The organism is Pirellulaceae bacterium (assembly GCA_019636385.1).
Lineage (GTDB): Bacteria > Planctomycetota > Planctomycetia > Pirellulales > Pirellulaceae > Aureliella.
Genome location: JAHBXT010000003.1, coordinates 922,746 through 980,416, shown reverse-complemented (window position 1 = coordinate 980,416; position 57,671 = coordinate 922,746). Strand labels below are relative to the sequence as shown.

The window sequence follows — 57,671 nt, the reverse complement described above, 5'->3', positions numbered from 1 at the left end:
TCGACATTCAAGCAATACAGATCGCCTTCTGCTCCCAGCACATACACTCGCTGCCCATCAACGGTCGGTGTTGCTCGAGGCCCTGCAGCATACGAGATGTTATATTGTCTGGGGTATTCAAATTTCCACAAAAGCTCACCCGTAGCAAAGTTCAGGCACAGCACGCGCTCTTTGCCGCTACGACTGTCACGAGCGCTGGGATTGTTTTTCAGCTCTTGCGATTCGGCCAGATAATCGGTCACAAACACTCGACCGTCGGCTACCGCCGGGCCTGAGTAACCTCCGCCGATCCTAGTTCTCCACAAGACCGGCAGCCCCTGGTCTGGAATTCGCTCGATGATGCCGCCCTCGTGCCAAATTCCGTCGCGATTCTGGCCCATCCACTGTGGCCAATCATCGCACCAGCCGGCTTTCGAGCCGCCTATGATCGATAGGACCATCAACAAACAGCAGATTCGTCGGTCGTCTAATCGCATGGCTGTAAAGCTCCTACTACTTATGGTTAATTGCTGGCCCAAAGCGCCGTCAGCAAGTGCACGTGTTCGGCCTTCGCTTGGCCAAGCCGGTACAACTTCATGTCAGGATTACGCGTAATAGCCCGCCGCCAGTTGGTTTGGCCCGCATGGCAAATCTTGTATGCCGCCCAAGTTGTTGCTGAAGCGGCAGAGCATCACGAATCTTCCGAGAAGGATGGTGGCGCTAGGCCATTGTCCAAGTCGTCTCCGTATTGCGAATCTAGATCAAAATCACTGCCTGGATTCTGCTGTTCGATTCGCTGCATCTCGCGAGCAACCCATGGGGCCATGAGCACCCATCCTGCACCGAAGAGTACAAAGCTCAATATCAGGCTGCCGGTGTAGGCAGGCATCACCTTGCCGAGTTGCCAGCTTTGCTTGTTCTGCCACCCAAAAATTAGGGCCAGCAAGTAGCCGAACCCGCAGACTAATATTCCAATCAGGGTGGCGATTCCGAGACCAGTTTGATTGTGCTGAAACATTTTTACGATGATCAAGATCGCACAGACAAATCCGACCAAGGAAAACAACGTTGCCAGGGCCACCATGGCCATTCCAACTATCGTCACAGCGTCCATCGTCACAGCATCCATCGCAATTCTCCCTAGCGGTTTTACTCTCGCACTGTGTGAGTAGCTTCCTGTGCGCGGCACTACGATTCGGCGCACGTTAGTAGCCGAATTCTATCACATAACGCCAGCTCTGAAATATCGAGTCGCGACTTAGATGTGATGAAGCGGCAAAGTCAGATTCGTTATTGTGTCATTCTGTTAGCTAGGCACGCCGTCCGATCGTTTACGGTCCTACGCATGGTAAAATGTTCAATCGTCATTGATCCAATGCGAATTGGGCACGCCGGCCCGATCAGGTAGAACGAACTCGTTCTTAGCCCATGCTTTAAAGAAGGCGGGGACGCTGGGCAGCAGTTTGGGGTGTTTTAAGAGACTAACCGGGTCCAGCCACATCCATTCGGCCACTTCGCTGGGGTTGGCAATCGGTTCTGAGTCCGGATGTCGCTGGACGATCACCCACTCCAATTCGGTTCCCCAAGAGGTAACACTCCGCCAGACGTGGTCTGTGGCGGTGCCTACCAGACTCAGTTCTTCCAACAATTCCCGCTCAATTGCCTGGTGCGGCGTTTCGTGGGCTTCGATGGTGCCTCCGGCGAAACAAACCAGATCCGGCGCGCGCACCTGCAAGCTGCGACGGATGACCAGGAACCTGCCGTCTTCGACAATGATCGCTACCGCACCGCGACGCGGCTTGCCAAATCTGGCTGGCTGCCCCATGCTGACTTTCCAGTACGAATCAATAATTCGCAGCGTCCATATCGCGTTGAACCTTAGCCGGCCAGTATAGCAACTTCCAAGCCAGCGCGTCAGCACAGCTTCCCAACAAGGGACTGACCAACCACAATAGCTCTGTGGCAAGCAGGAATGTGAGCTACTCAGTTTGTTGCCGAACGCGATGACAACTGCAGTCACGAAGTTCAATTCACTTTTTCGCTCGACGCTGATGGCAAAAGCTTTTGAAAAACAACGCGATTTGACTCCCAGCCACGACTTGCCGGTGGTGCTTGGCATTACCGGAGCTTCAGGTGCCATCTATGCAGCCCGAACGCTCCAGTGGTTGCTGCAGGAGGGGTTAACTGTGCACTTAGTAGTCAGTCGCGATGGATTGACGGTCGTGCGCCACGAGCTCGGATATCATGGGGAAATGCGGCTGGAAGACATACCTGCTTTCTTCGAGGCCGCCGGGCGTATATTACGTTTAGACACCCGTTCCGTAGCACCTGTGCAGGGTCTTGAAGCTGCCATCGACTGCGGCAAGCTGCACATTCACCAGCCAGACGACTATTTCGTACCGATCGCCAGCGGTTCGTATCGTACACGAGCAATGGTTGTCTGTCCGTGCTCGGGAAGTACCCTGGCAGCCATCGCACATTCGCTGGGCCGCAATTTGGTGCATCGAGCTGCGGAGGTGCATTTGAAGGAGCGTCGCAAGTTGATTGTTGTACCGCGTGAGACGCCGCTGAGCACAATGCAGATCGAAAACATGCAGCGGGTGGCCGCTGCCGGTGCGGTCGTCTTGCCCGCCAGCCCTGGTTGGTACCACGGAGTCTCCAGCTTAAGCGATCTGGTGGACTTTGTTGCAGCCAGGATTTTGGACCAACTTGACGTTTCGCACCAGCGCTCCAGCCGCTGGCAAGCGATCGACGAGTCATGAAACGTCCGTCAACTTTCAGGATTTTGAGGGCGAAATTGCTAGACTATGAACCCAGCGGTCGAGCCGTAGGCAGAGCGCCTGGGTTTGGTAAACTAGTGTCCAATCAATATTGACTTTTCGCGAACCATGGGCGGACTGGTAGTGGTCCGAACCTATTAAATTCACAGGGCCATCGCGCCATGCCGGTGCGTGGGTGTTTTTTTCAGCTACAACTATGTCAGAACCAGAATCGTTCGAAGCTTCTAGCGCACCAGACAACTCCTCGCAGCCTTCGGTTGAGCCTCCCAAGTCATCTGCCGCCAGTTTGCCACCCGCTCGTTCCGGCCCAATTAGCCTAGACCGCATCCGCCAGTTGCGTCAAAGCCAGCAGCAGTCTGCGCTACGCAGGCCCGGCGGTGCAGCTTCTGCCGGTCGAACTCGGCAGCAGGTCTCGGGTAACGATGCGACGGCCGTCGACACTCCGGCTAAACCTGCGCAGTCGGACCATTCCGGCGATGCAACGCAGACTCGTCCTAGTCCACTGGCGACCGCACCCAGCGCATCCAAGTCGCCAACGCCAGCTATTGCTAGCCGAGTTGCCGTTCCTTCGCTCCGACAGCCGCTGTCAGCGGACCTGGAAGACGAATTTAATCAAGCTCTCAGCGGCGATCTAAACTTAGACACGATGTTGGTCGGCGACGCATTGCTGCAAGTTGGTCGCGAACTGGGCGAAGGTCAGCGAATCGCAGCCACCGTGATGAAGGTTCACGAAGAGAACGTGTTTGTGTCGCTCGGCGGACCAAACGAGGGCGTGCTGTCGATACTGCAATTTACTCAACCTCCCGAGGTCGGCATGCAGCTAGAGGTCATCGTCCGCAGCTTCTTGCCTGACGAAGGTCTGTACGATGTGAGCATTCCCGGCAGCACAGTTTCGGTTGCCGACTGGAGTGAGATCAAAGAAGGCGAACTGGTGGAGGTCGTGGTTACCGGATCTAATGCTGGCGGGCTGGAGTGCCAAGTCAGCAACATACGCGGTTTCATTCCCATCAGCCAAATTGCTCCCTATCGCATCGAGAACCCTGCCGAGTTCGTTGGCCAGCGAATGTTGTGCATCATTACCGAAGCCAACCAGCGTCGCGGTAATCTGGTCTTGTCACGCCGCTCGGTTTTAGAGCGTGAAAATGCTGAGCAGCGGGCGCAGCGTCTAGCGGCCCTAGCAGTTGGAGATCAAGTCAAAGGCACGGTTCGCAAGATTATGGATTTTGGTGCATTCGTGGACATCGGTGGCTTGGACGGATTGTTGCACATCAGCCAGCTGTCGTGGGAGCGAGTGAAACATCCTAGCGAGGTGCTGCATGAAGGACAGCAAATTCAGGTTCGCATCGAAAAAATTGATCCTCAGACTGGTAAAATCGGCTTGGCTTACCGTTCGCTGCAAGACCACCCATGGAGCGGCGTTCAAGAGCGCTTTCCAGTTGGTGCCGTGGTTAAGGGCACGGTGACGCGCATCGCAGAGTTCGGTGCGTTTGTGAAACTGGCCACCGGAATTGAAGGCCTAGTTCATATTAGCGAGCTGGCTCATCATCGCGTGCACAACGTCAGTAGCGTAGTTCATGAGGAGCAAGAGGTCGAAGTCAAAATCCTAGCGGTTGAAGCAGACAAACAACGCATCGGATTGTCGATCAAGGCCGTTCAGGCTGCACCGCTGTCGGACGAGTCCAGCGACCAAGCGGCGGCCGATGAAGCGGCAGCAAAGCCGGCTGCACCGGTCCTGCCAAAACATCGCGGCCCCTTAAAAGGCGGTATCGGAAAGTCTAGCGGAGGCGAGCAGTTTGGCCTCAAATGGTAAGCTTGGAGGTGCTGGTTGCGGTCAATCCTAAATCGGGTACGGGCTCCGGCCAGAGGCTGATCGCAGGATTGACTAATGCATTACAACTAGGCGGATGGAACTGCCATGTGTCCGATTCGCTTGACCAGGTGCAGCACAGGGCAGGCCAATTGTGGGCTCAGCAACGACTGGCGGCCGTTGTGTCTGCCGGTGGTGATGGCACAGTATCGGCGTTGGTGAATCATCTGCCGACCGAAGTCCCGATACTCATCTTTCCGTTAGGAACAGAGAACCTCTTAGCGCGACATTGGGGACTGACTTGCGATGCTCAGCAGGCATGCAACACGTTGCGGGCTGGACGCTGTGTTCACATGGACGTGGGCTGCGCCAACGGCAGGCTTTTCTTGGTAATGCTCAGTTGTGGATTTGATGCCCAAGTCGTTCAGGCATTGCATGCCAAGCGGCACGGGCACATTCGGCAGTGGACCTATGCCTGGCCAATTCTACGCACCTGGGCTACCTATCGTTTTCCGCTGATGGGCTGGCATGTCGTGGGTGGGGCCAAATCGGAAGTACGTCAGCGAGCCTGGATTTTTATATTCAATGTGCCGCGTTATGCTGCAGGTTTGCCGTTTTGCCCTCAAGCCGACCCGTTGGATGGACGTTTGGATGTGTGCACGTTTACGCAGGGCGGTACCTTGAGTAGCCTTTACTATCTGTACCGTTTATGCCGCGGAACACATTTCGAGTTAGACGACTTCGAGCACTCGGTGCAGCGTTCGCTGCGCATTGATCCGCCGCTGGACGGAACTGGCAAACCACTACAAATACCGTATCAAATTGATGGCGATCCCGGAGGCTATCTACCGGTGAATTTACAGGTACAGCCAGCTCGAGTGCGACTATTGGTACCGGAGACTACCCAAACCGGCGATCCTTTGCCTGTTCAATCACTGGCCTGGGCGTCAGGCTAGTTTATCATGCGACGTCGAACCATTATCGTCGCCTGCTCGTAGCATCAAGCGAAAGCAACGAATCGGCTCATGAAGCATTCGATCAAGCAAACATGTCTGTTCTGGATATTGGCCATTGTGGTGGTGGGCTCGGGAGTGTCGTGCAAGAAGCGGACACGCGATATGTCCGAACAGATCGTTCGGCAATTGGACCAGAAAACGCTCAAGACCGACTCACTGCGACAAGGTATGCGCAACTTGGCTCAGATGACCCCAGCCAATCGCAAAAATCTGACCGAAGAGGTTCGCGTACTGCTGAACACGTGGGTTAAGGCAGCCCACTCCGATGGCGAAGGATTGACTGAATCCAAATTGATTTCAGGGTGGGATCCGGCGGCCATGCGCCAAGTCGGTAGCGAGTCTTTCAGCCGACTGCAGTTCGCAACGGCGGATATCGACTACTTGTTTCAGTGTCGCTTAATGCGGCAATTGTCCAACTGGATCATTGCTGAGCCGGTCCGCGACACGTTATTGGAGCCCGCCCTAAATTCCAAACAACAGACGCTGGATACTGGCGAAGCTGTCAAACTGGAACATGCCTATAAGTTGTTTGACTGGACGATTCGCAATATCAAACTGGCTGGAGTACCTTCGTCTCAGGCGCAGATTAAAACGCCTGACCCTCGCGAACCGCTTACCGATGGAGGTGTGGGCTACAGTCTGTTGCCATTGGAAGCAACCTTGTACGGGGCGGCGGACTTCATAGTCAGAGGGCGAGTGTTTGCTGCGCTGGCAGCTCAGCAAGGATTGACTACCTGTTGGATTTCGGTTGGAGCTCAGCCCGGACACTCCGGCGATCTGCTGGCGATGGGCGTACTGATTGGTAAACAATTGCTGTTGTTTGAGCCGAAGTTGGGACTGCCTATTCTGGACCCTGACGACAGCACCTGGGCCAGCCTGCCAGACCTGGCAAATAATCCGCGTATTCTGCGGCGCATGAGCTTGCCGCAATACCAATACGCATTTGACGCTCAAGCAATTCGCGCGGTCCAACTATTATTGGATGCGGTTCCATTTGCAACCAGCTTGCGAGCCAAGTTATTGGATCAGGGATTGTTGGGCGACGAGCGAATGACGGTGTATGCAGACCTGGACGCAATGGCCAATGAATTAGCCAAGGCTGTACCGAATTCGACTACGGCCGTGTGGCAGACGCCACTTTTAGCGCAGTTGTTTGCCGCTCAAATGCAAGAACGACTTCGCGAAACAACCGACTTTTCCATGCGATATATGGCTGAGCACGGTGTATGGCTGATGGATAATTCGCTGGCCAACGGGCGCTGGTCGCACCTGGCCGGGAGATTTGAAAAGTCGATGGATCATCCAGGTGCATTGAAGCTGTATATCGAAACGCGAATCGACGAACAAACCCTTGGCAAGTTAGCCTACGATCCAGATGTGCAAAAGTCGCTGGGCTTGTTCCGCGGCAATGCCGAAAGCAAAGAACAATTCGAAGCGCGCGTGCTGCAAGCTCATTCCATTTTTTCTCGAGCCAAATTTGACGTGGCCTATATGCTGGCACAGGCGCATTATGACCGCGGTGATTTTCAGTCCTGCGCAGGCTGGCTCAAGGATCGGGTACTGGCCGATCCGCGCGCCATGCGCTGGCATGCTCCAGCCTGGTACCTGTTGGCCCGCGCCTACACTCAGCTTAACCGTCTGGAAGACGCCGCTCATGCTCTGACACAACCTGCCGTCGACCTGGCTGGTGGAGGCACATCCGAAACGATCAATCCTCAAGACGCCGGAAATCGCCTGCGCCTGCGGTATCTGCGTCGTCAACAGATGGAAGCTGCGGCCAGCACACAACCGGACTCACAACCGTCCGACACGCACACGCCACCAAGCAACGCTCTCGACGATGGTTCTACCGATCCTGCAATACCTGCCGCCGACGCTGGAGGAGATTCCCCATAATCTGCCAACTGCCGTCGGCATGTGACGCTAGCAGGCCTGGGAGTGTCCAAGATGACATCTGCCAGTCGTGGTCCCGTTGGCAGGATGTCAGTGGAATCGAGGCCAGCTCCGACTCCAAACCGCCCAGCGCACAATTACGGCGACCAGCCAGAAGTTTTGAATATTTGGCAATTTTCTGGCACGGAAACCGGCTCCGTTTGTCACTAATACAGATAGACAAGCCTCAAACACACCCTTGCTGACCAGCTTGCGAATCTGAGTTAGGAATACGACCATGCGACTTACACTGAGAACCCTGTTGGCCTATCGCGATGGTGTGCTGACGCCATCGGAACATGACGACCTACATCGCCGCATACAACAGAATCCAGATGCAGTTAATCTGCTGCGGAGAGTAAACGAGTTGGTCGCGAGTCGAGAAATTCTGTCGCCACCATTAGAGGCCGGGGATTTGAGCGCGGCAAATATCATCGCTGAATATCTGGATGATACGCTGACGTCACAGCGTGTGGTGGAGCTTGAGCGGTTATGCTTACAGCACAGCGAGCACCTGTGTGAACTGGCGCATTGCCATCAACTATTGTCCGAGGCGATCCGCAGTCGCGTTGGTGTCCCCGATAGTTTGCGCGAGCTGGCTCTGAGACTGAATAATTCCCAGCAACCAGCTCGCGGGCCTTCGTCGGCAACGCAACCTGAGCCAGTGTCATCAAGGAATGCACTTGCCAACAGCGCGCACGACACCACGGTACCGGCTCAGCCCATCAAGCTGGTTGATTCATCGGAAATGCCCGGCCACGTGCAAGTGAACGTTGAAGTTCCGATGATGGCTTCCGGTGGCGGCACTATCAGACATGCAGGACTAAACTTGGAAGGTGCAAGTCTATCGCGCGAGGTACCCGAGTACCTGCGAGGTTCGCGCAAGTCGAAATGGCAATTGCCTACAGCCATTGCTGGCCTGCTGGTCGTGGCGATCTTGACCGTCTTGCAATCGCTGGGATCTCTGGAGGAATTGCGCTTACTGTGGCAAACACCCGCAGTTGCTGATAGTTCACGCTCCCAGAGCGCTCAAGCCACAGCGAGTTCAGATGCCTCCAAAGTGAAAACGACTGCCTTGGCGGAGCCCACAAGGTCAGGCGATAAACCAACAGACAATGTACAGTCTGGTGAGGCAATCAAATCTGAAGAGTCAGCAACCACTTCAACCAGCGCTGCCCCCCCCAGTCTAGACACTCAAGCATCCAATGCTTCTCCAGCGCCAAGCGCTGCATCTAATGCTCAGGCGACTGATGATAGTGGCGAATCGACTAAGACCGAAGAAACTTCTGAGGCCGACAGTTCACTTTCCCAAACGGAAACAGCAGGCAAGGACTCAAATGAGCCACCGCCGCCACCGGGCGAAGTCGAGTCGCCGGACGTTATTCACCTGGGATGGAGCCCAAGCGACAATGTGGAATCGCAAGCGACGTTGCTGTCAAGACAGCCAGGTGGCACTTGGCAGTCCCTTGCTCTGAATGTACCGCTGGCGTTACCCGTAACAACGCTTTCCGCCCCGACCTGTCGATCAACCATCGAGTTGGCTGGTTGGAAAGCCACTCTATCGGGCGCGTCCGTGATTGAGTGGAACGCACACCGAGGGCAGATTCAGCTCACTACCGGTTTAATGCGTGGATTATTTGCCAGCCAATCGCTAGAGCGTCCCCTGCAACTATCCTCGCCGTCGGGTGATTTTGAGGTCACACTACTTTCACAGACTGCTTGGCTTGGAATGGAAGTTGGACGTCGCGCAGTCCGCCACGGTTCAGTGGCGCAGAGCGATACGACGACACCGGTGACCGTCATCGTGGTTATTAGTGACGATAGTCCAACCGATGCGCCGTTGCTACGAGTGCGAAGATTGCCGTCCGGGCAGACGATCGAAATCAGCCAAACCGGCAGCGGGGTCGCTGCCTTAGGTGGCGACGAGCCAATTCAGTTTGTGCTCAGCAATCCACCGCGCTGGTATGGCAAGCGCTGGATTCGTCCAATAGATCAAATAGCGCACGGAGATTTACAGAACTTGTTGCAACAAGGAACTGGGCCGGTTGCCGATCAGTTGCTCGACTTGGCAGCTGACTCGCGACCAGAAGTGTCGGCACTGGCAATTCAATTGTCTCTATTGACTGGTAATTGGCAGCCGTTTGTTACGGTGTTGTTGACCGAGGACCGATTGCGAGGGCATTGGAGTACATCGATCGCTCTAGCGCGGCAGTTGTGGGCTAGCAATTCTGCAATGACTGGCTCGTTAAGGACAGCTTTGGATGTTCAGTTTGGACCCGATGCCCGGCGTATTTATGATCTACTTGGCGGACTGTCCCAAGATCAACTGTCGACCGAAGGGCTCTTGGGGCTGGTCAAGGGGCTGGAGTCGCCCACCTTGGCGGTGCGTCTGCTTTCGGCCTACGAGCTAACGGAATTGACCGGAGTCGACAATGGCTACCTGCCGCACGCGCCCGTACGGGCTCTCATTCAGCAGTATCGTCAGCAATTGGCCAATGGCAAACTGACGATCCGCCCGGTTGGTGATCCGATTTGGGAACGCACGGGCTTGCCGTAGTCAGACTGCTATGGATCGAGTCGGATTGTGCAGCCTCTAACAATTGTGCTGCTACGCAGTCAGGCAGTTAACGACTTCTAGCGGCCATTGAGTCCATTGCCGGTGAACGATGACCTAGCGTTTCAAGACCCGCATCTGCCAGTGTTTGGCGGCTGACTATCAGACGGGTATGTTCTCTGAGTTGTAACCGACATGCAATTCCTTCGCAGATATTGGATAGCCGGACTGGTATTATTGCTGGTGCTGATCCATGGGGTCATCATCGGCTACATCCGTTCAGAAGCCAAGCAGGTCAAGATCACCGCCAGTAACGAAATACCAATCGGCGTGTACTACATCCCATCGTCTGATCGGCAATGGATGTCGCAGATGCGCATTCACGTGCTGGCAAAGCGGGAACTGCGATTATCAGCCAAAGCGACTATCGAACTGCACCGCTGGCTGATTCACGAATCGATCGAAGAATGCTTGCGACAGCTTGACCCTGCGCTGTTGACCGACCCTGCGCTGGTGGAGGTAAAGTCGAAGGTCAAGTCGGTCATCGAAGAAACGCTACAAGATAAAATCGTCGAGCGCATTGTCATCAATGACCGCATCGACTTGCCGCTACGTCAATTCCAAGCTAAGCCTGCCTACGACTTGACTACTGTCGAACCGATTTATGAAGGCAAACCCATCTTCCAGCGCATCAAGCCCAGCGATGAAGTTGAAGTCCGCTAGAGCTCAAGCGATTGTAAAAGAATTCGCTTGCAGGCATTTAATTCGCTTGCTGAACTGTAAAATTTCTCAGCAGCTGTATACCTGGCTGCGGAAAACTCTCGATTCTACCCATCAGGGCGGTGCGACCGTTGCTAAGTAAAGTGTCGCTCGCGCTATCTGATGTGGAGATCGCTACCGTCGTCTCGCTGCTCGTGGTGCTGGCCTAAGAATGAGACATTCTGCGCCTAACCCGCAGTCGACTATGACCCAGACGATGGCTATTGGGCAACGGTCTGAGACCGAGGGCAGTAGCCGATAAGGCAAACAACGGAATCTGAGTCGCAAGAAATTGAGATTCGTTGATTCGCGGCCCGACGATAATTTGGCTGCCGAAACTGTCTCGGCTTGGATCCTGGATGAGATTACAATCTGTTGCGGCTGATTATTGCCCCCAATGCTAAATCCTCGCTCTCCTATGCCTACTCTAAACAGCTATTGAAGTTCCGTGGCGACTCTTAATCGATTGTCGATTGGTCGAAGCCCTGACTGCAGCGCACACCTACAAGTGCTTTTATGGATATTAAACGCATCGTCGCAAACATTGTAGACGCCGATCGACAGACAATAGTTCCACGCGAAGTGATCGTCGACGCTGGGACGATTGTAGACATTCGAGCAACATCTCAAGCGAGTTCGACGTTCTTAATTCCTGGCTTTGTGGATGCTCATGTTCACGTGGAAAGTTCGATGCTCGTGCCAGCGGAGTTCGCACGAGCTGCGGTCGTGCATGGTACGATTGGCAGCGTGTCTGATCCTCACGAGATCGGCAACGTGCTGGGAGTGGCTGGAGTCGAATTCATGTTGCTCAATGCCGCCACTGTACCGTTCAAGTTTTGCTTTGGTGCACCTTCATGTGTTCCAGCGACTACCTACGAGACCGCGGGTGCTGAAATTACGGTGGCAGAGGTGCGAGCGTTGTTGCGCGATCCGCGCATCGGGTATTTAAGTGAAGTCATGAATTTTCCGGGAGTTTTGCGCGGTGATCCAGATATGCTGGCGAAAATCGCCGCCGCATTGGAACTGGGAAAGCCGGTCGATGGACACGCACCCGGTCTCCGCGGGAAACAGGCCAAGGACTATTTCGCTGCGGGAATATCAACCGATCATGAATGCTTTTCGAAGCCAGAGGCGTTGGATAAGCTGGCTGTCGGCTGCAAAATTGCCATTCGCGAAGGCAGTGCAGCCAGAAACTTTCAGGAACTGTACGAGTTGATCAATGACTTTCCAAACGATGTCATGTTTTGCAGCGACGATAAACATCCCGACGAATTGATTCTGGGGCACATCAATCATTTGGCGTCGCGCGCTGTCCAGGGTGGAATGGATCTCTTCAAGGTCATCCGAGCTGCAAGCCTCAACGCTATCGAGCACTACCAGCTACCGATCGGGCGACTGCGAATCGGTGACCCGGCCGACTTTGTCGAACTGGTCGATTTGACTAACTTTCTTGCGCACAGAGTATTCATTAATGGTCAGTTGGTGGCCGAGCGCGGCCAGAGCCTGATCAAGACCTCGCAGGTGCAGCCTATCAACCGGTTTGAGGCGCGCTGGTGCACACTCGATAGCCTGGCGGTAGCTGCGGCAACCAACAACATGGTAGTTATTCGGGCACTGGATGGCCAGTTGATTACGCAACGAGCTACCGTGCCCGTCGTCAAACAGGCTGGTCAAGCCATGTCAGATCCTGACTCAGATGTGCTAAAACTGGTCGTCCTGAATCGCTATCGAGAGGCCAGACCAGCTGTTGCGTTTATTCAAGGCTTCGGGCTCAAACGCGGGGCGCTCGCATCATCGGTCGCTCATGATTCTCATAATATCATCGCGGTTGGCGTAGACGACCATTCGATTTGCCAAGCAATCAATCGGGTGATTTCGATGCAAGGAGGGTTGGCGGTCTCGCATGGCGACGCGATGCTCGATTTGCCGTTGCCAGTGGCGGGGTTGATGTCCACTGAGCCGATTGAGTGGGTTAGCCAGCGCTATTGCCTATTGGATGCAGAGGTCCGCAAGATGGGTAGCCAACTGCGAGCGCCTTTCATGACGCTGTCATTCATGGCCTTGTTGGTAATTCCCGAATTGAAGCTAAGTGATCAAGGTCTGTTTGACGGCCAACTATTTCAATTCACAAATACGTTTGTGTAAGAGCCTAACTGCCGCGATAGACGGAATAACCATACGGACTCAACAAAAGCGGTACATGATAGTGCTGCTGCGTGCTGCTGATCTCAAACTCAATGGTCACTTGCGGAAAGAACGTCTGTTGTCCAGTGGCTGCAAAGTACTCTCTAGTGTCAAATATCAGCCGATAGATACCGGCGACCAGCGCTCCATTGTTCAAGAAATCGGTAATGCGTCCGTCGTTGTCAGTTGTCTCCTGAGCAACTAATTGCCAGGTGTTCAGCGTTTGTATTTCCAGACGCACAGGCACGCCGGCAGCGGGTTTGCCTGTGGAGGTGTTTAAGATATGCGTTGTAATTGTGTTTTTCATGGGGGGATCATTGAACCAATTTTTGTAGTCGGCTGCGTGTGATCTGGCGTTGTTCGTTAGCCGCGATCCTCAATTCCACTTCGCGCTCGTTGGGAAGACGCGAACAAAGGATTTCCAGCATTTGCTCGGCGCTCTTTCCGGTGGCATAGACGATAAAGATGAAGCCGAATTTTGCATAGTACAGCTCATTGCATCGCTTTAATTCTTGCAGGCAGACTTGGCTGGCAGCGTTGACTCCTGACTGTTCTGCGGCTGCCCAGTGCTTAGTGCTTGCGTCTTGGGTGCGCAGGGTATTGACATTGCCAATGCGCGGGTGTCCTGCAAACGCTTGCAGCCAGTCGGATGTCTGCAAACGGTCGGCTGCCTTGTCCGCCGCAAGCTCAAGTTCTGCCTGGCTGGCGAACGGTCGTGCGCTGAGCATCATTTCGATCCAGGCTTCAGATGCGCAGCAATGCTCCAGTTTGAACCGGGCTTGCTCGTGGTCCAATTGATTCAAATACTCGGCGGCGTTCATCGGCGAATGATATCTCCTTGGGGAGCGCTCGATAGCGTGCCACCATCATAGACCAACTGTCCGCGCACAAAGGTCTTCAGTGTCTTGCCGCGCAGGAGCTTGAATACATAGGGCGATATGCCATTGCGATGCAAAACTTCATTCGGTTGGACACTCCAGATTGGAGTACTGTCCCAGACGACCAAGTCGGCATCCAGTCCAGGTTGAATGCTGCCCTTGCGATGCGAAAGTTTCAGTAGCTGCGCAGGTCGTGTCGACATCCACTGAAACAACTGAGGCAATTCCACACCGTCAGCTTGTAGGGCTTGCCAGACTGCGGGCAGCATGAACTGTACACCGGCAATGCCTCCCCAAGCCAGTTGCACGTTGCCAGTTTCAATGCATTTCAGCTCAGCAGGACATGGGCTGTGGTCCGAGCCGATAGTATCAATCAGGCCTAACAGCAGAGCTCGGCGCAGGCCTGCCCGATTGTCTGCGGAGCGAATGGGTGGAGCACATTTATAGATGGGCTGCCGGTCAGCTATCTCTTCCATTGCGAAGTAAAGATAGTGTGGGCAGGTCTCCACAGTGACTGCGACACCGTTGCGGCGTGCTTCCGCCAGCTCCTGCCAGATGGCTGCATCGGCAGTTGCCAAGTGTACGATGTGGACCTGACAGCCATGCAATCGCGCCAGTTCCAGCAACATGCCAATGGCGTTGATTTCCCAGCGGCTGGGCCGTGAATGCACATACTCGACATACGAGTCAGGTCGTGTCATGGGAGGCGGCAGGTCATCGGCTAGCTCCGCATGCACTAACAGGGGGACGTTGGCTTGAGCCAAGAGCCGCATTGCAAAATCAAGTTCACGGCGCGTAACGGCGGGGAATTCCTCCAACCCAGAATCACACAGGAAGGCCTTGATGCCAAATACGCCCGCGTCAATCAATTCGGGAATGTGTTGCAGATTGGTAGGCACCAGACCGCCGTAAAAGCCAACATCTACCCAGCATTGGTGTTGCGCTGCAGCGACCTTCTGCAGTAGTGCGTCGGCACTGGTGGTGACTGGACTACTATTGAGCGGCATGTCGATCAGCGTCGTAATGCCGCCTGCGGCCGCCGCCTGGGTCGCGGTGACAAAGCCTTCCCATTCGCTGCGTCCCGGTTCGTTGATATGTATGTGCGAGTCGATCAGTCCCGGGCCAATGACCGCGTCGCCATAATCCAAAACTTCTGTCAGGCTGACCGCCCTGGCCATGGTGGTGACTTGCTCAATCTTGCCGTCCGCAATGACGATGGCTGCTGGACCGATGCAGGCCGGCGTAACCACCTGCCGGCTGGCGATGGCAAAGCGTTGTTTCATCGGGGTATCCTTGATGTCTGCCAAGGCTTAGGCTCGGCCAATGGTTGCTGAGATGTCGCCGTAGGGTTCATCGGTAGGGCAGAAAATGGCATTGGGATTGTCCAGCCCCAACCTCGACAGATCCACTAGCAGCCGATGCTGATTGGGCATGGCAAGTGTGATATCTCGAATCTCGGGTAGGTCCTGCAAGACTCTGTGACCAATGCGATAAATCGTATATTGCACAGACGGGCTGTATTCGCTCGAGAACATCTGCAAGATTGCTGAGCGAACCCGTTGGCGCACAGTATCGCATTGAGTTGGAAGGTCCGTCCAACGCCACGTCGAGTCTACGGTGGTTGCAAAAACCCGATCCTCGGTCGGCTGAAGGGTCGTATAAGAATCGACGATGTAACCGACAAAGCCCGAAGCAGTTGTTTTTAGTACTTGCAAGCCGGAGATGCCTGATTCGACAAAGCAATGCTCACGACTCTGCTTGACATGGCATTTGGCAACTTCTAATGGCCCACGTACAAAGGAATGCGCGTGAGGTTGGCCAGCGACGATCGCCCGCTGCCAGCAAATTTGCTCAATTCGAGCCGATGCGCAACGGACATGCCGAAAGTGCTCTAAGAAGTGAGCGGTCAATTGCATGGCGTAGTTCTCAATATCGACCCATTCGACTCTGCGAGCTACCGCATAGACCGTGTTTTTGATCGTATCTGTCGGTATCACTTGGCAATTGTCTCCGGTCAGATACGTTTCTTCAAACTGGCCCTCCAGTTGTACGTGAGCCGTGCATTCGACCAGGTGGTGGAAGTTGTCTTGTCGCGTCACCTTGGTAAAGCGAACTTGTGATTTGCCGTAACTGTGAGCTTGCAGTTGAACATTCATGCTGGAGCTTCCAAATCAGAGGATAATGTTGCCAGCGTGTGCGCTAGTACTTTGACGCCGCATTCCAGCGCGTCGAGCGCAACGAATTCATCGGGCCGATGGCTATACCCACGGTAACAGGGGATGAACACCATGGCCACCGGTGCGATGACCGCCATGAACAGCGTATCGTGGTACGCGCGACTAGTCATTTCCAGATAATCCAGGCCCAACTCCTGACAGGCGTGCCGAATAGCTGATGCAATCGTGGCGGATGACCTGGCGGGAGGATCAGCATTGATGACCTCTAGCAACACTTGCAAGCCGCGTTCCGCTGCAATTGACTTTGCCGAGCTGTGAATTGCCTCGAGCACTCGATTGCGCCGAGCGGCATCCACATCGCGAACGTCTATTTCCAGGTCGACCTGCGCAGGGATACTATTGACCGCGCACGGGTGCACTTTGACGTAGCCAGTGGTCGCCACTGTATCGACTGACCCCAGTTCCAGCGCATGCTGCTGGACGGCCAACGCCAATGCGGCAGCACCTAGAAACGCGTCTTTGCGGTCGGCCATCAAGACTGTACCTGCATGCCCACCCTGGCCGATGAACGAACAACGCAGCGCAGCAGGTGCCGCGATCGCTTGAACGATGCCAATGGGAATCTGTTGTTGTTCAAGAAGCGGACCTTGTTCGATGTGCAGCTCGATCCAGTGAGCAAAATAATCGGTGGCGAGTCTTACTGAACTCAACGCACCTTCTAAACCAAATGCCGTGCGCGTGGCTTCGAGTGTATGGCCCTGATCGTCGGTCAACCGACTGGCACGCTCGGGCGGCAGTACCCCAGCCATCAATCTCGATCCCAAACAACCCAGGCCATATCGCGTGGGCTCTTCAGCTGTAAACATCACTAATTCGATCGACCGCTTGGGTTCAAAGCCGGCAGATTTTAGTGCACGAATAGCCTCCAATCCGCCCAGCACGCCTACCGTGCCATCAAAGCGACCGGAATGGGGAATGGCATCGCAATGCGATCCGGTGCCGACGGCGGGCAACGCTGGCTGGCTGCCGACCCAGCGCGCGAAAATATTTCCCACAGCATCGATACGCACCTGCAGATCGCAGGTTTGAAATAGCTCTAGTAAATACTGTCGAGCGGCTTGATCGGCCTGCGAAAATACAACTCGCGTGACTGCCGGAGGTGAAACATCGCTAAATGTAGCCAATTGCAGCAGTTCGCGATTCAACCGCTGACCATCGACGTTCCACCGCTGCGCATTCATCTCCAGTCCTCTAATGAATCGCGATAGACGTCCTTGTAGTACAGATATGTCGAAGGCGCCTTACCCATGGCGACCCACCATTGCGGGCAATAGCTGGCCATCCATATCACGTCACCAGCCGTGATTGGATAGTAGCGATCGCCCAGTCGATAAACGCCCGCTCCCTCTAGCAGTAACAATCCATGTTCCATGACATGGATTTCCACCAGAGGTAATGTCGCTCCAGGCTGGAAGGTAAACAAATTTACCGCCATATCGAACTGTGGGTCTTGGGGCAGCAAAGTTTTCAATTGCGCGTCCGAATCTCCCATAAACGGCTCAGAGCTGACTTTCGAAGCATCGCCGATAACGGCTGGTGGAGCCTCGCGAGACCCCTTAAGCGGTATAAATTGCTTTTCAAACACCGCCAAGTTCGCAGGTTGCTTGGCTTCCGCGATCCAATCTGAACCGGCAGGCAGATAGGCATAATGACCTTCAGCTAACATATGTCTCTGATTGGTGGCTGCTGAGTGCAATGTCACGCAGCCGCTGGTGACGTAAATAAACCGCTCAACCGTGTCAGGTAGCACATCGCTACCAGACGCCGCGCCCATTAAAGCCGTGTACTGCATGAAGCGCGCGCCTAACGCGGGCGATATGTGAATGATGGCTTCAGTGTTGCGCCAGCCGACCAAGGGGGCTCGGACGTGTGTGTCGGGAGTGATCAAAGCATGATTGCGCTCAATGCTGGAACGAGTCGATCCAAATACGTTCAGTGAAGTGCTCATGTGGATGGTAGGTTAATTAAGAGTTTCTGAAAGCAGCGGCTAGCAGGTCAATAAAGTGATACATTACCCGCAGGCCCGCTTCAACATCGCTGACCTGAACTGATTCATCTGGATGATGGCTAATACCATGCTTGCAGCGCAGGAACAGCATCGCGGTGGGAGCAAGGCGGGACATGACCACCGCATCGTGTCCTGCCCCGCTAGTCAACCGTAAGACGGGTTGCTGAGCCACATGGCAGGCGGACTCCAGGGTAGCAATCAATCGAGAATCTAGCGCCACAGCCGCTTGTTCTTGGCAGTCTTCCCAGTGAAATGCCAATCCTCGTGAGCTGGCAACTTGTTGACCAATCGCCTGCAAATGTTTAGCTGCAGCGTGACGTACCGTATCCAACTGGTGGCGGGCGTCCAGCCGCACGACGACTTCTCCAGCAATGACGTTAGGCGTGTTGGGGTGAATTTGAGCGTAGCCGATGGTGGCAACCAACCCGGGCGTGTCGCGAGCATACTGTTCCACGGCCAGAATCCACTGAGCTGCCGCCGCCAGAGCGTCCGCCCTCAAATGCATAGGAGTGGTTCCGGCATGTGCCGCCCGCCCGACAAACCGAGCGGTGGCACGTGTCTGTCCTGCGATGCCATCGACCAGACCCACAGCCAACTGGGAAGTTTCCAGTACTGGGCCCTGTTCGATATGTGGCTCCAAGAAGGCCAGAACCCGATTAGCAGGTAAAGTTGCCGCAGCGATATTTTCTGGCTGTCCTCCAAATGACTGCATGGCTTGCCACATCGGGATTCCTTGGTTGTCAGTGCGCTCCAGCAACTGAAGGTCAAAGCAACCAGCTAAAGCTCGCGATCCAATGTAGGGAGTTCGAAAACGCACGCCCTCCTCTTCTGAAAAGGCAATAGCCTGAATCGTAAAAGGTAGTTCAGTCGATCTGGCTTGAAACATCTGCGCTGCCGCAATAGCAAACATTATCCCTAGCGCACCGTCGAATCTTCCGCCATCAGGCACCGTGTCAATGTGCGAGCCAATCAGCAATGCAGGCCGTTGATCTACCGCTGAGCGCCCGATTACGTTGCAGGCTGCATCCAATTGAACCGTCAATCCAGCCGCACACATCCATTGCTTAACCAACTGGACCGCTCCAGCCGTGGCCGGCGAGCAGAAGGTGCGACAAACCTTTCCGGGCAATTCGCTATGTGCAGCGATCTGGTCGCAGCGCTGCATGATTTCAGCAGCGAGAGCGGAAAAATCTGGCAACAACTCAATTTACCCTGTTGGCTGTGGAAACGCTGCTCGAAAAAACTGGCCGGGATAGTATAGTATCTCGCGGTAGCTTATTCACGCCAGCCGTCAACAGGAACTGGCTGAGCGAAATCTAGCGACGATTAGATGCACGGCTTGCCATGCGCGACTACCTATTGTTCTATATCAATGGTCAAGCTCACCAAGTGTCCGGCCAGGAGGCTTGGCTGACGCTGAGCAGATACCTCCGTCAGCGCTTGCGATTAACGGGCACAAAAGTTGTCTGCGAAGAGGGGGACTGCGGTTCTTGCAGCGTACTGGTCGCCGATTTGCGACAAGCCCAGCCAATCTACTACCCCATCGACGCGTGTATCGCTTTTCTGTTCCAATTGGATGGAACGCATATTGTCACCGTCGAGGGGCTGAGCGATCCACAGCGGCTAACCAGCGTGCAACAGGCAATGATTGATTGTCAGGGGTCGCAATGCGGGTTTTGTACCCCCGGCTTTGTGATGGCCATGACGGCAGTGATGGAACGTCAAAGGGTTGCCAATCCAGTCGCTCGTGATCAGCCCTGTGACTGGCCGCTGGAACTGTCTGGTAATCTGTGTCGCTGTACCGGGTATCAGCCAATCTTGAGCGCCTGCCAGCAAGCGAGCAGTTCGGATTACCAAGCCCTTGAAAACCGCTATGCGATGCAGACTCTGCAAACTATGTATCGGCCTTACCAGGACGATAGCGTTTGCATCCAGCATGAGAACCAGCGGCTGTTTGTGCCGCGACAGCTGGCAGAGTGCGTTCAGCTAAAGAGCGCATTTCCGGCAGCGCGGTGGATCGCTGGGGCAACCGACGTGGGTGTGCAAGCCAATAAACTTCATGCCTGTCCTGACGTGGCGATCGTGCTCCGCCACATCGAAGCCTTGAAGTCGATCGAAGTTGCGACCGATGCAATTACGATTGGCGCGGCAGTTTCATGGACAGAAATACTGCCTGTTTGCCAGCAGCATTTCCCTCAGTTCGCCGAGATCATCAAGATATTTGGCTCGCCCCAGATTCGCAACATGGGCACTATTGGCGGCAATCTCGCGAATGCTTCGCCTATCGCAGACTCGTTGCCGCTGCTGCATGTCTTGGAGTGCCAACTGGAGCTGGTGGGCTGTGAAGGTAGCCGGTGGGTCAATATCAACCGATTCTACAAGGCTTACAAGCAGATTCATCTCGGACCAACAGAGATGATTGCAAGAGTCATGTTGCCAAGATTCAGCCCGGTGGATCGCTTGCGGTTGTACAAGGTTTCGCGGCGACGCGATTTGGACATCTCAACGTTTACGGCTGCGATTCGTATGCACATCGAGTCTGATGTTGTACAGCAAGCCTCACTCGCGTTTGGGGCAGTGGGTCCAACGGTTGTTAGGCTCCCGCGCACTGAGGCCTTTCTGCAAAACCAACCCTTTACGATGCAGACCATGCAGGCTGCGGGCGCGTTGGTTGTCGAAGAGATTTCTCCGATCAGCGACGTGCGTGGCTCGGCCGACTATCGGTATCAACTGGCTAAGAATGTTCTAGCGAAATTCTATTGTGAGGAAACCAGATGAGCTACGTAGGCCAGACCATTCCTCATGATTCAGCCCAAGGGCATGTTACCGGTCGAGCCGACTATTTAGATGATCTTCCGCGCTACGAAAATGAATTGGTAGTTGGAGTCGTTGGCAGTCCTGTCGCATCGGGCAAGTTGCAAGCGATCGACCTAGATGCGGCTCGACAGATGCCGGGTGTAGTAGCGGTGTTAACACATGCGGATATTCCCGGCCATAAGGTCTTTGGACCTTTGTTTCAGGACGAACCTGTTCTGGCCGGCGAGAACGTGTTGTATGTGGGACAACCAATCGCACTGGTGGCGGCCATTGACGAGCAGTCGCTGCGCCAAGCCACTGCGGCCGTCAAGCTGGCGATCGCCAGCACGACACCGATCCTGTCGATCGATGAAGCCATCCGCGCCCAGCGCTATATCGGCATCCCGCGCACAATCGCACAGGGAGATGCGGCACAGGCGATGGCGCGTTGCCAACATACGCTATCAGGCCGTTTTATAAGCGGTGGCCAGGAGCAGTTTTACCTGGAATCGCAAGCGGCAATCGCGATACCGGGCGAAGCCGGCCAAGTGACCGTGCTTTCGTCTACGCAGAATACAACCGAAATTCAGAATGTGGTCGCCGAGGTTTTAGGCGTTGGAAATCATCAAGTGGTCGCGATTTGCAAACGCATGGGTGGTGCGTTTGGAGGCAAGGAAACGCAAGCAGCTCTGCCCGCCGCCTACGCCGCCTTGGTCGCGATGAAGTCCGGAAGGCCTGCGCGATTGATCTACGGCAAAGACCAAGATATGCAAATTACCGGAAAACGACATGCATATCAAACCGATTGGAAAGTTGGCTTTGATGAGTCAGGACGCATCGGCGCTTTGCAAGTGCAGATTTACTCCAACGGTGGAGCTGCTGCCGATCTTTCGACATCCGTACTGGAGCGGACGATGATGCATATCGACAACGCCTACTACTTGAGCGATGTCGAAATTACCGGTCGTGTCTGTTTTACGAATCTTCCTCCCAACACAGCGTTTCGTGGATTCGGAGGACCGCAGGCCGTCGCGATCATCGAGAATATTATCGAGGAGATAGCTGGCCAATTGAACGTGGATAGCTTCGAGGTGCGGATGCGCAATTTGTATGGCGTCGGTCAGCGCAATCAAACGCCTTATGGACAAATCTATGCTCGCAACCATCTACCCGAGATATTGTCGGCCGTGGTCGTGAATTCACAGTATGCAACCCGTCGAAAAGCAATCGAATCGTCTGCCGAAGATCCCTGCGTTCTGCGTGGCATTGCTGTGACTCCTGTGAAGTTTGGCATCTCGTTTACTACAAAGTTTCTGAACCAAGCTAACGCGCTGGTGAATGTTTACACCGATGGTACTGTTCAGGTCAGCACGGGTGGTACGGAAATGGGGCAGGGACTTAACACCAAGATTCGGCAGATCGTAGCGGATGAATTTGGCATCGACTGGCACAACGTAATCGTGATGCCTACCTCGACCGAGAAGAACAACAATACCTCACCGACAGCAGCTTCGGCGGGAACAGACTTGAATGGAGCTGCCGCCGTAGATGCGTGTCGCACCATTCGTGAGCGGCTAGCCAGTTTTGTGGCTCGCACGTTTACCAAACCAGAGCTAGGCTTGTGTGAATCGCCTAGCAATGTCGTGTTCCACGATGGCTGGGTGTATGATGATCGCTGCCCCAATGATTCCAGAATTAGCTTTGCAGAGCTGTCAAAGCGAGCGCGATTGGAACGCATCGACTTGGGAGCACGCGGCTTCTATAAGACGCCGGGCGTGGACTTTAATCGCGACACTGGCAAAGGCAATCCGTTTTTGTATTTTACGCAAGGCGCAGCGGTGGCCGAAGTCTCGATCGATCGCTTCACTGGGCAGTTGCAAGTACAACAAGTGGATATTCTGATGGATATTGGTCAGTCAATAAATCCAGGCATTGACCAGGGCCAGATTTTCGGCGGCTTTGTGCAAGGCATGGGGTGGGTAACCGCCGAGGCGCTGATTTATGACGACCAAGGGCGGCTCTTATCGCATTCACCAACTACCTACAAAATTCCAGCGATTACCGATATCCCCCCAGTATTGCGATGCAGCTTCTTCGAAAACTCGGACAACGTTCTAACGGTGGGGCGGAGCAAAGCCGTCGGGGAACCGCCTCTGCTGCTCGCAGTGTGCGTGTGGGCCGCAGCCAAGGATGCTTTGCGGCGACATTCCGTCATTTCGGCCCAAGCACTAACCTTGCCGGCCACCGGCGAAGAGATTCTGCGCTGCCTGCAATGTTCAGACGTGCCACACGCCCGGCAGAATCACCACGCCACGACGGTGATCCACCAGCCGTAGCCTACTCGCTGGTCACCCAGCTGCTGGCAACGTCGGGTATCGAACTCATGCAGACGGCCGGCACGTCCCAGCATTGTAAATATGTCCGCCCGAATGCCGGTATTTTCGCAAAACCTTGACCGCAGCATCACGCTCGACGTCACAAATCACGTCTATCCCCTTGCTGACGTACTCAGCAGCCCAATCATGGGGTTTGTGACCTTCGTCGAAACCAATTTCACGAACGTCAGAATCTCGGGCCGCAGATACAACCGAGCGAACTCCGGCCCAGTGAATCGCGCCCAGGCACATCCAGCAGGGTTCAGCACTGGTCACCAGTTGCAACATGGCCTTTGACAAATCAAATGTCTTCAAACGTTGCTGAGAGAGAGATAAGGCGACGATTTCTGCATGGGCAATTGATAACCCTGAAGTAACGACCATGTTGACCCCCACGCCAACCAATTCATTCGTCTCCAGGTCGAACACCGCAGCGCCAAAAGGTCCACCGGTTGCGTGAGATATGTTTCGGTCAGCAATGTCGATGGCCAGTCGCATCCGGTCGCCCAACGACTTGAATTCCCCTAGTTCGCTAGTCAGGGAACACAGCCAACTGGGCAGACAAAGGTGTAGTTGCGTTGCAAGCATAGTTACTTGGTCCGGGCGGGAGTTAGGAACAGTGCTCACTCGTGAAAACGTCAACTGCGGGCGCGGAGGGACAGCGCGGAATTAGCAAAATTGACAATCGCCTAATGGCAGTCGAATTACTCCACGTCGCCATTTCGTGTTCCCGTGAAGTTACTCATATTGCCGCTTCTTCCGACGCCGACGCAGCAAGCTTGACGCAGCTGCAATTCCAACCAGCACGCCACTTGTCGGTTCCGGCACCGTTGCAAAGGCACGCAGGCGCCCTTGCAACCTACCGGCCAGAATCCAGTCATCACTGGTTTGTGACGTGCCAAAGTCGTAGGCCGCAAAGTAGACTGGAATGTCGATGTTCTGGTCTAGCTGGCGACTCAGACCACCCAGATTGGTGATCGTCAAACCGCCACTATTAGTCTCCAGGTTCGTACTAAACCAACTCGCTAGACTTCCTCCACTTGAATCGGGAATAAGCTGCCCTAATAACACCCCCATGTTGGGGGCATCAATATCAACCAGTCCATCGCTCCAACCAAATGTTGATGCATTCGCACCAGCCGTATAATTGCCTCCGCTGCCGACCAGAGCAATTAAGCCACTGCCGGCGCTATATTGAATATCGCGCAAGCCGTAGTAGACGGGAGGAAGGTTAACCAGCAGCAATGATTGGAGGTTAAATCTGATAGCAAAAGAGTGGGGCGAACCACCAGTATCCGTATACTGCCCCTGCGGATTGCTGGCGTTGGTCGCCGTAGGACTGAATTGATCAGGATCAGGCCGGAAGCTGCCGAAGTTGATCGACTGCAGGGCATGGGACCCGTCCAGGTATTGAATGTGGTTGGGGCTGCCTGGCCCAAACGTATCTTCAGAATACTCGGTTGCCAGCGTACCACTGAATCGCGACATCCGTCCGCCTGCGTCGCTCCAGGCGCTGTTATCCGCATTTCGCAACCGAATGGTCACAGCCGTACCAGAGATACTGACAGTGGAGTTCAGCGGCAGGTTGATGCGCACATAGCTGTTGGCGCTATCGACAGTCCAGTTCACCAGCGCCGCATCGGCCTGCCTGACACACAGACTCAACAGCATCGCCCAGCCAATCAGCAACAGTTTACTTCTCGTTTTCACGGCAGTCTCCCTGGCAACTAGAACTGACGGACAGTCGCGACGAACGAGCACTACCCCGCATCCCGACCAAATACAGCTTCTACTGGCAGATCCCAATCTAATCCAATGCCGAGCCCCGTACAACCAACTGGGATTAAGAAACTAGGCAGAAAGTCAGCACTTATAGCCATGCGCCACTGGCCGCTTAAAGCCAAGTATAATGCGGTCGGCACTGTTTTATGGTCACCCTGTACGGCTGGCTATCGCGCTCGAGCCCTACGTCGCCAACGCATTATGTTTGCAGCGCTTGCAAGGCCCACCAGCAGTATACTGGATGGTTCTGGCACAGTGGCAAAGGCACGCAAGTGACCTTGCAACCTGCCGGTAACTATCGAATCGTCGGAAGCCACCGGTGTATCACCACCGATGAACGTAAACACGACTGGAATGTCAATGATCTGGTCAAGCTGACGGTTGAGGCCACCGAGGTTGGTGATCGTCAGACCTCCTCCATTGGTTTCCATGTTCGTACTAAACAAAATCGACATGTCTCCACCGACCCTATCGCGATTGCGTTGCCCTAACCCTGGTCCGAGGTCGAACCCATCAACATCCGCCAGACCACCTGACCAGCTAAACGTTGAGGCGTTGGCCCCGGCTGTCAAATTACCGCCACTTCCCGCTAGTGAGACAAGTCCTCCGCTGGCATTGTATTGCACGTCTCGCAACCCCAAAAAGCCAATCGTTCCCGACGGAAAAAAGGAAGTCCAGTTCACTCTGAGCGCGAAGGAGTGAGGTGAACCACCAGTAGCCGTATACTGCCCGTCCGGATTGCTGGCGTTGGTCGCCGTAGGACTGAATTGATCTGGATCGGGCCGGAAGCTGCCGAAGTTGATCGACTGCAGGGCATGGGACCCGTCCAGGTACTGAATGTGGTTGGGGCTGCCTGGCCCAAATGTATCTTCAGAATACTCGGTTGCCAACGTACCACTGAATCGCGACATCCGTCCGCCTGCGTCGCTCCAGGCGCTGTTATCCGCATTTCGCAACCGTACCGAGAGATTTGTTCCGGAAAGGGTGAAGGTGGAGTTCAGCGGCAGGTTGATGCGCACATAGCTGTTGGCGCTATCGACAGTCCAGTTCACCAGCGCCGCATCGGCCTGCCTGACACACAGACTCAACAGCATCGCCCAGCCAATCAGCAACAATTTACTTTTCGTTTTCACGGCAGTCTCCCTGGCAACTAGAACTGATGGACAGTCGCGACGAACGAGCGCTACCCCGCATCCCGACCAAATACAGCTTCTACTGGCAGATCCGAATCTAATCCAATGCCGAGCCCCGTACAACCAACTGGGCGCAGGGATATTCTGAATAACGCAACGTTTCTGACAATTCGGCGAATCAGCACAGTACATCGTCAGTGCCAAGCCGGCGTATGAATCGCAGCACACTACGACTTCGTAAAGCTGTCCGATTTGCCAAGCTTGCGAAACATTGTTGGCGTACCGGTGGCTTTCCTGGATACTATGTTTCTCAGGTGCAGAACCCGTAAAAAACCTTGGAATATCGCGGCAGATTGTGCGGTCTTGCAATTGCAATCTGGCCGTCAATGGAAGAAACTGCTAGTGTTGGCGGTGAGCCCCGTGGCCGCCCAGCGGGCATAAAGACTGAAAATAATTGACGCCTCAGCCCAACATCCTGCAATTGAATACGAATTGGACATGGATCGTAGCTCTTTGTGCCATTAAGGAGACACACTATGCGACGCTGTACACTCGCTCGGATTCTGGCGACTGCTTTGACTATCACTTCTGCGTTTTTGCTGGCCGAGCCATTACGCGCTGCTGACTCAAACCGGCTTGGCGCCAAGATTCAAAATTTTTCACTCAAGAGCCAGTTTGGCAAAGAGTATTCGCTGCAAGATCTGCGTGACAGCGATGTGGTGGTGGTGGCCTTTTTGGGAACGGAATGCCCGCTGGCAAAACTCTACGGACCGCGACTCTCGGATTTGGCTAGCGAGCTAAAGGACCAAAAGGTTGCGTTTTTAGGCATCATGTCCAACCGTCAAGATGCCATCAATGAAATTGCCGCCTACGCGCAGCGACATAAAATCGACTTTCCTGTTCTGAAAGATGCTGGCAACGTCGTGGCCGATCAATTCGGTGCAGCGCGGACGCCCGAAGTATTTGTACTAGACAAGCAGCGCGTGGTGCGCTATCACGGGCGCATCGACGATCAATACGGCTTCAACGACAGCGTGGGCTACCAGCGTCCCGAGCCAACTCGTCGCGACTTGTACGAAGCGGTTAAGGAATTGTTGGCAGGCGTTCCCGTCAGTGTGGCCGAAACCAGCGCCATCGGCTGCCACATCGGTCGAGTTCGCGAGCCGAATGAAGCCTCCGAGGTGACCTACAGCAATCAGATCGCCCGCATCTTCCAAAAGAACTGTGTCGAGTGCCATCGAGCTGGTCGTATCGGGCCGTTCGAAATGAAGAGCTATGAGGATGTAGTCGGTTGGGGCGAAATGATTCGCGAAGTCGTGGATATGGGGCGCATGCCGCCCTGGCACGCTAATCCAGCTCACGGCACGTTTAAGAACGATAGTCGCCTGAGCGAACAAGAGAAACAACTGATCGCCACCTGGGTCGACAATGGCTGCCCGCAAGGTAACCCTGACGACTTGCCGACTCCTCAAGAGTACGCTGAAGGTTGGAGCATCGGTCAGCCCGACCAGGTGATCTACATGAGTGACAATCCGGTCGATGTTCCTGCTGAGGGCGTGATTGACTACTACCATTTTGTGGTGGACCCCGGTTGGACAGAAGACAAATGGATTATGGCTACAGAGGCGAAGCCAGGCAGCTTGGAGACGGTGCATCATATTTTGGTGTTCGTTCAGCCGCCTGACGCTGGCGGATTTGGCGCTGGCTTTGGTGGCGGATCGCGCGGGCGACCCGACGGCCAGCGCGGACCACAGGCTCAGCGCGAAGGCGATGGTCCGTCCGATGACGGCGCTGAGCGCCCGAATCGCCGCGGCGGATTCGGTGGGCGTGGTGGATTTGGCGGCCGTGGTGGTGGAGAACGTGGGCCGCGCGGTGGCGGAGCGGGTATTGGCGGCGGGAGCTTAATCGCCGGTTATGCCCCTGGCGCAACGCCCCTGCTGGCATCCGACGGCACGACCGCCCTGCACATCAAGGCAGGATCGAAACTGATCTTCCAATTGCACTACACACCCAATGGTACTCCGCAACAAGACCGCAGTTGCCTGGGCGTGATTTTTGCCGATCCAGAAAAGGTTAAATATGTGGCTCGCAGCGAATCGGCAGTCAATCCGTTCTTCAGCATTCCACCTGGTGCGGCTGACTATCAGGCCAAAGCCGAGGGGACTTTCGATGCAGACACGATGGTCTTGAATCTGACGCCGCACCTGCACTCTCGCGGCAAGGCATTTCGCTATGATGTCACCTACCCGGATGGTCGGCAAGAAACCTTGTTAGATGTGCCGACCTATGATTTTAACTGGCAGACAACCTACGTTCTCAAAGAGCCCAAGCTGATGCCCAAGGGCACCAAGCTGGTCTGCACCGCCACTTGGGATAACTCGGAAGGCAATCTCTCCAATCCAGACCCTTCAGCGACAGTCAGCTGGGGCGAGCAGACGTTCGAGGAGATGATGATTGGCTTCTATGTCGTCACCTACCCTAAAGGTCAAGAGCCCCCGACAGCGGCAGGCGGTCGCGTCTTCGGTCAACAGATCAATCCCGAAGAGATCTTTAAGATGATGGACACCAACGGCGATGGCAAATTGGCGAAGGAAGAGCTACCGGCGCGAATGGCACAACAGTTTGCGCTAATCGACTTGAACAAAGATGGTAGCATCAGCCTGGAAGAGATGAACACCATTATGCGATTGTTTACCGGAGGCGGTGGGCCACCCGAGCGACGCCGGGAGTAGGCGCCGAGAGTAGGCTTTGTACGGTGGTCCTAGGTCGCGTGGCGGATTGTACGATTGTCAGTCCAGCCACGCGCAACCAGCCATTTAAGCGTCGGCATTTCCATCGCGGTGTTGCAACAACTGGGCAGCGATGCTGATGGCGATTTCAGCCGGCGTGTTGTTGCCAATTGGCAATCCAACTGGACAGTGAAACGATTTGATCTTATCAGGCGCCAGTCCCAGGCTGTTTAGATCGCGGCGCAAGACGCTGGCTTTTTGTGGGCTGCCAATCACGCCCACGTAGGGTGCGTTGCGTGTAGCCAGGATTTCATGCAGCACGGGCAGGTCGGTAGCATGCCCCTTGCTCATCAAGACAAAATATGCGTTGGCGGGTTGCTGTGCCACTAGGTCACGCGGAGTATCAACGCAGATCTTCATCAGCTTGTTGTCATCCGGTAATCTGCTGAGCCAATCGGATCGAGTATCAATGCAGGTGACTCGACAATCCAGATTCAACAATAGTCGAACCAACGCCTGAGCAATGTGCCCAGCTCCGAATATCACGATTGGCCAGGCCGCATTGGCGTATACATCAAAGAACAGCTTGACCTCGCCGCCACAGGTCATGCCAATCTCAGTTTGCAGGTTCCATGTGACCAGTTCAGCATGTTGTTGTCCGCTGGCGAGCAATTGTTGAGCGTAGTCGATGGCTGCGGCTTCGATTTTGCCGCCGCCCACCGTTCCGCCTTCAATGCCTGAGCGCGTGACAACACATTTGGCTCCTACAATCTGCGGCGCGCTACCGCGAATTTCGACCAGGGTTACCGCGGCGAACGATTCGCCTTGGTCAAGCAGCTTTTGCACCAGCCGATGATGGTCTACGATATTATGCGTCATAACTCTGTATCATACTGGAACGCCTCCCTTGAATCCATGTTACGCGATTATACCAGCGGCGGGTCGCAGTCGTCGGATGGGGCAGCACAAACTGTTGATGCCCTGGCCCGTAGCCAGTCCGACCGCTGCACGTCTAACACACCGCTCTGCCACTGAGGAAGCGTCAACAGCCCGCTGCGTGATCGACCGAGTGCTGGCGGCCTGGACCACCAGCCGGGTAACGGAAACTATCGTTGTGATCCGCGGCGATGACCTGGAACTGCGCGACGTTTGCCAGCGCTGGCCGGTGACTATCGTACATCCGATTGAGCCCACGGAGGATATGAGAGCGTCCATCTGCGTCGGCTTGAGGTCACTGATTTCTCGTCCTGTTTCCGCCGTAGGCGCATGTTTCTTCATTGCTCCAGCCGATCTGCCCGGGTTGACTACCCAAGTCATCGATGGCCTCATTGACGCGCGGACTGATCAGCGGACGGTTTTGCTGCCTCGTTTTGGCCCAACGCTCGACGCTTCGATCGTGGGGCATCCAGCGCTGTTGCCATGGGCATGCGCTTCTGAGATTATTGCACTCGGCCCGCAGCATGGCGTCGACGCATTAGTCAAACGCTATCCTCAGCAGTTCGTATTGTTCCCATCAGAGTTGGCAGTGGCAGATATCGATACGCCTGCCGAGTATCAATTGGCTCTGAGATGTGCTAAGCTCAACCCGTAGTGTGATTCGCCGGACAGGCTGGCTGCCATCGCACGAAAACTTCGTATAATGCACCCCAAGAAGAGTACTTCGTTTCACGCGGCGACGCCTAAGTCAGGAAGCCAGTTATGACCACAATCAAAGTCAACGGAAAAATCCATGAGTTATCCGATGTGCCTGAGGACACGCCGCTGCTATGGGTCTTGCGTGACAACCTTGGGCTGACCGGCACTAAATACGGTTGTGGAGTTTCTGAATGTGGTGCGTGCACGGTCCACTTGGATGGCCAAGCGGTTCAAGCTTGCGTGACGGCGCTAAGCGAAGTGGGGGACAGTGAGGTGACCACCATCGAGGGACTCTCCAGCGACGGCTCGCACCCGGTGCAAAAAGCTTGGCGGCAGCACAATGTCTCGCAGTGTGGCTATTGCCAGGTCGGCCAGATGATGATGGCGGCTGCTATGCTGAAATCAAACAACAATCCTTCCGACGACGATATCGACACAGAGATGTGGAATATTTGCCGCTGCGGAACATATCCCCGCATCCGTGAAGCTATCAAGGCTGCTGCCAAGGAGTTGAACCAATGACCGTCATCAAGACTCAAGTTTCACGCCGGAATTTTCTCGCCACTCTCTCAGCCTCGTCACTGATTCTGATGGGTAAGGTTGGGCTAGGGCAGGAAGCGGGCCTGCAGGACGCCAGTCAGCGGAGTGCCGATGATTTTGCGCCAGACTTTTTCGTCGCCATTGCCCCAGACGGCGTTGTGACCATCCTGGTCCATCGCTCCGAAATGGGAACCGGAATTCGTACTAGCCTACCGCGAATTGTGGCGGACGAATTAGAGGCCGATTGGAATCGGGTGGTGATCCAGCAGGCCATTGGCGACAAGCGTTTGGGGGATCAAAACACCGATGGCTCCAACAGCATTCGTCTGTTCTTCAAACGCATGCGCGTAGCCGGAGCTACTGCGCGGACGATGCTCGAACGCGCGGCGGCAAAGAAGTGGAATGTCGATGCTAGCGAGTGTTACGCAGAAAATCATGTGATCAAGCATAAAGGTAGCGATCGTTCGCTGGGCTTCGGGGAACTGGTCGCAGAGGCCAAACAATTGCCTGTTCCCTCGGAAAAGGAGCTGCAACTTAAGCCGAGCGGTCAGTGGCGATACATCGGCAAAGATGTGCCGATTACCGACCAGGATGATATTCTGACTGGCAAGGCGATTTTCGGCATCGATGCGCGGATGGATAATCAGCTCTACGCTGTCATCGCCCGCCCTCCTGTTGTGGGAGGCAAAGTTGCGTCATTCAATGCCACCAAGACGAAGCGCATGCCGGGGGTTGTCGACGTGATTGAAATACCGGCCTTCAAGGGTGCGCCAGGTTTTCAGCCGCTGGGCGGTGTCGCCGTGCTGGCTACCAGCACCTGGGCCGCCTGGCAAGGGCGCGACGCGCTGGAAATCGAGTGGGATGATGGGGCCAATGCGGAATACAACTCGCAGGATTTCGCCAAGCAACTGGCAGAAACCGTGAAGAAACCAGGGAAGGTTCTGCGAGAATCAGGCGATGCCGGTGCGGTCCTCAGTCAATCGAAAAAAGTAGTGACAGCCGACTACTCTGTGCCGCACCTGGCACATGCATCGATGGAGCCGACTTGCGCTGTAGCCGACGTTAAGACGGACGCTCAGGGGAAAGTGACGTCGTGTCAGGTCCTGGCGGCGACTCAGAACCCGCAAGCCGTGCAGCAAGCGGTCGGCCCGGCCATGGGGATACCGGCTGGTGATGTTTTGGTCAATGTCACCCTGCTTGGGTCGGGGTTTGGTCGCAAGAGTAAGCCTGACTACTGCGTTGAAGCTGCCATCCTAAGCCGTCAGGCAAAACGCCCAGTTCATGTGACCTGGACTCGCGAAGATGATTTGCAGCATGATTATTACCACACCATCTCTGCAATCCATTGTGAAGCGGCTGTAGACGAAACCGGCAAACCGTCGGCTTGGTTGCAGCGCGCCGCCTATCCCCCGATTGGATCGACCTTTATGCCGCGCGCCGAACTGCCATCGGCAGGTGAGGCAGAGATGGGTCACTCGGACCTGCCTTTTGATATCCCCAATATGCGGTTCGAGGTGGGGCAAGCCAAAGCCCACGTGCGCATCGGCTGGTTTCGGGCGGTCTGTCATATTCAACAGAACTTCGCGGTCAGCTCGTTTGCCGATGAGTTGGCTTCGGCTGCTGGGCGTGATCCCTATGAGTACTTGCTGGAGCTGCTGGGTGCCGATCGTCGAATCGACATGAAGGCCGAGAAGTTAGGCAATCGTGGTGCGAGCCACGAAGAGTATCCCTGTGATATCGGCCGTTTGAAGAACGTACTTCGTCGAGCAGCCGAGCAAGCCGATTGGAAACGGGCTGCTGGGCTGCCTAAAGGTCGCGGACTGGGGATTGCTTGCGCGCGTTCCTTCTTGGGATACACCGGTCATGTGATCGAAGTGGAAGTGACCAAAGATGGCCAGGTTCGCATCCCCAAGGTGTGGGTATCGCTGGATGCCGGCACAGTCGTCAGCCCCGATCGAGTCCGCGCGCAAATCGAGGGTGCCTCGGTTATGGCAACGACCCAAGCCCTGTACGGTAAGCTGACATTTACCAATGGTCGAGCGGACCAATCGAACTATGACAGCTATCCGATGTGCAAGATGAGTGATGCGCCGCGCCAAATATTCGTGGATATTGTCGCCTCCGATGCAGCGCCAGCTGGAGTTGGCGAAACCGGAATTGCTTCGTTTGCCCCAGCGCTCTGCAATGCCATTTTTGCCGCTACTGGCAAACGAATCCGCGACCTGCCCATCACAGACCATGATCTATCGTGGTCGTGATGAACGTCGACGGGGTCGTTTCATGCTTGGCCGGTACGCGGAAACGATTGCAGTGAATTGTCCGGGGTGCAGAGGGCCCAGCAGGATCGCCGTCAATCTGTCCAGCGGGCACCGGGAAGGACCAGCTCGTTCAGCCGATCCAGCGGTTGATTGGCTGTCCAGCAGATACCGCGCAACAAGAGGATGCGAAATAGCGGATCGTCAAAGGTCCAACTATAGTGCCCTGGAATACTCACGAACACTCGCCCCGGACGGTGATCGCGAACCCAGATTTGCGGTGTCGCTTGGCCGTCTTCCTGGCTGGTCGCCAGCACTGTAATCTTGTCGGCATCGCCAGTCATCTGCCAGTAGCTTTCGTCGTACAAGTCTAACTGGTTAAAATTACGCATGATTGGATGCTGTCGGTCAACTACCTCTAGATTCAGTGGCCCGTGCCGATAGCGAATTTGAATCTTGCCAGAGGCCAAGCCGATGCGCTCGGAGAACTCATGCAGTCGATCGCCACCGTTGACCGCCCAGTGAATAAACACGGCGCCACCACCGCGAGCTAGGAAGGCGTCCAACTGCATCTGGCGGCGCAACGAAAAACTGCCTTTTTGGAAGAAAAGGACCACATCGGCTGCGGACAATTGTTCTGGCTCAGGAAATTCATGCGCAGTTTCAACCGTCACCTGCTGACCGGCACGCAACAGATCGGCCCAGGCACGCTGCCAAGCCGGATAATCATGTTCGCCGGGGCCATGGTCTTTTACGCCATCAACCAAAACCAACCGTAGTGGGCTGAGTGCGACGGGCACCAGCGAACCGCCTGCTAGGGCGGCACTAACCTGAGCGCGTGTGCGCAGCGGTGGTGCTGGCAACGGAGAATCCAATGGCATCGATGGCGGTGGCAGCAGCAGGAATGTCAGCAGATCACGGCGTTCCTGCTCGCTCAACTTATCCAACAATCCATCAGGCATGGTCGAAGTTTTCAAGGGTTGCATCAGCTCCACTTGCTGGCGAGCCAATCGCGCCACCTGTCCGTCCGATTGGCCAACCAACAGTTCGTCGCCTTGGGAGCTGACGACACCTGTCACTACTTGGCCACTGACGGTGGTAATGGTGTGGCTCAAGTAATCCGGGTTAATTGCAAAGCCAGGTGTGATGATGTCGCGTAGTACTGAGTTGTAATCGCGATGAATCAGGTGGCGCAGGTCTGGACCGATTGACGCTCCTGGCCGACCGCTGGTGGCATGTGGAACCAGATCGTCGCCTGTCTGAAGATGACAGCGGGAGCACTGAGTGCGTTGGTCAAAAAACAGTTTTCGGCCCCGCCCCCAGCTCCCACCCGCCAATTCCGGAATCGTCGGTCGCGAGTATATTTGATGGGCGCTGTCATCATGCTGCGGCTGCAGCCAGTGACTCCCAAAGCGCGCTAGCGGCAAGCTGCGAGGGGTCTCGTCTTCGTTGGTAAAGAAGGACACATTCACCTCGGGCAACTGGCCAGCGCCAGTTGTCAGGCGCATGGTCAATTTTACTTGTCCCCCACTAGCTTCGTCGGCAACGACAACAAATCTTTGGCCACCACTCTTGAGACTTTGTTGCCGAACTTGCAAGGCCGAGTCCTGTCCTTTTGAATCCTTATCACCATCACCACCGATTAACGACTCGGCGTGAACGTCCGTCACTGACGCTCCATCAATCACAAGTGACACGATCTCAGGTGGCCATTGATAGTCGATCGCCATGCCGCGCTGAACTGCTGGACGCAGCATGGATCGAAGGTCAACGATCGTCTCCAGCGTTAACGTACCTGGTTGCTGGCAGAGTTGCCAGAGTTGCTCGTGGGCGGATGACTGCCGCGTGAGTTCGCGGGCGACTGACAGCACCGGATACGGCAAATGCCCTTGCCAATTGGGTGATAGAGCATCAGCTGCTACCTCAGTGGCGGGCAACCAAGTGGCCTGTAAGCCAGTTGGCGTTACGTCCAGTTCATACTCGTCATCGCCCAACTGCAGCGTAATTGCATAATGTGCACGACGCAAAATCGGATCGGTATACAGCGTCAGCATACGCTGGTCGGCAGACAATGTCACCGCGTGAATGGGCAAGTCATAACGCGGCTGTAGCTGCTGCAATGTGACCGATGCGTATGGTGGCAGCAGAGTTTCGTAGCGATCGCCAGCCCGAACATCTTGGCCGTAATGAATCTGTGCACGACCGGCCAAGCCACGCACCGATTCAGGTTGTAGCGGCTGATCAAAGGCAATCTGGATTTCACTGGCTGTCGTAATCCAAGCGGCGGTTGGGTAAGGTTTGCTGGGTTGAATCATGGCAATCCGAAACAATTTGCCCGCTCCTGCCGGTCCAGTACCCCAATCTGGCGGACCACTGTGGCAGGCAACAACCAAGTCTCCATTGGGTGCCACACATGCATCAACGGTCAACATTTGCAGGCAGGCAATCAATTGGCTGTCGGCGATGTAACCTGCGGCTGACGCAGCCAGTCGTGTTCTCCAGATTTTGCCCCGTGACTGGCCGCAGATCAAAGCATCACCCCGCCAATGCTCGGGTCCAAAGCACGCGCCCTTGGGGTCGGTCGGATTGAACACCATGCCGCACGTCGATTGGTGTTGAGGCCCAAATTCAAACACGGCCGGTTCGTCGAGGACATCCGGATTATGGCGCGGATGCCTGGGTGGAAAGCCATAGTGCCGCAGGCCGGTTCGGTTGAACTTGGCTGAAGTGCCGTCTAGCCGAATATGCAGCAGTTCGTCCAGCGCGTTGCCGTTGGGCAGCCAGGTCGCTCCCTCTTGTTCCGTACAGAACAAATCGCCAGCTTGATTCAGCGCAAAGGCAACCGGAAAGCGAATGCCAGTACAGACTGTGTGTCGCTGTCGCCAATCAGGGGAGATTCGCTGTACCGTGCCGCGCGGGCTATTCAGATCATAGTGAGCCTTGCCCGACTCGCTAATCAAATAAGGGTTAGCGAAATTGGCGGTGCCCAAGCCGAAATACAAGCTGCCATCGTCGGCCATGGCCAGCCCCACCGCATCCACGTTCTGCGGAATCTCCTGCCATCCCTGGGCCACGATTAGCTCCTGGTCCCCGCGATCATCACCATCGCGATCGACGATCATTGATACTTTACCTTTGCTCGCCAGCAACACTCCTTGCCCATGCGCATAATCCGCTGGCGTCAGCACCATGCCAATAGGTCCGCGAATGCCGCCATCGTTCTTCCAATAGAGTGCGGCCTGATCTTCCAATCCATCACCGTCACTGTCGCTCAGCACATGGATATCGCCGTTGTAACCCAGCGTGAACAACTTTCCATCGCGCCGATAACGCACGTTGTTGACATTGGTAAGCTCGATCGGTATTTCTCGCACGGCAAAACCGGGGATCAGCATTTTGACCGGTGGCGGCGAGTCGACTTTGACCAGCGGCACGCCCTCGACCAGCCTCTTCGGGAGTGTAGCGTCGATGTGCGCGTTCATTTTCAGATATCGCTCGGCCAGCCAAGTGCGGGCCTGTTCGGCTGCGGCCACGCTAAGCAAGTTGTCATAGATCGCCACTGCTGCCAGATCGCCGCTGAAATAGCCACGCACCTGCTGCTGGCCGGGTTCGTTTGTATAGTAGCGCGCGCCTAAGGTCAGTTCATCCAGCGAAATAAGGGTTGCTTCCATTGGTCGTGAACCTTCGGCCTTGCCATCTACCAGCAAGCGCACCTGTTTTTCGGTTGCGTCGATGTGAATCTCAATGACCTGCAATCTTCCGAAGCTTGACGAATTCGTACGCAGATTCTTGGCACCTCCAAAGCCGCGTCCCTCGACGTTCAGTTGCTCAAACGCTCGCGTCGGCGCTGGTCCCAGGTCGATCGTCACACCAGATTGGTAGTCGCGCTGCTGCGGAGCGTTGCCGGCCATCAATCCGCGAAAGTTGCCCGGATTCTCGTGTGCAGCGGCAACGATCAAGATGGTTGCATCGGAAACCTGCCAGCCGGTGTCGAGCAAGCGCAGGCAGTCATCCTGTCCGTCGAAACGTACGACCCAGCCGTCACCAACCCGCACTCGTTGTGGGCGCCCGGTTTGGCTGATCGGTTGTGCAGCCAACTTGCTCCCAGCCACACTGGTCCAGTTCAGCACCTGTTCTGGCAAAGCTGCATCGCCTGTGTCGGCCGCGCTCGTCCGGTATGCATCGAAAAAGGCCAGCAAGTGCTGGCCACTGGGCGGTAAATCCAGGTTGCCAATTGCCAGCCCCTTTTCGAAAGGCTGCTGGCTCGTAGCGCATTGGTTCATGCCGAACAGGGCACCGATCATCGACCAGCATAGGGCGATGAGCCAGCGAATTGGTACTGCACCGGCAGAATGATGGGGGACTTTCATGGTCATCTAGCTTTCAAGAGCAACGCCATTTTGATATGATCCAGAGCGAGCTGCTCAGTCATTTTGTACCAAATTCGCCAATATTTGGGAGAAAGTTCATGTCACCGCAACGCCTATTGTGTCTTCCTAGTCTGCGGCAACTGTCTCAATGGATCGCGCTGATTACGATCTGCACCACGGCCAGGGCACAAGGTCAAAACGATAACTCCGAGCGCCAGCCAGCACTTAACCCGAAGGCTGTGATCAATGATGAGCTGTCTCAAGGCCAAACAAAGCCAACTGAGGTGTCTGCCGCTGACGATGCACAGGCCGTAGCCGAGCGAGAAGCCAAGTTTCAAAAGCTGCTGACCGGTGCCAAGTTGAAGGGCCAGTTTACAATGGAGGGTAAACCGTTGTCCGAGCTGCAGGAAGAGACCTACGAGATTCGCAAGGTCCACAGGCTGCGTCCCGAAGGCGATACATGGCTCATTCATTCCCGAATCAAATACGGCGAGCATGATGTGGTGGTTCCTGTGCCGATTCAAGTCAAGTGGGCAGGCAAGACGCCGGTACTGACATTGGACAACATCGCAGTGCCCGGCTTGGGAACGTTTTCGGCGCGGGTTGTTCTGCACGATAACCGCTACGCCGGCACATGGCAGCACGATTCGGTAGGCGGGCACTTGTTCGGATCAATCGAAGTCGCCCGGGAGGCAGAGTCACAATAGCCTTTCATTAGCCTGGGTGCGTAGGTCACCGAAGCATACGCCCTGCGGTTTTTCAGACTGTTGCGAATCAGCCAGCAACGGAACTTTTGTTTGTCAACGGAGATCAATCCAGCTGTGCGGAGGCTAATCATCGACTTTGGGTTTGTGGCTGTTGCGCTGCTGAGCTGCACTGGTGGTCCAGTTGCTCGAGGCGCCGAGCCTTCGAGCGAATTCGCCCGGAATTACGTTGCACAGATTTATCCGCTGTTGACTCAGTATTGCCTTGATTGCCACAGCGGCGATGCGCCAGTGGGCGGCTTGGATATAGCATCACTAGATCCTGTTCGAGCCGCCTCGCAGGATCGCCACGCGTGGAAGAAGATTTTTGTGCAACTCGATAACAACGTCATGCCGCCTCATGATGCCGAGCCGTTGAGTTCAGTCGAGCGGGATGTTCTGTTGGATTGGATTCGTAATCATGCTTTGACAGTTCCTTGCTCCGGGCCGGCCTTTCCTGGCCGCCCCACGCTCGTGCGGCTCAATCGCGACCAGTACAATCGCACCATTCAAGATCTGATTGGCATCGACTATCAGCCAGCCGATAACTTTCCCTCGGATGATATCGGTTACGGATTCGACAATATTGGCGATGTGCTCAGCCTGTCGCCAGTCTTGATGGAACGCTATCTGGAGGCCGCCGAAGAGATAGTGCGACGCGCGATCGCTCTGCCGCCAAGCGAAGCCGAACCTTTGGTCGCTTTGCCAGGCAGATTCTTTTCGTCCGTCGATACGCTGCGCCACGATGTGAACTTGGCGGTGTCAGCCACATATTTGATTCGCATTGAGGCTTACGGAGATCAGGCCGGCGACCAGCCGCCCAATATGCTACTGAGTATTGCTGGCCAGGAGGCTCAAGCGTTTTCAGTCTCAGCGGTGGAAAGTCAACCAGAGCAATACGAAATGTTGGCTGAACTCACGGCCGGCCCGCAGGAGATAGCCATTCAGTTCACCAATGATTACTACCGCCCCGACGACCCCGATCCTGCTAAACGCGGCGATCGCAATCTCAAGGTGAACAGCCTGTCGATTTTGGGGCCGCTGCTCATCGACGGTAAGCCTTTGCCGCGATCGCACAGGCGGTTGTTGTCTCACCAACCTGAGAATCCGGAGGACCCCCAGTCGCTGATTGCGGCCGCTGAAGCGAGTTTGACGGCACTGTTACCTCGCGCTTTGCGCCGACCATCCAGTCAAGCTGAGTTGCAGCGCTACGTAAATTTGGCCAAATTGGCTATCGACGATGGCTTGAGCTATTCACGCGCTATGCAAGTTGCGATTTCTGGCGTGTTGGTTTCTCCTTCGTTTTTGTTTCGCGTCGAAACTGAGAGCATGCCGAACGGAGAGGTCGAGCGCGAACTGACCGATTACGAATTGGCTTCTCGTCTGAGTTACTTTTTGTGGAGCAGTCAACCGGATGACGCCCTTTATCGGTTAGCGGCTAATAACCAGCTTCATCACGCGGACCAGCTGGCGGCGCAAGTTGATCGGCTGCTGGACGACCCGCGCAGTTCGGCATTGGTACAAAATTTTGCCAGTCAGTGGTTGCAATTGCGTAAGCTGGACGCGATGAATTTCGATTCACAGCGTTTTCCCCAGTTCAGCTCCACATTGCGCAGCGCGATGCGCCGTGAAACGGAGTTGTTATTCGCAACTGTGCTGAACGAGAATCGGAGCATTATGGATTTGTTGACTGCCGATTTTACACATGTGAATGAACTGTTGGCTGCACACTACGGCTTGGAGGTCGATGGCAAAGCCGGTTTTGAGCGCGTCTCGCTGGCAGGTACTGGGCGCGGTGGGTTATTGGGACATGCCAGTATCTTGGCCCTAACCTCTAATCCCACTCGGACATCGCCGGTGAATCGCGGACTGTGGATATTGGACAATCTTCTGGACGCACCCCCTCCCCCTCCACCGCCGAATGTACCGGAGCTGGAAGCTGCCACTGCCGAAGGCCAGCCACCCACGACCTTGCGAGCACAAATGGAGCTGCATCGCTCCAAGCCCCAATGCGCGGCCTGCCACCAAGTTATGGATGAGCTGGGTTTTGGTTTGGAGAATTTTGACGCTATTGGAAAGTGGCGAGATACCGTGGGCGATGTACCGGTCGATTCCAGTGGGCGACTGCCAGATGGCCGCCAGTTTAATGGTCCCAACGAGCTGCGGCAGATACTGCTCGAGCGCCAGGACGAATTCCGTCGCTGCCTGGCCGCCAAACTATTGACTTACGCAATCGGACGTGGCCTGGAGTATTTCGACGAATGCACGTTGAACGAAATCTGCGCTGCTACCGCAGCCTCCGGTAATTCACTGCGTGCCATGATTCAGGCCATTACAGCCAGCCGCCCATTCCGGTGGCGTGCCGCCACAGCCATGCCTGAATAATACAGTGTCAGGTTCGGGATGGATTGCAGACCATGCTCTACGCTGGCGCGACGAAAGCCTATTCTGCAGGCTGTTGAGCATCGCCAAGCCCAAGCTGGTCGATACGCCGTAGCAACCGTGAGCGGCTGATGCCAAGTAGCCGGGCTGCGCGAGCCCGATTGCGAGGCGACACTTGCAGTGCTTTGCGAAGCATGATTTTTTCGACTTCAATGAGCACCGCATCCAAGTCCACCGGCGCAACGGCCGCCTTCTGGCTCGCAGCCACCGCGCCAGCGAAGGTTCGAATGGCCACCGGCAAATGCGAAGGTTGAACTGACGCGGTCAATACGGCACGCTCCACGGCTTGCGCCAGCGCCGCGCGAAGCTGCCGAACGTTGTTTGGCCAGGCATAGGCTACCAACAGGTCTTGCGCTTGGGCAGACAGTGTCAATTGCGCTCGGTCAGCTTGCAAGCAGGCTTCGGCCAGCGACTGCAGCGCCAACGGTGCGATGTCTTGCCGGCGTTCCGCCAGTGGCGAAAGTCCGATTTCTAAAGTAGCAATGCGGGTTACAAGCTCTGCCCAACCTGAACTGCGCGGGGCTAAGGCCGCTGCTGATTGACTGCTGGTAGCAACGATGTAGCACTTGTCACGGTGGTCATCTATCCATGTCCGTAGGAGCTGGACCGCTGCACTTTCAAGTTGATCCAGTCCAATCAGCACCAGCTGCTGCGCAGTTCTCGGCACCTCAGATTGTAAGCGCTCCACAAAGATCTCTAACATGCTGGCGATTAGTTGGCCGTCCAGTACTCGACACTCAATCGGAAAACATTGTCCGAGCGCCGCGTGCAGACCCGAAGATTTTAGGCGCCCGCGAAAAATCGCTTGGGCGATTTCCAGTTTGCCAACGCCCGCCGGACCGTAGATCAACAAGTTGCATGGTTGAGCCACTGCCAGTTGGGCGCGCTGCATGGCAAGTTGCACGGTAGGGCTACTGCCAACCAATGCCGTAAGTCCATCCAGCGTTTTCCAGCGACTGCGTATCTCCGTTAGCGTTTGGTCCGCCGTCCGCGAGCCAGCGAAGGTGTGTGCCGGCGTGGTCAGTAGCCGCCGAAGATATTCAAAGTTGCCCAACACAACCAGGACGACATGTACGGCGCCTTCGGAATCTGGCAAGGGGATAAAGGCCTGGCCGGTCTGCGGCGAACCAAACACGACAGGAACAGCCAGTTGACGCACGACGGTACGGCCGTCCAATGCGCCGGCCGGCGGCGCTAAGGCCGTGCGGATCGCACTGTGGGCTCCATCCTCAGCGACCTGCCAACTACAGCCCTGCCCTACGAGCTCGGACGCCTGGGCTCCGACCAACCGGCACAGTGGAGCGTTAACAAACACGATTTCTCCGATGCGATCGACAATCGCCAGCGGCTGGCCTAGGGCGTCCAGCAATTGCCCCAACTGGCGACTGTTGCCCCCTTTGAAATCGCTATTCATGGCTGACACCTGCACACATGGACGGGCACACAGACGGGTTGCCGATTTTGGCTGGATCAGTAAGCTGAGCTACCAATACACTTCCACCTTCCGACCCTGGCATTCTTTGACAGTCAACTATGGCAACTCAAGTTACCTCTGGTGAACCGCAACTGGCGGCAGACCCGTACTTTCAGTCTTTATTTGCTGCGCGGATTGGCGGCGCTAGCTATGGCAAGGGTACCGAAATCTACAAGTTTGAGAAGATCAAGCGTGCCAAACGCAAGGCATTGGCAGATTTCCCTGATCGCCAGTTGATCGACTTTGGCATCGGCGAAAATGATTCTATGGCAGATGCATTGGTTCGTGACGAGTTGGCCCGGCAAGTACATTTGCCTAGCAATCGGGGCTATGCAGATAACGGCATCGCCGCATACAAGGAAGCTGTCTCGCGATTTATGGAGCGAAGATTTGGAGTGCAACTTGACCCGGCCAGCGAAGTCAATCATTGCATCGGCAGCAAGACAGCATTGTCTATGCTGCCGGCTTGCCTGATTGACCCAGGTGATATCACACTGATGACTGTGCCTGGATATCCGGTTGCAGGGACACACACCAAGTACTACGGCGGCTCGGTTCATTCCTTGCCACTACACGCCGAGAACGATTTCTTTCCCGATTTCGATGCAATCAGCGACGAAACGTGGCGGCGTGTCAAGCTGCTGGTGATTAACTACCCCAATAGCCCCACTGGTAAGACCGCTACAGTTGAGTTCTACCAGCGAGTTATCCAATTGGCGCTACAACACCAATTCGTCGTCGTGCAGGACGCAGCTCATATTATGTTGAGCTACGACGGGCCAGCGCTTAGCTTTCTGTCGGTGCCGGGTGCCAAGGAGGTCGGCGTCGAGGTGCATTCGATGAGCAAGGGATTTGACATGATCGGCTGGCGAATAGGCTGGGTCTGTGGCCATCCACGATTGGTCAGTGCACTGGCCGACGTCAAGGATAATTGCGACAGCGGTCAGTTCATGGCCATTCAGCATGCTGCAGCGACCGCCCTGGACAACGACCAGATCGCTGACCGGGTGCGCGAGAAGTACCGTCGCAGACTGACTAAGCTGGTGCGGACCTTGCGCGACTGCGGATTCGATTGTCAGATGCCAGGCGGCACTTACTTCTTGTACACGCGAGCCCCGCGCGCCGCTGCCAACGTGGAGTTTGAAACCGCCGAGCAAGTCAGTCAGCACTTGATTACGCAACAGTCGATGGTGACCGTACCTTGGAACGAAGCCGGACAGTTTCTGCGCTTTTCGGTTACTTACGAGGCCGCTGACGAAGCGGCAGAAGACGCGCTCATGGCTGAAACCGCTCGGCGACTGAAATCGCTGCAACTGCAGTTTTAAGTAGCAGGGATAGGGGGACAATCACGCGCGGCGTTGTCCCCACGGTGATACCAGGCCAGGGTACGACACACCGCCCACGCGTTTTTATGAGGAAGGTACGAGCAGCACCGATGTCAGAGTGGATTGAATGTGGTAGGCCAGCGCCTGCGTTTACGCTAAAGGATGATCGCGGACAGGCAGTCAAGCTGAGCGATTTCAAAGGCCATTGGGTCGTGCTGTACTTTTATCCGCGAGATATGACTCCGGGCTGTACGCGCCAGGCATGTGCTTTCCGGGATTCATCTGCGCAACTTATGGAGATGGGAGCCGTGGTGCTAGGTGTCAGCACCGATGACCAGGCGAGCCACGCCAAATTTCGCGACAAGTACCAGTTGAATTTTCCGCTGCTGGTGGATGCGGAGCATCACGTAGCTGAGCTGTATGGAGCATGGCGTGAAAAGAACTTGTACGGCAAAAAGTCGCTGGGGATCCAGCGCAGTACGTACTTGATAGCTGCGGATGGCAAAGTGGCTCGACTCTGGAAACGTGTGCAGGTCGACGGCCACGACGCTCAGGTCTTGACAGCTCTCAGAGAACTGCAGGCCACCTGACGGTTGGTCTGGAACTTCGCTCGCAGTTCAGGTCAGACTTCTGGTGGCCGACGGCCCGAGGCTACATGGTTATTGTTGAACGACCCTTTTTGCATTCGACGCGCTGTAGATAATCCACAACAGTTTGCCGCAGCCCCGTCTGTTGCATCCGCCAGCTTGCACACTTGGCGTGATGAGCCTAGAGGAATTCGTCCCAATTTCGCGATTGCAATTGCTTGACGACTTCACGCACGCGCTCCTCTTGTTCCTTGGGCGCGACTAGAGTTGCATTTTCGGTATGCACCACGATCATGTCTTGCATGCCGATGGTTACCAACAAATGCTCTTGGCTGCCGTAGACAATCATCCGTTGCGATTGTATCGGCAAGTATTTACCGCGAACGCAATTACCTTGCTCATCGGGGGTTGTTAGCCGACCGATCGACTGCCAGCTACCAACATCGTCCCAGCGAAACGACGCTTCGATCACCGACACATCGGAATAGCGCTCCATGACGGCATAGTCGATGGACTGGGCGGAGATTTGGTCAAACTCGCGTTGTAGTGTGACGTTGAATCCTGGAGTCCCGACTGCCGCTGAAATGGCATCAATATGCCGCATCATCTCAGGCTCGAATCGCCGCAGTGCGGTCAGAATCGTGTCGGCACGCCACATAAAGATACCGCTATTCCAGTAGTAGTTGCCAGACTGCAAGTATTGCTCAGCCGTCTGGCGATTGGGCTTCTCACGAAACGAGGCCACGCGATAGGCACCGTGCACTTCGGGAGCCCCCATCGGCTCGCCACGCTGCACGTAACCGAACGATTCTGCCGCATAGGTTGGGCGAATACCAAAGGTCACAATGCGTTCGGGCGATTGATCGATCAGCTTGACGCCACTACGCATACAGTCGTGGAATTGCGCAGAAGAACTTATCACGTGGTCAGCCGGCAAGACCAACATGACCGCCATCGGATCGGCGCGCACGATCATTGAGGCGGCTAGTGCAATGCAGGCGGCCGTGTCTCGCTTGGACGGCTCTCCGATAATATGCTCGGGGGGCACTTCCGGCAATTGCCGCCTCACAGCCGTGACAAGTTGCTTATTCGTCATCACCAGCGTATGTTCGGCAGATACCAGTCCCGATAGTCGCTCGTAGGTTGACTGCAGCATCGTGGTGTCACCGACCAGTTTCAGCAACTGCTTTGGATTGTCGGTGCGACTAGCAGGCCAGAAGCGACTGCCGGTTCCTCCGGCCATGATAACTGCGTGGAGCACTGTAAATTCTTCCTGTGGTTATGGACCATCCATCCAGCAACTGAGCGCGGCCGTCGCTCGAGTATAACGACCGTAATCGTACCAAGTCTGATCTGATTATCCAATGATTGCTACTGTTATCGAACAGCTCACTGGCTTCGCATTGGTCTGAACCGCTACTATTTACGGCAATCGCTCAGTAGCGCTACCTCGGAGTTTGGGGCTGGATCTCAGGCTAAGGCAGGTCAAGTTCCCTTGATTCCGATTTGCGAGGGTTCCTTGGCCCGTATCGCCTTGAGCTCATCCTGCTCGGCAGGTAAGTTCGCGGCTGAAAATCTTAGGATACTTTTCCTTTGTCGAACTGTATCAGCAACGCAGGTAGCAGGAAGAGATCAGCCAACAGGGCAGTTGTCAGTGAGCATACCCCTAAGACGGCAAAGGTCTTAATATCGGGCGTGGGGCTGGTCATGACTGAACCAAAGCCTGCGATCAAGACAATGGAAGTCATGATTAATCCAGTGCCCACTCCATGAAAGGCTCGCTCAATTTGCTCTTCGCGGGTGCCCGCTCCATGCTGCTCTTCACTGTATCGTGACAAGAAATGAATGGTGTCGTCGACGGCAATCCCCAGGCAAATGGTAAAGGCACACACCGACACCATTTCCAATGGCTGGCCAATGATGACCAAATACGTTGCGGAGGCTGCTATGGGCAATGTATTGGGGAGAATCGAAATCACTCCCAGCCGCAGGGACTTGAAAGCCACGGCCAAGACGATGGTGATGATGATCAGCGCAGTGCCCAAACTAAACACCAGATCAAGCACAACTCGATACAAATCTCGCCATTTCCAAATCGGCCCACCCGTCATCGTCAGTCTGTAAGCGGGGTGCTGGGCCATCAATGTTTTCAGTGCGGCATCGATCCGCTCGAATACAGGCTTGTAAGTAGCGGTCCCCAAGTCTTTGACGCGGAACATCACGGCTGCCTCTTGTTCTTCGGTATTAAATACAGCCCGCTTCAAAGGCGGCGGCAGCAGTTCCACCATCGACATTTTTTCGATAGCCGAGTCCTCACCCGGCAAGGCGTCGATCAAACGTGTCAGCGACATCGGGTGACCGATCAGTGGTTCGCCACTTAAAATCTGATCTACCTGCTGGACCAACTGGGCTACCTGCTCCGGCGATTGCTGTGGATCATTCCAAGCGATTTCGACGCGGCAGACGTCTAATCCACCCATCGACTGATCCAGATGCGCTAACGTCATTTGCGCAGGACTGTTCTTGGGCATCAAATTGGACGTACGATCATCGGGGCGAAGTGTCAGTGCAGCACCAGTCAGTACCATCAGCAACGCAATGGAAGCTGTGCTGACAGTCTTGGGATACTTCAGAAAACTGCGCACGCCACCGGTGAATAGATTCAAATTCTGTTCGATGATTCCACGATCTGCACCGCGGTTCAGTCGCGATCCCCAGCGCGTGTGGCAAGCCAGTGGAATCACGATCATTACGGATATCCACGTAAAGCAGACCCCCATCACGCAAGCTAATCCGAAATCGCGGACAACTTCGTGATGCGAGAGCACCAAAGAGCCCATGCCGATGGCAGTGGTTAGCGAAGTCAGGAAGCAAGCCAGACCAACTGCGGCCAGGGCGTGTCGGCAAGCTTCAATCGGTTGCTCGCCAAGCTGCAACCTTTTGCGGACATACACCATCATGTGAACGCTATCGGTAAAGCCGACTAAACTCACCAGCACAGGCACGATTACCGGGCTGAAGGGATTGTCCTCTAGTCCAAAATATCGCAAAAAACCCAAGGTCCAAATGACACCCAACATAGGCGCCAGGCCAACCACCAACACGACCGACAAGCCACGGAACAGAATTACTGACATGACGAAGATAATGCCGTAGGCGATCATCTGGTATTTGAATTCGTTGCCACGCCGCTCGGACATCAACATCAACCGAATGGGCACGGGGCCCGTGACCGAAAATTGCATGTTGACCGAGGGATGAGTCGCAAGGGCCGCCTTGGCCACCTCGATAATCTTGGTAGTGCAATCAGCTTCTTCGTGGACAAATAACCAATCAAAAGAGATCATCATCAGCGCTGTCTGGGCATCGGGCGACAGATACTGACCTACGATCAAAGGGTGCTTGACCGCCTTTTGTTGAGAGATAGCAAATCGTTGCTCGGAGGCCTGTCCACGAGGGACCACCGGCTCAGCCAGTCCGAAGATATTCAGGGGAGGCGCATTATCCATCCACGATACGGAAGCAACACTATCCAGTGCCTCCAGTCGATCGACGAGATCTCGCAGCACTTGCGCACCTTCATAGGTGAAGAACTGCTTGGACTGAATCACCAGCAGCGTGTCGGCGCGGCCAAACGCCGAGCCGCCGGAACGAGCGCGACTTCGACTGGGCCTGCGGCCCCAGCCATCATCCTGGTCTTGGTTGTCTTCCGACGTGAACCAGGACTCAGTCGATCCCGTCAGCTTCCGGTAAACTGCATCCGGCCAGTCGGGGTAGTTGAAGCCAGCCCAAGACAATAGGCTCAAGAGGAAGATCAGCACCACTCCCAGCCTGGGGTAGTCGATGAATTTCGCAAAAAATCGGGCAGTCCTCGAACGGTAGTTATCGACTTCGGTCACGGCTTTCTCTGAACGCTTGAATGAGTTCCTCTCGGGTAAGTCGCTGATCGTAATCGCGGTCTACGCTCCAGAAAGCATAATCACCAAAGATGGTGGGCACTTCAGATCGGGTCAGCGCGCCATCTCCATTCCGGTCATGCTTGGCCATGAACTCTTCGGCAAATGCCGTGGCCAATTGCAGTTCCTCTGCTGATTGTTCCGAAGTCGACGCGGACACGACATTTGATGCAGTTGATTCATTCTGGGTGTTGACGCGAAATTCTCGCACGACACTGGCAAAGCGCACTAGGTCCATGGAAACCGCCACATCCAAGTAGGCTAACGTCATCTCCTCCCAGGTCTGATCTCCCCACATCACAAATTCGTCCGGATTGGGATTAAACGGATTGTCTTTGGAATTATCGAAGGTCGCTGTGATCGAAATGTCATCGATTTCATTCAGCGGGATAGGCTGGTTGTATTCATAGGTGTGCTGCCAATTAAAGTCGTAATGCGGCACTTTCAAAATTGTCTGAGTTACAGCACCCTGCTTGGTAAAAACTTCAAAAGCTTTGCCGCGCAGGTGCATGTGTGGAGAAATCGACAGCAACTCACCATGCTTTGGTAGTCGCTGGGCGCTTGCCACCACGGTATGATTTGGCGCGTGAGGTGGAATTTCAAAATCCTGATCAATGGCAACCAGGGTATAAACCTGGTGTGTCACTTGGCTGGCATCCATAAAGTTCAAACCGATTTTGGTTATATCCAGTTGTTCAGTGCCGCTGGGCGTGTAATGCATCTGAAACACAAGCTTGGATCCGGCCGCAATTTTACGCGCGTATCCCGGCGGATAAATCACTGGCACTTGACCGGGAACATACGCATTCAACCAACCTATTCCCACGAAGTCGCCACCGTCGGGAGGCCTTACAAATACAATGGCATGGTGTACAACCGAGGATGCGCCAGGAATGATTTGCGATGCGCTGACCCATTTATCCTCTGTAAAGCCAGGATCCACCACAAAGTACTGATAGTCGATCGTCTTATCTGCGGGAACTCGATAGGGTCGATTGCGCATTTCAAACACCATTTCAGGAGGCTGGGGTAGTCTCCAGCCGTCGGTATATTTCGGCTTGGCAGGCAATTCCGAAGTATCGCCATACGCCATTCCCTCGTCGATCCATCGGCGAACGATCGGCAGGACGTCGGCAGGCAAGTGTCGCTCGTTTCTGAACGAACCGTACTCTGGGCTAGCGTGCCAGGGTGGCATACGCTTCTGCTCCATGACCTCAACCAACATTTCGCCCCAGCCCAGCAAGTCGTCGTAGTCCGAGATATCAAACGGACCTATCTCGCCGCTGCGATGACATTCATAACAGTGTTGGTACAGCAGCGGCGCAACATCCTTAGTGAACGTGACTGTCGGCTGCTGGCTAGGTTGCTTGGGATAGGTAATCAAACAGCCAACCGGCTTCGTTTCGACGATCGCCACCGGCAGCCCAGCAGTCAGGCTATCGAGGGCATCTCGCAGGTCATGTGATTCAGCGACCGATCGCGCGACACCTGGTGAGTATTGATCGTCAATGCGTCCGCGATATTGGACTTTGCCCTGAGCGTCCACGACTACGACCTCGGCGGTGCGAGTCGCGGAAAATCGCTTAGCGACTTGTTGGCCTGGGTCTTTCAGCATCGCAAACCGAACGCCAACCTCGCGCTGGTACTTGGCAAGTTCTGCCTTCGAGTCCTGAGGATTACTGTTAATGCCAATAAACTGCACCCCGCGATCTTGGAATCGATCTGCCAGTGATTGCAGTTTGGCGCCGTACTGACGTGCCACTGGACATTCGACTCCCAAGAAGGTGAAGACGTAATACTTGGCTTGCGAATCCAACGTAAACGGCTCATCCAACGCCGACTCCGTCGGTAGCAAACCAGCGATCTCTTCACGAAAGCCCGCAGCGCTGACCACAGCCCCCAGCCACAACAGGATAACGCTACCCAACAACGCTCTCTTGCAACTGCTGACTTCCATCCAAATCGAACTCGTTTGCTCTGACATTGCCGTTAAATCCTGAGTTTACTGAGGTAGTTGTGCTGATGGACTCTTCTTATCTACTGCCAGCCCAACTATCGAATGCAGCTATATTAACGCTAGCCACCGCTAAATTCCAGGTGTTTCTGAGCGCCTCTTCACCGCAGGACGGCTATTTTCGCAGGTCGTCGCAACACGTCATCGCGATTCCCAGCAGGCAACAGGCTACATTCGTCTGCCGTCGCGCGATCTTGGGTTTACATCTCAATAATCTCGCCGACGCTAATCGGCGTCACTCCACCCTGCTCTGAGCGAATCAGCAACTGACCATCTAGGCCAACTCCAAGACAGCGGCCCGCTAGTATCTGCGGAGTTGGGGATACTTTGACTGGCTGGCCTGACAAATTGCCTCTGACTTTGACTAGTCGACCTGTCAGCAAACAACGCTCAGCCCATGGCTCGTACCAATGCAACTCACCCGTACCCCAGCCGTCCAACCATCGCGTTAGGTTGTGGATGAACGCCGACAACACTTTAGATGGCTCAACGCGGCTACCACATTGGCTGGAAAGGCAAGTCGCCCGATGTCGTAGTTCTTCAGGTGCAGTCGCCCAATCGACACAGACGTTGATGCCGATTCCGATCAGGAACGCGACTTGATTATCTGGCGACGAAACCGACTCGATTAAAATCCCCCCCGCTTTGCGGTTGGCGAGATACAAATCGTTCGGCCATTTTAACTGCACTGTTAAGCCTGGACAAACCTTCTCCATCGCCTCAGCAACTACAACGCCACACAGCAGCGCCAGTTGCCCCCAGCAATCGCGACGCGCAGGCAATAGTGAAGCCGGAATGGCCAACGTGAACATCAGGCACCCCGGTGGAGACCACCACGTGTGGTCGGATCGACCTCGTCCGCGCTCTTGACTGTCGGCGACGAACAGTGCCGGCATTTGTTGCGGCTGCTCGTTCACGAAGTGCCGTGCGAGGCTATTGGTCGAGTCAACCCGCTGATGCCACTGAGCCACCCGAAGCCAGTTCTGACCCAGCAGCTCGACTAGAGTTGATTTCATTAGGCGCACGCTCTACCGACAGGTTGCTGGCTAGTCCGCCACGAACTAGCCACACTTGACGATTATAGTGCTGTACGATGTGTGCAGTAGCCTTAATTGGATGATGCGGAGTCTTGTCCGCTCCTTTGCACAGCAGGCAGCCGTGGTGCAGGCATGGACTGCTCCATGGCCCGCATGATCGCTGTTTGATATGCTCCAGACGAGCCCGGCGCGTCGCGATCGGTGACATAGATCGGCGGCAGATTGCCGACGGGCAGCATTTCTGATATCGCCAATTGAGTCGACTCAATGCGCTGGGCTGTCTGCTTTTCGTCTGCTCCATGCAGAACGTAGATCACGCGGCGATCTACCGGATTGTCGTTTAGAATCGAGCGGATGTGATTCTTGCCGGCTTCGGTCAAACAGTGATTGTTTGGATCAAACAGCGCATTGCCAACGGTATTCCGCAGTTTCCAACCGTTTTCTCGCTGGATGTCGAAATAGGAGCAGACGGAGTTAACGTCCTGTGCTCGAAAGGGATAGGGCCAGCGCACGTTTCGGTAATACATGGTCCAAAATGCTGACGGCTGCTGGCCACAGCCGTGGCCGCAGCCCATCTCAGAGCCACACGATGGTTGCTGGTAAGGTTGTTGGTAAGGTTGTTGGTAAGGTTGTTGGTAAGGTTGTTGGTAAGGTTGTTGGTAAGGTTGTTGGTAGCCGTGAGCCTGTTCCGTGGTTGCATAACTGACTTGCCTGGCCGGGACTGTGCCGACACTAGCCCGGCCACTAGTCATGTGGCTGGGTGCATCAAAGTTTGGTACCGAGTAGGCCGGAGCAATTTGTACTTGGGCTGCGACCTGACATTGTGCCATGGCAACCAGAGCCAACCATGAACCAGCGGCAATACAAACAAATTGATAGCGATACATAGTCCAGGCTCCGCAGTCAGCTAGCAAAATTACAGAGAGCGCCGGGGCGACGCACATGTCATCTTTCCATCGAACCAGCCTAGCGTGCTTCTTTGGTATTCCTGTCGTGGACGGAAGACTCCTATACAGCTCGCCCAACCTGCCGTCACCGGGAGCAATGCCAGCTTACGCGATCGCGAAGACAGTTAGAAATAGGTGCCGTACGCCAACCCTAGTGGGGCTCATGCAATGCCTGCCATTGGCCAGCCAGGACCGGATAGATAGAGCTTTCCAGCCATGACTCAAGCCACAGGGCAACAGGTTGCGGAAGTTGATCTGCAATATCTCGCATAGCTGAATCCATTCGAGCGACACCAGCTGCTGACCGTGAAAAAAATGCTGAAAAAAGTAGATCGCGAATGCGTTGGCCGCTGTAGTCGCCGTGGCGCTCGACCGGCTGGATATCCCACTTGGCAAACTCTGGATGTGATGTCAGCTCAGCATTTTCAAACGTATGTTGGAGCCGTACTTTACCACAGTTTTCAGGCAACAAGTTTCGAGCTGCGCGGCGCACGCTGGCGGCTAGTGCCCTGGCCCAACGCTCAGAATTGTTGTAGTCGCACAAGGGAGCTATGCACAAGCGATCACGGCCTGGCCGGCGGATACTGTGGCAGATCATCTCTGACCGCTGTTGCCAGTTAAACGGATTCCTGGGCGATGGAGGTTGAAACGCCGAACCGAGGATGATTAACACGACATCTGCATCGGCCAAAGCACATTCAATCATGGCCTGATGCCCCAAATGCAGGGGCTGAAATCGGCCAACAATTACGGTTAACATAGTTTGCCGGCTCGAATTCATCAGTCGGGTCGTTCATTTACGGGTCGCCGTACGGTGGTGTTCATCATACCATGGCAGCAGAGCGAGTATTCCTATGAACAGCGGCGAAACATTGTTACCACATGGCAGTGATCTCGTCCAACAACTCTTAGACCCAATCGCGTATCGCCATCACGCCCCGACGGTCCAGTTGTGCGAGACTCACATTTCTTGGGTGTTTCTGGCCGGCGATTACGCGTACAAAGTCAAGAAACCGCTCAACTTTGGGTTCGCAGATTTTACCACACTTGCAAAGCGATTGCATTATTGCCAAGAAGAAGTGCGTCGCAATAAGCGCTATAGCCATGATTTATATCTGGATGTCGTCCCCATCGTCATTGATAACGATCACTTGGTCGTAGGCGGCACGGGAACGGCGGTTGAATACGCTGTGCGCATGTGGCGTTTCGAGCAATCCCAGTTGGCCGGCAACTTGGTGGCCGCAAACGAATTGAGTCCGCTTGAGTTCTCCGAGCTGGCAACTCAAGTAGCCCAGTTTCATCGAATTGCTGCGACTGCCCAGCAGCCTGAGCTGGGCATTCAGTCACAGATTCGTCGCTTTGCTTTGGACAATATCGGACAGCTGCAAACCCAATTATTACCCGGTCGACGTTCGCAACTGGACAGCATCGACAGTTGGACACGCCAGAAGTGCCAGCAGCTTTCAGAGATTTGGCGGCAGCGCAAGGCACTGGGGCACATACGCGAGTGCCATGGGGATTTGCATTTGGGAAATCTAATTCGATGGCAAGGTCGATTGATGCCTTTCGATTGCATCGAATTCAATCCAGAGCTGTACTGGATTGATGTCATGAATGAGATCGCATTCCTGATCATGGACCTGTGCGATCACCGGCGCAGTGATCTAGGCTGGCGGTTTTTGGATGGTTACCTGGAAAGCTCAGGCGATTATTCTGGTCTGTCTGTCCTGCCTTTTTATCTGGTGTATCGGGCCATGGTTCGAGCCAAAGTGTGTCAGTTGCGATGGCTGCAGAAGGACGTCGCGTCTGAGCAGCGCGAACGGCTGATTGATGACGAACTGCATTATCTGGAAATGGCCTGGCGATTTACGCATCCGCCAAATCGTACGCTGACGATAACTCACGGCGTCTCCGGCAGCGGAAAAACCTACGGAACGCAAAGATTGGTCGAACAGTGTGGCTACATTCGCATTCGCTCGGATGTCGAGCGTAAGCGATTGTTTGGCCTTCTGCCAACCGAGCGCCCGTCCGCGGGTCAGTCGGAGCAAATGTATTCATCTCAGGGGAGCCTGGAAACCTACCAAAAGCTGGAACAATTGGCCGAGCAAGTGCTCGTGGCCGGATTCCCGGTAGTTATTGATGCTACGTTTTTGAGATTCGATCAGCGTCAAAGGTTTCATCAACTGGCCGCTCGTCTGGCCGTACCTTACCGCATTTGCCCATTTACGTCTGATGTTGGTGAACTCAAACGCCGAATAGCAGAGCGCAACTCAAAAGGCAATGATGCCTCTGATGCAGACCAGAATGTGCTGGCAGCGCAATTGCAGGCCAACGAGCCGCTGACGGTATCGGAGCGCCAGTTCGTGGTCGATCTCGCTCAATTTTAGCTTGGATATTCTGGCTCGAGCTCGTTTTTTCAAGGCCATAGAATTCTGCCCCCCCAAACCAGCATCCACTGGGATAGCCCGGATGCGGAGTTGTGCCGATTTTAGCTGAATCTTTGGTTTTGTGCGCAAAATTACGCTGACTAGCCTCGTCGGTCAGCTTGACGATTCTGTCGTGTGAGTGCATCCTCTGGGGCATCAAATCGCCTGGCCGCACGGCTTAGCTGAATACGACAAAAGGGAATTGGAAACGGGAATGGATCGACCGATTGATGCCGCTGAGCTGAAGCACCGCCTGCCACAGTCCGCATTGTCGTTTCGCGGCTACAACCAAACCAACTTGGGACGTAGCGCAGAGCTGCTCGCACATCCACGATATGGCGACATCGTGGCTCAGTATCTTCGCGAAGCCCAACAGGTCTGTAAGGAGTTCGCAGGTCGCGACGTCGATTTGATCGAACGGGTGCGCAAGAACCAGGAAACGACTCTCCATGACTACTCGGAAGCCATTTCCATCATCCTGGCAATGGAGCAAGCGCAACTGCACTTGTTGAAGGAGTTTTTCGATATCGACTATACGCGCGCCAAAGTCAGCCTAGGGTTTAGTTTGGGCGAAGTGGGGGCGATTGTCGCTGGGGGTCTGATGAGCCTCAGAGACGCCCTGTCGGTTCCGATGGCCTTGTCAGAGGATTGCATTGCGCTAGCCGAAGGGGTCAAGCTGGCAGTATTGTTTTCCCGCGAAAAGAAGGTGGATACCGACCAGGTGCATCGGCTGTGTATGGAAATCACTGCTGAAGGAAACGGCACTCTGTCAATATCCACGTATCTGGCTCCCAATTCGTTGTTATTGATGGGGCAGGGCGATACGATCGACCGCTTTCGAGAACTCATGAAGCGGACCTTGCCGCAAACGTACCTCCGCGCCAATCAAGGTGCTTGGCCTCCGCTGCACACACCCATCATGTGGCAACGAGCCATCCCCAATCGTTCGGCGGTCATGATGCAGACCATCGACGTCAAGTATGAAAAGCCCGTGCCCCCCATCCTATCGCTGGTTACCGGCAAGGTCAGCTATGACAAACTGAACGCTCGCGACCTGATGCACAAGTGGATCGACCATCCGCAGCGGCTATGGGACGCCATGTACGAAGCCTTGTTGATGGGCATAGAAACCTTTATCCATGTCGGCCCCGAACCCAACATCATACCGGCTACGTTCACGCGCTTGCGGGACAACGTGGAAGCTCAATCCAAGGCCAACATCAGCATTCGGGCGCTCTCCCTGGCCGCCCAGCGCCGTTGGCTGCAGGTCATGTTGCCTCAGCGCACCGCGCTGCTGCGTGCCACGATGATCCTGCAAGTCAATCTCGAAGACTGGCTACTACAGCAGAGGTTTTAAGGCGTGAGGCAGGTGTCTCGCCCATGCAGCGGGTGTGAACACGCTCAATTGAGAACTTTGCGCAGTCTTACTCGCCACCCACTCTTTTCGCTTGCCCACGGATATCGGAAGATATCCGTGTTAACCAGCTAGAGGGCTGATAACACAGACTCGGGATATCCCTGCCCAGTGGACTTAGCCGGAAACTGCTAAGCGAGCCAATTGGAATCTGTTAAGTGGTACGCAATGACCTCAGAGAGTGACAGTTCAGCCAGCGCGTTCATTGGCACACGACCTCTACCAGCAGCCATTCAGAGCAGGCTGGCTGAGACTCGGGGCCTGCTGCGTACCTATTTGTGTTGGCAATGGCTGCTGATGGTGGTGATGTGGCTGCTGCTGGTCTTCTGGATCGGGGCAGCCATCGACTACTTGCCCGTACGCGTGGGCGCCAGCGAATCGCCAACTGCGGTCCGCATTGCCCTGCTGGGTCTGATGGTGGCGGGCGCTGTATGGCTATCCGCACGCTGGTTGTTGCCGCGTTGGTTGACGCGCGTCGATGATGCGTCGCTAGCGCTGCTGGTCGAACGCCAACATCCCGAGCTGAACAATACGCTGATCACGGCCGTCCAGTTGAGCCACCGGGAGGTCCGGGAGATCAATCCCCAAGCTCACGCGGAAATGTTGCACCGGGCTGTGGGGCTAGCCGAGCGGTCGATTCGCCATGTCCAGCCAGACCAACTGTTCAATTGGCGTCCGATCCGCAGACTGAGAGCGGTGGTCGGATTGAGCATGTTGCTGACGCTTCTGGCCACGGTTTTTTCGTGGGAGTGGATGAGTCTGTGGGGTTCGCGATTGTTTGCACTTTCTGACCAGCCGTGGCCCCGCTCGGCAGTGCTGCGAGTCGATTGGCTGCAGTTGCCGATTCCAAGTTTTACTGGGCAATTGAGTGCTCAACAGTCCAAAATAGTTTTTGATAACCAGGTGGCCCGCATTCCCTCTGGGGCCTCTCCGCTGCTGCAAGTATCCGCAGACGCCAACGCCCCGCGCATTCCGGAGGTATGCACGCTGTATTATCGCGGCGCGGATAGTACTCGTGGTCGCGCCAACATGCGACGTATCGGCGTGCCCATCGAAGGCTGGCAGCATTTCACCTTGGACGGACCTCCTCTGGATGGCTTGTCCCATAGCCTGTCGATTGATGTGGTTGGCCTGGATACCCGATTGCGCAATTTGCAGCTGGAAGTCGTCGATCGGACGGTTGTTACCGAGATGTTCCTGGAGTGCGTCTATCCCGGCTACTTGATGGATTCGTTGAGCCTGCGAGCCCCACGAGAAACGTTATTGTATCGAGCGGGGCTGAAGCTGCCCGAAGGTACAGATTGCACGCTGATCGGTCACTGCAATGCGCGGCTTGGGCAAGTTCAATACGCGCTGCGACAATCAGAGTCGATCGATGCGCTCGAGTCACCGGAAATAATGACTGCATCCTCGAATGATCACAGCTTTCGCATTTCGCTTGGTCCGGTACGCCAGAATCTACAGATGGAACTCCTGTTGCAGGATCACTATGGTTTGTATGCCGAACAGATTATGCGCTATACGATCGCCGTCCTGTCGGACACCAAGCCCGATGTG

At 55.1% G+C, this 57,671-nt stretch carries 42 protein-coding genes (2 of these 42 cut by a window edge); 20 read left to right on the top strand and 22 right to left on the bottom strand.

From position 1 onward, the window contains the following. The 3 genes from KF752_14460 to KF752_14450 form a co-directional block, all read right to left on the bottom strand. Window positions 1-440, bottom strand: the 5' portion of a protein-coding gene (locus KF752_14460) for a PQQ-like beta-propeller repeat protein (GenBank protein ID MBX3422754.1). It extends 871 nt beyond the left edge of the window; only the first 440 of its 1,311 coding nucleotides appear in the window; it begins with the start codon at window positions 438-440; its stop codon lies off the left edge, out of view. Between the two features lie 230 nt (window positions 441-670). Beyond that, the gene (locus tag KF752_14455; protein MBX3422753.1) at window positions 671-1,108 is read right to left on the bottom strand and encodes a hypothetical protein; all 438 of its coding nucleotides are present in this window, start codon (window positions 1,106-1,108) and stop codon (window positions 671-673) included. A 228-nt stretch (window positions 1,109-1,336) separates the two neighbouring features. Further along, a complete protein-coding gene (locus KF752_14450; GenBank protein MBX3422752.1) occupies window positions 1,337-1,804 on the bottom strand; it encodes an NUDIX domain-containing protein in 468 nt (155 codons plus the stop codon). A gap of 226 nt (window positions 1,805-2,030) precedes the next feature. On the opposite strand from KF752_14450, the gene KF752_14445 reads away from it, so the two are divergent. The 7 genes from KF752_14445 (at window position 2,031) to ade (ending at window position 12,972) form a co-directional block, all read left to right on the top strand. Beyond that, the gene (locus KF752_14445; protein ID MBX3422751.1) at window positions 2,031-2,741 is read left to right on the top strand and encodes a UbiX family flavin prenyltransferase; all 711 of its coding nucleotides are present in this window, start codon (window positions 2,031-2,033) and stop codon (window positions 2,739-2,741) included. Between the two features lie 214 nt (window positions 2,742-2,955). Beyond that, window positions 2,956-4,569 carry a S1 RNA-binding domain-containing protein gene (locus KF752_14440; protein ID MBX3422750.1) on the top strand — a complete coding sequence of 538 codons (1,614 nt, stop codon included), beginning with the start codon at window positions 2,956-2,958 and terminating at the stop codon, window positions 4,567-4,569. After that, window positions 4,563-5,522 carry an NAD(+)/NADH kinase gene (locus tag KF752_14435; protein MBX3422749.1) on the top strand — a complete coding sequence of 320 codons (960 nt, stop codon included), beginning with the start codon at window positions 4,563-4,565 and terminating at the stop codon, window positions 5,520-5,522. The genes KF752_14440 and KF752_14435 overlap by 7 nt, the downstream gene beginning before the upstream one ends. A gap of 69 nt (window positions 5,523-5,591) precedes the next feature. Then, a complete protein-coding gene (locus KF752_14430) occupies window positions 5,592-7,478 on the top strand; it encodes a CDC27 family protein (GenBank protein ID MBX3422748.1) in 1,887 nt (628 codons plus the stop codon). Between the two features lie 274 nt (window positions 7,479-7,752). After that, complete coding sequence (locus tag KF752_14425) at window positions 7,753-10,071, top strand: hypothetical protein (GenBank protein MBX3422747.1); 2,319 nt, start codon at window positions 7,753-7,755, stop codon at window positions 10,069-10,071. 192 nt (window positions 10,072-10,263) lie between these two features. Next, on the top strand, window positions 10,264-10,791 hold the full coding sequence (locus tag KF752_14420; protein MBX3422746.1) for a hypothetical protein: 528 nt from the start codon (window positions 10,264-10,266) through the stop codon (window positions 10,789-10,791). 552 nt (window positions 10,792-11,343) lie between these two features. Continuing rightward, a complete protein-coding gene (gene ade / locus KF752_14415) occupies window positions 11,344-12,972 on the top strand; it encodes an adenine deaminase (protein MBX3422745.1) in 1,629 nt (542 codons plus the stop codon). 4 nt (window positions 12,973-12,976) lie between these two features. Here the strand turns inward: ade and uraH are convergent, their stop codons facing one another. From uraH to KF752_14380, 7 genes are read right to left on the bottom strand one after another with little or no spacing between them, the layout of a single operon-like run. Beyond that, window positions 12,977-13,318, bottom strand: a complete 342-nt coding sequence (uraH, locus tag KF752_14410; GenBank protein MBX3422744.1) for a hydroxyisourate hydrolase — start codon at window positions 13,316-13,318, stop codon at window positions 12,977-12,979. A 7-nt stretch (window positions 13,319-13,325) separates the two neighbouring features. Continuing rightward, window positions 13,326-13,832, bottom strand: a complete 507-nt coding sequence (uraD, locus tag KF752_14405; protein ID MBX3422743.1) for a 2-oxo-4-hydroxy-4-carboxy-5-ureidoimidazoline decarboxylase — start codon at window positions 13,830-13,832, stop codon at window positions 13,326-13,328. Beyond that, a complete protein-coding gene (gene allB / locus KF752_14400; protein MBX3422742.1) occupies window positions 13,829-15,172 on the bottom strand; it encodes an allantoinase AllB in 1,344 nt (447 codons plus the stop codon). Before allB ends, uraD begins: the two co-directional genes overlap by 4 nt. A gap of 27 nt (window positions 15,173-15,199) precedes the next feature. Continuing rightward, a complete protein-coding gene (gene pucL, locus KF752_14395; protein MBX3422741.1) occupies window positions 15,200-16,045 on the bottom strand; it encodes a urate oxidase in 846 nt (281 codons plus the stop codon). Continuing rightward, window positions 16,042-17,307 carry a M20 family metallo-hydrolase gene (locus KF752_14390; GenBank protein MBX3422740.1) on the bottom strand — a complete coding sequence of 422 codons (1,266 nt, stop codon included), beginning with the start codon at window positions 17,305-17,307 and terminating at the stop codon, window positions 16,042-16,044. The genes pucL and KF752_14390 overlap by 4 nt, the downstream gene beginning before the upstream one ends. After that, window positions 17,304-18,074 (bottom strand): (S)-ureidoglycine aminohydrolase, encoded by a 771-nt coding sequence (locus KF752_14385; GenBank protein ID MBX3422739.1) that lies wholly within the window; start codon window positions 18,072-18,074, stop codon window positions 17,304-17,306. The genes KF752_14390 and KF752_14385 overlap by 4 nt, the downstream gene beginning before the upstream one ends. 16 nt (window positions 18,075-18,090) lie before the next feature. Next, window positions 18,091-19,332, bottom strand: a complete 1,242-nt coding sequence (locus KF752_14380) for an allantoate amidohydrolase (GenBank protein MBX3422738.1) — start codon at window positions 19,330-19,332, stop codon at window positions 18,091-18,093. Window positions 19,333-19,478: 146 nt separating this feature from the next. On the opposite strand from KF752_14380, the gene KF752_14375 reads away from it, so the two are divergent. Both KF752_14375 and xdhB read left to right on the top strand, forming a co-directional pair. Beyond that, a complete protein-coding gene (locus KF752_14375; GenBank protein ID MBX3422737.1) occupies window positions 19,479-20,912 on the top strand; it encodes an FAD binding domain-containing protein in 1,434 nt (477 codons plus the stop codon). Continuing rightward, window positions 20,909-23,266 (top strand): xanthine dehydrogenase molybdopterin binding subunit, encoded by a 2,358-nt coding sequence (xdhB, locus tag KF752_14370; GenBank protein MBX3422736.1) that lies wholly within the window; start codon window positions 20,909-20,911, stop codon window positions 23,264-23,266. Before KF752_14375 ends, xdhB begins: the two co-directional genes overlap by 4 nt. A 45-nt stretch (window positions 23,267-23,311) precedes the next feature. On the opposite strand, the gene KF752_14365 is transcribed toward xdhB, so the two are convergent. The 3 genes from KF752_14365 to KF752_14355 all read right to left on the bottom strand — a co-directional run bounded on the left by KF752_14365 (window position 23,312) and on the right by KF752_14355 (window position 26,220). Beyond that, window positions 23,312-23,893 (bottom strand): nucleoside deaminase, encoded by a 582-nt coding sequence (locus KF752_14365; protein ID MBX3422735.1) that lies wholly within the window; start codon window positions 23,891-23,893, stop codon window positions 23,312-23,314. Between the two features lie 150 nt (window positions 23,894-24,043). Then, window positions 24,044-25,015: a PEP-CTERM sorting domain-containing protein gene (locus tag KF752_14360; protein ID MBX3422734.1), complete on the bottom strand. Its 972-nt coding sequence runs from the start codon at window positions 25,013-25,015 to the stop codon at window positions 24,044-24,046. Between the two features lie 239 nt (window positions 25,016-25,254). Beyond that, on the bottom strand, window positions 25,255-26,220 hold the full coding sequence (locus tag KF752_14355) for a PEP-CTERM sorting domain-containing protein (GenBank protein MBX3422733.1): 966 nt from the start codon (window positions 26,218-26,220) through the stop codon (window positions 25,255-25,257). Window positions 26,221-26,756: 536 nt separating this feature from the next. Here KF752_14355 and KF752_14350 point away from each other — a divergent pair. Further along, window positions 26,757-28,952, top strand: coding sequence for a redoxin domain-containing protein (locus tag KF752_14350; protein ID MBX3422732.1), 2,196 nt, complete (start codon window positions 26,757-26,759; stop codon window positions 28,950-28,952). A gap of 84 nt (window positions 28,953-29,036) precedes the next feature. Here KF752_14350 and xdhC read toward each other — a convergent pair whose 3' ends face one another. After that, window positions 29,037-29,828 carry a xanthine dehydrogenase accessory protein XdhC gene (gene xdhC / locus KF752_14345; protein MBX3422731.1) on the bottom strand — a complete coding sequence of 264 codons (792 nt, stop codon included), beginning with the start codon at window positions 29,826-29,828 and terminating at the stop codon, window positions 29,037-29,039. 28 nt (window positions 29,829-29,856) lie between these two features. On the opposite strand from xdhC, the gene KF752_14340 reads away from it, so the two are divergent. From KF752_14340 to KF752_14330, 3 genes are all read left to right on the top strand, one after another. Next, a complete protein-coding gene (locus KF752_14340) occupies window positions 29,857-30,540 on the top strand; it encodes an NTP transferase domain-containing protein (GenBank protein ID MBX3422730.1) in 684 nt (227 codons plus the stop codon). 107 nt (window positions 30,541-30,647) lie between these two features. Continuing rightward, window positions 30,648-31,106, top strand: coding sequence for a (2Fe-2S)-binding protein (locus KF752_14335; protein MBX3422729.1), 459 nt, complete (start codon window positions 30,648-30,650; stop codon window positions 31,104-31,106). Then, entirely contained in the window at window positions 31,103-33,382 is a 2,280-nt protein-coding gene (locus tag KF752_14330; protein MBX3422728.1) for a xanthine dehydrogenase family protein molybdopterin-binding subunit, read from the top strand. Before KF752_14335 ends, KF752_14330 begins: the two co-directional genes overlap by 4 nt. A 92-nt stretch (window positions 33,383-33,474) precedes the next feature. On the opposite strand, the gene KF752_14325 is transcribed toward KF752_14330, so the two are convergent. Beyond that, complete coding sequence (locus KF752_14325) at window positions 33,475-37,749, bottom strand: ThuA domain-containing protein (GenBank protein MBX3422727.1); 4,275 nt, start codon at window positions 37,747-37,749, stop codon at window positions 33,475-33,477. A 284-nt stretch (window positions 37,750-38,033) separates the two neighbouring features. Here KF752_14325 and KF752_14320 point away from each other — a divergent pair, with 284 nt between their 5' ends. Together KF752_14320 and KF752_14315 are read left to right on the top strand one after the other, a co-directional pair. After that, window positions 38,034-38,456 (top strand): hypothetical protein, encoded by a 423-nt coding sequence (locus KF752_14320; GenBank protein ID MBX3422726.1) that lies wholly within the window; start codon window positions 38,034-38,036, stop codon window positions 38,454-38,456. A gap of 90 nt (window positions 38,457-38,546) precedes the next feature. Next, window positions 38,547-40,877 carry a DUF1592 domain-containing protein gene (locus tag KF752_14315; protein MBX3422725.1) on the top strand — a complete coding sequence of 777 codons (2,331 nt, stop codon included), beginning with the start codon at window positions 38,547-38,549 and terminating at the stop codon, window positions 40,875-40,877. A 58-nt stretch (window positions 40,878-40,935) separates the two neighbouring features. Here the strand turns inward: KF752_14315 and KF752_14310 are convergent, their stop codons facing one another. Then, entirely contained in the window at window positions 40,936-42,348 is a 1,413-nt protein-coding gene (locus tag KF752_14310) for a sigma 54-interacting transcriptional regulator (GenBank protein ID MBX3422724.1), read from the bottom strand. 119 nt (window positions 42,349-42,467) lie between these two features. Here KF752_14310 and KF752_14305 point away from each other — a divergent pair, with 119 nt between their 5' ends. Both KF752_14305 and bcp read left to right on the top strand, forming a co-directional pair. After that, the gene (locus KF752_14305) at window positions 42,468-43,733 is read left to right on the top strand and encodes an LL-diaminopimelate aminotransferase (GenBank protein ID MBX3422723.1); all 1,266 of its coding nucleotides are present in this window, start codon (window positions 42,468-42,470) and stop codon (window positions 43,731-43,733) included. A 110-nt stretch (window positions 43,734-43,843) separates the two neighbouring features. Further along, the gene (bcp, locus tag KF752_14300; protein MBX3422722.1) at window positions 43,844-44,323 is read left to right on the top strand and encodes a thioredoxin-dependent thiol peroxidase; all 480 of its coding nucleotides are present in this window, start codon (window positions 43,844-43,846) and stop codon (window positions 44,321-44,323) included. Window positions 44,324-44,501: 178 nt separating this feature from the next. Here bcp and KF752_14295 read toward each other — a convergent pair whose 3' ends face one another. From KF752_14295 to KF752_14270, 6 genes are all read right to left on the bottom strand, one after another. Beyond that, window positions 44,502-45,581 carry a mannose-1-phosphate guanylyltransferase gene (locus KF752_14295; GenBank protein MBX3422721.1) on the bottom strand — a complete coding sequence of 360 codons (1,080 nt, stop codon included), beginning with the start codon at window positions 45,579-45,581 and terminating at the stop codon, window positions 44,502-44,504. Between the two features lie 316 nt (window positions 45,582-45,897). Then, entirely contained in the window at window positions 45,898-48,219 is a 2,322-nt protein-coding gene (locus KF752_14290) for an MMPL family transporter (GenBank protein MBX3422720.1), read from the bottom strand. Then, the gene (locus tag KF752_14285) at window positions 48,203-50,260 is read right to left on the bottom strand and encodes a redoxin domain-containing protein (GenBank protein MBX3422719.1); all 2,058 of its coding nucleotides are present in this window, start codon (window positions 50,258-50,260) and stop codon (window positions 48,203-48,205) included. Before KF752_14285 ends, KF752_14290 begins: the two co-directional genes overlap by 17 nt. 230 nt (window positions 50,261-50,490) lie before the next feature. Beyond that, window positions 50,491-51,306 carry a biotin--[acetyl-CoA-carboxylase] ligase gene (locus KF752_14280; GenBank protein ID MBX3422718.1) on the bottom strand — a complete coding sequence of 272 codons (816 nt, stop codon included), beginning with the start codon at window positions 51,304-51,306 and terminating at the stop codon, window positions 50,491-50,493. Window positions 51,307-51,398: 92 nt separating this feature from the next. Beyond that, a complete protein-coding gene (locus tag KF752_14275) occupies window positions 51,399-52,214 on the bottom strand; it encodes a hypothetical protein (GenBank protein MBX3422717.1) in 816 nt (271 codons plus the stop codon). A 211-nt stretch (window positions 52,215-52,425) separates the two neighbouring features. Next, entirely contained in the window at window positions 52,426-53,034 is a 609-nt protein-coding gene (locus KF752_14270; GenBank protein MBX3422716.1) for an adenylyltransferase/cytidyltransferase family protein, read from the bottom strand. A gap of 94 nt (window positions 53,035-53,128) precedes the next feature. On the opposite strand from KF752_14270, the gene KF752_14265 reads away from it, so the two are divergent. From KF752_14265 to KF752_14255, 3 genes are all read left to right on the top strand, one after another. Next, entirely contained in the window at window positions 53,129-54,661 is a 1,533-nt protein-coding gene (locus KF752_14265; GenBank protein ID MBX3422715.1) for an AAA family ATPase, read from the top strand. 253 nt (window positions 54,662-54,914) lie between these two features. Next, window positions 54,915-56,057, top strand: coding sequence for an ACP S-malonyltransferase (locus tag KF752_14260; protein ID MBX3422714.1), 1,143 nt, complete (start codon window positions 54,915-54,917; stop codon window positions 56,055-56,057). Window positions 56,058-56,282: 225 nt separating this feature from the next. Continuing rightward, window positions 56,283-57,671, top strand: the 5' portion of a protein-coding gene (locus tag KF752_14255; protein MBX3422713.1) for a hypothetical protein. The gene runs 903 nt beyond the window's last position; the window shows 1,389 of its 2,292 coding nt (coding positions 1-1,389); its start codon is at window positions 56,283-56,285; its stop codon lies off the right edge, out of view.

What these genes read in the sequence shown, in the direction of transcription:
- KF752_14275 (MBX3422717.1), bottom strand. Translation starts at nt 52,214, where the DNA reads ATGTATCGCTATCAATTTGTTTGTATTGCCGCTGGTTCATGGTTGGCT.
- KF752_14440 (MBX3422750.1), top strand. Translation starts at nt 2,956, where the DNA reads ATGTCAGAACCAGAATCGTTCGAAGCTTCTAGCGCACCAGACAACTCC.
- KF752_14310 (MBX3422724.1), bottom strand. Translation starts at nt 42,348, where the DNA reads ATGAATAGCGATTTCAAAGGGGGCAACAGTCGCCAGTTGGGGCAATTG.
- KF752_14330 (MBX3422728.1), top strand. Translation starts at nt 31,103, where the DNA reads ATGACCGTCATCAAGACTCAAGTTTCACGCCGGAATTTTCTCGCCACT.
- uraD (MBX3422743.1), bottom strand. Translation starts at nt 13,832, where the DNA reads ATGAACGCCGCCGAGTATTTGAATCAATTGGACCACGAGCAAGCCCGG.
- KF752_14335 (MBX3422729.1), top strand. Translation starts at nt 30,648, where the DNA reads ATGACCACAATCAAAGTCAACGGAAAAATCCATGAGTTATCCGATGTG.
- KF752_14280 (MBX3422718.1), bottom strand. Translation starts at nt 51,306, where the DNA reads ATGAAATCAACTCTAGTCGAGCTGCTGGGTCAGAACTGGCTTCGGGTG.
- KF752_14265 (MBX3422715.1), top strand. Translation starts at nt 53,129, where the DNA reads ATGAACAGCGGCGAAACATTGTTACCACATGGCAGTGATCTCGTCCAA.
- KF752_14435 (MBX3422749.1), top strand. Translation starts at nt 4,563, where the DNA reads ATGGTAAGCTTGGAGGTGCTGGTTGCGGTCAATCCTAAATCGGGTACG.
- KF752_14350 (MBX3422732.1), top strand. Translation starts at nt 26,757, where the DNA reads ATGCGACGCTGTACACTCGCTCGGATTCTGGCGACTGCTTTGACTATC.
- bcp (MBX3422722.1), top strand. Translation starts at nt 43,844, where the DNA reads ATGTCAGAGTGGATTGAATGTGGTAGGCCAGCGCCTGCGTTTACGCTA.
- KF752_14375 (MBX3422737.1), top strand. Translation starts at nt 19,479, where the DNA reads ATGCGCGACTACCTATTGTTCTATATCAATGGTCAAGCTCACCAAGTG.
- KF752_14325 (MBX3422727.1), bottom strand. Translation starts at nt 37,749, where the DNA reads ATGAAAGTCCCCCATCATTCTGCCGGTGCAGTACCAATTCGCTGGCTC.
- KF752_14455 (MBX3422753.1), bottom strand. Translation starts at nt 1,108, where the DNA reads ATGGATGCTGTGACGATGGACGCTGTGACGATAGTTGGAATGGCCATG.
- allB (MBX3422742.1), bottom strand. Translation starts at nt 15,172, where the DNA reads ATGAAACAACGCTTTGCCATCGCCAGCCGGCAGGTGGTTACGCCGGCC.
- uraH (MBX3422744.1), bottom strand. Translation starts at nt 13,318, where the DNA reads ATGAAAAACACAATTACAACGCATATCTTAAACACCTCCACAGGCAAA.
- xdhB (MBX3422736.1), top strand. Translation starts at nt 20,909, where the DNA reads ATGAGCTACGTAGGCCAGACCATTCCTCATGATTCAGCCCAAGGGCAT.
- KF752_14285 (MBX3422719.1), bottom strand. Translation starts at nt 50,260, where the DNA reads ATGTCAGAGCAAACGAGTTCGATTTGGATGGAAGTCAGCAGTTGCAAG.
- KF752_14390 (MBX3422740.1), bottom strand. Translation starts at nt 17,307, where the DNA reads ATGAATGCGCAGCGGTGGAACGTCGATGGTCAGCGGTTGAATCGCGAA.
- KF752_14430 (MBX3422748.1), top strand. Translation starts at nt 5,592, where the DNA reads ATGAAGCATTCGATCAAGCAAACATGTCTGTTCTGGATATTGGCCATT.
- KF752_14305 (MBX3422723.1), top strand. Translation starts at nt 42,468, where the DNA reads ATGGCAACTCAAGTTACCTCTGGTGAACCGCAACTGGCGGCAGACCCG.
- pucL (MBX3422741.1), bottom strand. Translation starts at nt 16,045, where the DNA reads ATGAATGTTCAACTGCAAGCTCACAGTTACGGCAAATCACAAGTTCGC.
- KF752_14450 (MBX3422752.1), bottom strand. Translation starts at nt 1,804, where the DNA reads ATGGGGCAGCCAGCCAGATTTGGCAAGCCGCGTCGCGGTGCGGTAGCG.
- KF752_14365 (MBX3422735.1), bottom strand. Translation starts at nt 23,893, where the DNA reads ATGCTTGCAACGCAACTACACCTTTGTCTGCCCAGTTGGCTGTGTTCC.
- KF752_14425 (MBX3422747.1), top strand. Translation starts at nt 7,753, where the DNA reads ATGCGACTTACACTGAGAACCCTGTTGGCCTATCGCGATGGTGTGCTG.
- ade (MBX3422745.1), top strand. Translation starts at nt 11,344, where the DNA reads ATGGATATTAAACGCATCGTCGCAAACATTGTAGACGCCGATCGACAG.
- KF752_14260 (MBX3422714.1), top strand. Translation starts at nt 54,915, where the DNA reads ATGGATCGACCGATTGATGCCGCTGAGCTGAAGCACCGCCTGCCACAG.
- KF752_14270 (MBX3422716.1), bottom strand. Translation starts at nt 53,034, where the DNA reads ATGTTAACCGTAATTGTTGGCCGATTTCAGCCCCTGCATTTGGGGCAT.
- xdhC (MBX3422731.1), bottom strand. Translation starts at nt 29,828, where the DNA reads ATGACGCATAATATCGTAGACCATCATCGGCTGGTGCAAAAGCTGCTT.
- KF752_14445 (MBX3422751.1), top strand. Translation starts at nt 2,031, where the DNA reads ATGGCAAAAGCTTTTGAAAAACAACGCGATTTGACTCCCAGCCACGAC.
- KF752_14385 (MBX3422739.1), bottom strand. Translation starts at nt 18,074, where the DNA reads ATGAGCACTTCACTGAACGTATTTGGATCGACTCGTTCCAGCATTGAG.
- KF752_14420 (MBX3422746.1), top strand. Translation starts at nt 10,264, where the DNA reads ATGCAATTCCTTCGCAGATATTGGATAGCCGGACTGGTATTATTGCTG.